Source organism: Gluconobacter thailandicus F149-1 = NBRC 100600, assembly GCF_000964465.1.
Lineage (GTDB): Bacteria > Pseudomonadota > Alphaproteobacteria > Acetobacterales > Acetobacteraceae > Gluconobacter > Gluconobacter thailandicus.
The window spans coordinates 1-55868 of sequence record NZ_BANH01000019.1 but is presented as its reverse complement, the minus strand read 5'-3'; the positions used below and the strand labels follow the sequence as shown (position 1 = coordinate 55868).

Annotated in this window: 57 protein-coding genes; 39 read left to right on the top strand and 18 right to left on the bottom strand. The window is 58.0% G+C overall.

The window, feature by feature from the left end:
* Positions 1-144: 144 nt before the first annotated feature.
* Both B7444_RS06575 and B7444_RS06570 read left to right on the top strand, forming a co-directional pair.
* Positions 145-915, top strand: coding sequence for a response regulator transcription factor (locus tag B7444_RS06575; protein ID WP_007281709.1), 771 nt, complete (start codon positions 145-147; stop codon positions 913-915).
* Positions 916-955: 40 nt separating this feature from the next.
* Positions 956-2770: a stimulus-sensing domain-containing protein gene (locus B7444_RS06570; protein ID WP_007281708.1), complete on the top strand. Its 1815-nt coding sequence runs from the start codon at positions 956-958 to the stop codon at positions 2768-2770.
* Between the two features lie 154 nt (positions 2771-2924).
* On the opposite strand, the gene B7444_RS06565 is transcribed toward B7444_RS06570, so the two are convergent.
* Complete coding sequence (locus B7444_RS06565) at positions 2925-3308, bottom strand: UrcA family protein (protein WP_007281707.1); 384 nt, start codon at positions 3306-3308, stop codon at positions 2925-2927.
* Positions 3309-3481: 173 nt separating this feature from the next.
* On the bottom strand, positions 3482-3832 hold the full coding sequence (locus B7444_RS06560; RefSeq protein WP_007281705.1) for a hypothetical protein: 351 nt from the start codon (positions 3830-3832) through the stop codon (positions 3482-3484).
* Between B7444_RS06560 and B7444_RS06555 the strand changes: the two genes are divergently transcribed.
* From B7444_RS06555 to B7444_RS06500, 12 genes are all read left to right on the top strand, one after another.
* A complete protein-coding gene (locus tag B7444_RS06555; RefSeq protein ID WP_007281704.1) occupies positions 3833-4420 on the top strand; it encodes an HPr kinase/phosphorylase in 588 nt (195 codons plus the stop codon). It abuts the gene before it with no gap.
* A gap of 49 nt (positions 4421-4469) precedes the next feature.
* A complete protein-coding gene (gene rapZ / locus B7444_RS06550) occupies positions 4470-5438 on the top strand; it encodes an RNase adapter RapZ (protein WP_035729409.1) in 969 nt (322 codons plus the stop codon).
* On the top strand, positions 5435-5875 hold the full coding sequence (locus B7444_RS06545) for a PTS sugar transporter subunit IIA (RefSeq protein ID WP_007281702.1): 441 nt from the start codon (positions 5435-5437) through the stop codon (positions 5873-5875). The genes rapZ and B7444_RS06545 overlap by 4 nt, the downstream gene beginning before the upstream one ends.
* The gene (locus B7444_RS06540; RefSeq protein WP_007281701.1) at positions 5875-6159 is read left to right on the top strand and encodes an HPr family phosphocarrier protein; all 285 of its coding nucleotides are present in this window, start codon (positions 5875-5877) and stop codon (positions 6157-6159) included. The genes B7444_RS06545 and B7444_RS06540 overlap by 1 nt, the downstream gene beginning before the upstream one ends.
* Positions 6152-8023: a phosphoenolpyruvate--protein phosphotransferase gene (gene ptsP, locus B7444_RS06535; protein WP_007281700.1), complete on the top strand. Its 1872-nt coding sequence runs from the start codon at positions 6152-6154 to the stop codon at positions 8021-8023. Before B7444_RS06540 ends, ptsP begins: the two co-directional genes overlap by 8 nt.
* A 61-nt stretch (positions 8024-8084) precedes the next feature.
* Positions 8085-8621: a Fur family transcriptional regulator gene (locus tag B7444_RS06530; RefSeq protein WP_007281699.1), complete on the top strand. Its 537-nt coding sequence runs from the start codon at positions 8085-8087 to the stop codon at positions 8619-8621.
* A 5-nt stretch (positions 8622-8626) separates the two neighbouring features.
* Positions 8627-9094, top strand: coding sequence for a hypothetical protein (locus tag B7444_RS06525; protein ID WP_007281698.1), 468 nt, complete (start codon positions 8627-8629; stop codon positions 9092-9094).
* Between the two features lie 19 nt (positions 9095-9113).
* Positions 9114-10139, top strand: a complete 1026-nt coding sequence (locus tag B7444_RS06520; RefSeq protein WP_007281697.1) for an asparaginase — start codon at positions 9114-9116, stop codon at positions 10137-10139.
* Positions 10140-10222: 83 nt separating this feature from the next.
* Positions 10223-11647, top strand: coding sequence for a sugar porter family MFS transporter (locus B7444_RS06515; RefSeq protein WP_231502820.1), 1425 nt, complete (start codon positions 10223-10225; stop codon positions 11645-11647).
* 87 nt (positions 11648-11734) lie between these two features.
* Positions 11735-12145 (top strand): hypothetical protein, encoded by a 411-nt coding sequence (locus B7444_RS06510; RefSeq protein WP_007281695.1) that lies wholly within the window; start codon positions 11735-11737, stop codon positions 12143-12145.
* A 128-nt stretch (positions 12146-12273) separates the two neighbouring features.
* Positions 12274-12684 (top strand): hypothetical protein, encoded by a 411-nt coding sequence (locus B7444_RS06505; protein WP_007281694.1) that lies wholly within the window; start codon positions 12274-12276, stop codon positions 12682-12684.
* A 20-nt stretch (positions 12685-12704) separates the two neighbouring features.
* Positions 12705-13445: a DUF4097 family beta strand repeat-containing protein gene (locus B7444_RS06500; RefSeq protein WP_035729434.1), complete on the top strand. Its 741-nt coding sequence runs from the start codon at positions 12705-12707 to the stop codon at positions 13443-13445.
* Here B7444_RS06500 and B7444_RS06495 read toward each other — a convergent pair.
* From B7444_RS06495 to B7444_RS06475, 5 genes are all read right to left on the bottom strand, one after another.
* Positions 13436-14167 (bottom strand): RluA family pseudouridine synthase, encoded by a 732-nt coding sequence (locus tag B7444_RS06495; protein WP_007281692.1) that lies wholly within the window; start codon positions 14165-14167, stop codon positions 13436-13438. The genes B7444_RS06500 and B7444_RS06495 overlap by 10 nt on opposite strands.
* Positions 14157-16856 (bottom strand): FtsK/SpoIIIE family DNA translocase, encoded by a 2700-nt coding sequence (locus B7444_RS06490; RefSeq protein ID WP_007281691.1) that lies wholly within the window; start codon positions 16854-16856, stop codon positions 14157-14159. Before B7444_RS06490 ends, B7444_RS06495 begins: the two co-directional genes overlap by 11 nt.
* A gap of 117 nt (positions 16857-16973) precedes the next feature.
* On the bottom strand, positions 16974-17573 hold the full coding sequence (gene rsmD, locus B7444_RS06485) for a 16S rRNA (guanine(966)-N(2))-methyltransferase RsmD (protein WP_007281689.1): 600 nt from the start codon (positions 17571-17573) through the stop codon (positions 16974-16976).
* A 3-nt stretch (positions 17574-17576) separates the two neighbouring features.
* Positions 17577-18374: a pseudouridine synthase gene (locus B7444_RS06480; RefSeq protein ID WP_007281688.1), complete on the bottom strand. Its 798-nt coding sequence runs from the start codon at positions 18372-18374 to the stop codon at positions 17577-17579.
* Positions 18371-19111: a gamma-glutamyl-gamma-aminobutyrate hydrolase family protein gene (locus B7444_RS06475; RefSeq protein WP_007281687.1), complete on the bottom strand. Its 741-nt coding sequence runs from the start codon at positions 19109-19111 to the stop codon at positions 18371-18373. Before B7444_RS06475 ends, B7444_RS06480 begins: the two co-directional genes overlap by 4 nt.
* 6 nt (positions 19112-19117) lie before the next feature.
* On the opposite strand from B7444_RS06475, the gene B7444_RS06470 reads away from it, so the two are divergent.
* The 3 genes from B7444_RS06470 (at position 19118) to pgm (ending at position 23052) form a co-directional block, all read left to right on the top strand.
* On the top strand, positions 19118-19582 hold the full coding sequence (locus tag B7444_RS06470; protein ID WP_007281686.1) for a nucleoside deaminase: 465 nt from the start codon (positions 19118-19120) through the stop codon (positions 19580-19582).
* Positions 19583-19695: 113 nt separating this feature from the next.
* Positions 19696-21213 (top strand): Do family serine endopeptidase, encoded by a 1518-nt coding sequence (locus B7444_RS06465; protein WP_007281685.1) that lies wholly within the window; start codon positions 19696-19698, stop codon positions 21211-21213.
* Positions 21214-21405: 192 nt separating this feature from the next.
* A complete protein-coding gene (gene pgm / locus B7444_RS06460) occupies positions 21406-23052 on the top strand; it encodes a phosphoglucomutase (alpha-D-glucose-1,6-bisphosphate-dependent) (protein ID WP_007281684.1) in 1647 nt (548 codons plus the stop codon).
* A gap of 76 nt (positions 23053-23128) precedes the next feature.
* Here pgm and hflX read toward each other — a convergent pair whose 3' ends face one another.
* On the bottom strand, positions 23129-24490 hold the full coding sequence (hflX, locus tag B7444_RS06455; protein ID WP_007281683.1) for a GTPase HflX: 1362 nt from the start codon (positions 24488-24490) through the stop codon (positions 23129-23131).
* 187 nt (positions 24491-24677) lie between these two features.
* Here hflX and B7444_RS06450 point away from each other — a divergent pair, with 187 nt between their 5' ends.
* Positions 24678-25706, top strand: coding sequence for an MYG1 family protein (locus tag B7444_RS06450; RefSeq protein WP_007281682.1), 1029 nt, complete (start codon positions 24678-24680; stop codon positions 25704-25706).
* Positions 25707-25745: 39 nt separating this feature from the next.
* Here the strand turns inward: B7444_RS06450 and B7444_RS06445 are convergent, their stop codons facing one another.
* Positions 25746-26894, bottom strand: a complete 1149-nt coding sequence (locus B7444_RS06445) for a threonine aldolase family protein (protein ID WP_007281681.1) — start codon at positions 26892-26894, stop codon at positions 25746-25748.
* On the opposite strand from B7444_RS06445, the gene folD reads away from it, so the two are divergent.
* From folD to B7444_RS06430, 3 genes are read left to right on the top strand one after another with little or no spacing between them, the layout of a single operon-like run.
* A complete protein-coding gene (gene folD, locus B7444_RS06440; protein WP_007281680.1) occupies positions 26893-27801 on the top strand; it encodes a bifunctional methylenetetrahydrofolate dehydrogenase/methenyltetrahydrofolate cyclohydrolase FolD in 909 nt (302 codons plus the stop codon). The genes B7444_RS06445 and folD overlap by 2 nt on opposite strands.
* Positions 27801-28550, top strand: coding sequence for a methylenetetrahydrofolate reductase (locus B7444_RS06435; protein WP_007281679.1), 750 nt, complete (start codon positions 27801-27803; stop codon positions 28548-28550). The genes folD and B7444_RS06435 overlap by 1 nt, the downstream gene beginning before the upstream one ends.
* Positions 28551-28580: 30 nt before the next feature.
* Positions 28581-30542 (top strand): M1 family metallopeptidase, encoded by a 1962-nt coding sequence (locus B7444_RS06430; RefSeq protein WP_007281678.1) that lies wholly within the window; start codon positions 28581-28583, stop codon positions 30540-30542.
* Between the two features lie 106 nt (positions 30543-30648).
* Here the strand turns inward: B7444_RS06430 and B7444_RS06425 are convergent, their stop codons facing one another.
* On the bottom strand, positions 30649-31065 hold the full coding sequence (locus tag B7444_RS06425; RefSeq protein ID WP_007281677.1) for a flagellar biosynthesis regulator FlaF: 417 nt from the start codon (positions 31063-31065) through the stop codon (positions 30649-30651).
* Between the two features lie 131 nt (positions 31066-31196).
* On the bottom strand, positions 31197-32675 hold the full coding sequence (locus tag B7444_RS06420; protein ID WP_007281676.1) for a flagellin N-terminal helical domain-containing protein: 1479 nt from the start codon (positions 32673-32675) through the stop codon (positions 31197-31199).
* A 177-nt stretch (positions 32676-32852) separates the two neighbouring features.
* Between B7444_RS06420 and B7444_RS06415 the strand changes: the two genes are divergently transcribed.
* The 4 genes from B7444_RS06415 (at position 32853) to B7444_RS06400 (ending at position 38445) form a co-directional block, all read left to right on the top strand.
* The gene (locus B7444_RS06415) at positions 32853-34085 is read left to right on the top strand and encodes a putative DNA modification/repair radical SAM protein (protein ID WP_007281675.1); all 1233 of its coding nucleotides are present in this window, start codon (positions 32853-32855) and stop codon (positions 34083-34085) included.
* Positions 34085-35527: a UdgX family uracil-DNA binding protein gene (locus tag B7444_RS06410; protein WP_007281674.1), complete on the top strand. Its 1443-nt coding sequence runs from the start codon at positions 34085-34087 to the stop codon at positions 35525-35527. The genes B7444_RS06415 and B7444_RS06410 overlap by 1 nt, the downstream gene beginning before the upstream one ends.
* Before the next feature lie 249 nt (positions 35528-35776).
* Positions 35777-36874, top strand: coding sequence for an HlyD family secretion protein (locus B7444_RS06405; RefSeq protein ID WP_007281672.1), 1098 nt, complete (start codon positions 35777-35779; stop codon positions 36872-36874).
* The gene (locus B7444_RS06400; protein ID WP_007281671.1) at positions 36871-38445 is read left to right on the top strand and encodes a DHA2 family efflux MFS transporter permease subunit; all 1575 of its coding nucleotides are present in this window, start codon (positions 36871-36873) and stop codon (positions 38443-38445) included. Before B7444_RS06405 ends, B7444_RS06400 begins: the two co-directional genes overlap by 4 nt.
* Here B7444_RS06400 and B7444_RS06395 read toward each other — a convergent pair.
* Positions 38439-39107, bottom strand: coding sequence for a TetR/AcrR family transcriptional regulator (locus tag B7444_RS06395; protein ID WP_007281670.1), 669 nt, complete (start codon positions 39105-39107; stop codon positions 38439-38441). The genes B7444_RS06400 and B7444_RS06395 overlap by 7 nt on opposite strands.
* A 98-nt stretch (positions 39108-39205) precedes the next feature.
* Between B7444_RS06395 and B7444_RS06390 the strand changes: the two genes are divergently transcribed.
* Positions 39206-40783, top strand: coding sequence for an efflux transporter outer membrane subunit (locus B7444_RS06390; protein ID WP_007281668.1), 1578 nt, complete (start codon positions 39206-39208; stop codon positions 40781-40783).
* 26 nt (positions 40784-40809) lie between these two features.
* On the opposite strand, the gene fbaA is transcribed toward B7444_RS06390, so the two are convergent.
* Positions 40810-41883, bottom strand: coding sequence for a class II fructose-bisphosphate aldolase (gene fbaA / locus B7444_RS06385; protein ID WP_007281667.1), 1074 nt, complete (start codon positions 41881-41883; stop codon positions 40810-40812).
* A gap of 162 nt (positions 41884-42045) precedes the next feature.
* Here fbaA and B7444_RS06380 point away from each other — a divergent pair, with 162 nt between their 5' ends.
* The 6 genes from B7444_RS06380 to rimI all read left to right on the top strand — a co-directional run bounded on the left by B7444_RS06380 (position 42046) and on the right by rimI (position 46541).
* Positions 42046-42813, top strand: coding sequence for a response regulator (locus tag B7444_RS06380; protein WP_007281666.1), 768 nt, complete (start codon positions 42046-42048; stop codon positions 42811-42813).
* A gap of 20 nt (positions 42814-42833) precedes the next feature.
* Positions 42834-44162 (top strand): ATP-binding protein, encoded by a 1329-nt coding sequence (locus B7444_RS06375; RefSeq protein ID WP_007281665.1) that lies wholly within the window; start codon positions 42834-42836, stop codon positions 44160-44162.
* Between the two features lie 119 nt (positions 44163-44281).
* On the top strand, positions 44282-44845 hold the full coding sequence (locus B7444_RS06370; protein WP_186810548.1) for a NifU family protein: 564 nt from the start codon (positions 44282-44284) through the stop codon (positions 44843-44845).
* 3 nt (positions 44846-44848) lie between these two features.
* Positions 44849-45487, top strand: coding sequence for a malonic semialdehyde reductase (locus B7444_RS06365; protein ID WP_007281663.1), 639 nt, complete (start codon positions 44849-44851; stop codon positions 45485-45487).
* Positions 45488-45492: 5 nt separating this feature from the next.
* Entirely contained in the window at positions 45493-46104 is a 612-nt protein-coding gene (gene tsaB, locus B7444_RS06360) for a tRNA (adenosine(37)-N6)-threonylcarbamoyltransferase complex dimerization subunit type 1 TsaB (RefSeq protein WP_007281662.1), read from the top strand.
* The gene (gene rimI / locus B7444_RS06355; RefSeq protein ID WP_007281661.1) at positions 46101-46541 is read left to right on the top strand and encodes a ribosomal protein S18-alanine N-acetyltransferase; all 441 of its coding nucleotides are present in this window, start codon (positions 46101-46103) and stop codon (positions 46539-46541) included. Before tsaB ends, rimI begins: the two co-directional genes overlap by 4 nt.
* Here rimI and B7444_RS06350 read toward each other — a convergent pair.
* Positions 46531-46773 carry a sulfurtransferase TusA family protein gene (locus B7444_RS06350; RefSeq protein WP_080578935.1) on the bottom strand — a complete coding sequence of 81 codons (243 nt, stop codon included), beginning with the start codon at positions 46771-46773 and terminating at the stop codon, positions 46531-46533. The genes rimI and B7444_RS06350 overlap by 11 nt on opposite strands.
* Positions 46774-46859: 86 nt before the next feature.
* On the opposite strand from B7444_RS06350, the gene B7444_RS06345 reads away from it, so the two are divergent.
* From B7444_RS06345 to B7444_RS06325, 5 genes are all read left to right on the top strand, one after another.
* Positions 46860-47270 (top strand): MucR family transcriptional regulator, encoded by a 411-nt coding sequence (locus tag B7444_RS06345; protein WP_007281660.1) that lies wholly within the window; start codon positions 46860-46862, stop codon positions 47268-47270.
* 100 nt (positions 47271-47370) lie between these two features.
* Positions 47371-47904 carry a Fur family transcriptional regulator gene (locus B7444_RS06340; RefSeq protein ID WP_007281658.1) on the top strand — a complete coding sequence of 178 codons (534 nt, stop codon included), beginning with the start codon at positions 47371-47373 and terminating at the stop codon, positions 47902-47904.
* Between the two features lie 74 nt (positions 47905-47978).
* The gene (locus B7444_RS06335) at positions 47979-48812 is read left to right on the top strand and encodes a GNAT family N-acetyltransferase (RefSeq protein WP_029495720.1); all 834 of its coding nucleotides are present in this window, start codon (positions 47979-47981) and stop codon (positions 48810-48812) included.
* 56 nt (positions 48813-48868) lie between these two features.
* The gene (gene lnt, locus B7444_RS06330) at positions 48869-50398 is read left to right on the top strand and encodes an apolipoprotein N-acyltransferase (protein ID WP_007281656.1); all 1530 of its coding nucleotides are present in this window, start codon (positions 48869-48871) and stop codon (positions 50396-50398) included.
* Between the two features lie 68 nt (positions 50399-50466).
* The gene (locus B7444_RS06325; protein ID WP_016737861.1) at positions 50467-51000 is read left to right on the top strand and encodes a helix-turn-helix domain-containing protein; all 534 of its coding nucleotides are present in this window, start codon (positions 50467-50469) and stop codon (positions 50998-51000) included.
* Positions 51001-51015: 15 nt separating this feature from the next.
* On the opposite strand, the gene B7444_RS06320 is transcribed toward B7444_RS06325, so the two are convergent.
* Positions 51016-51678: a protein-tyrosine phosphatase family protein gene (locus B7444_RS06320; RefSeq protein WP_007281654.1), complete on the bottom strand. Its 663-nt coding sequence runs from the start codon at positions 51676-51678 to the stop codon at positions 51016-51018.
* Positions 51679-51784: 106 nt separating this feature from the next.
* Between B7444_RS06320 and B7444_RS06315 the strand changes: the two genes are divergently transcribed.
* Together B7444_RS06315 and B7444_RS06310 are read left to right on the top strand one after the other, a co-directional pair.
* Positions 51785-52153, top strand: a complete 369-nt coding sequence (locus B7444_RS06315; RefSeq protein WP_007281653.1) for a hypothetical protein — start codon at positions 51785-51787, stop codon at positions 52151-52153.
* A gap of 118 nt (positions 52154-52271) precedes the next feature.
* Positions 52272-53783 (top strand): methyl-accepting chemotaxis protein, encoded by a 1512-nt coding sequence (locus B7444_RS06310; protein ID WP_007281652.1) that lies wholly within the window; start codon positions 52272-52274, stop codon positions 53781-53783.
* 14 nt (positions 53784-53797) lie between these two features.
* Here the strand turns inward: B7444_RS06310 and B7444_RS06305 are convergent, their stop codons facing one another.
* From B7444_RS06305 to B7444_RS06295, 3 genes are read right to left on the bottom strand one after another with little or no spacing between them, the layout of a single operon-like run.
* Positions 53798-53983: a Trm112 family protein gene (locus tag B7444_RS06305; RefSeq protein ID WP_007281651.1), complete on the bottom strand. Its 186-nt coding sequence runs from the start codon at positions 53981-53983 to the stop codon at positions 53798-53800.
* Complete coding sequence (locus B7444_RS06300; protein WP_007281650.1) at positions 53980-54660, bottom strand: LON peptidase substrate-binding domain-containing protein; 681 nt, start codon at positions 54658-54660, stop codon at positions 53980-53982. The genes B7444_RS06305 and B7444_RS06300 overlap by 4 nt, the downstream gene beginning before the upstream one ends.
* Before the next feature lie 4 nt (positions 54661-54664).
* Positions 54665-55609, bottom strand: a complete 945-nt coding sequence (locus tag B7444_RS06295) for a thioredoxin family protein (RefSeq protein WP_007281649.1) — start codon at positions 55607-55609, stop codon at positions 54665-54667.
* Positions 55610-55868: the final 259 nt, after the last annotated feature.

Genomic DNA, 55868 nt, shown 5'->3' with positions numbered 1-55868 from the left:
CGTTCTTCTTCAGGAGATAACGCGGATTGTCTCAAAGACAAGGGTTGCAACGTGGTAGGATGTCATTGAAATGCCTATTTTCCGCCATGGTGCGCCATGCGTTATAGATAATCTTGGCATCAGATTTCAGCAGACGGACCCCATATGGAGACGCCACACACTCCCTACGCGCCCCAGTCGGCCAGCAACCAGACCCCGTCTGGCGTAGCTACGGCACCGATTATTGCGCTGGTGGATGATGACCGGAACATTCTTGCTTCCGTCCAGATGACCCTCGAATCCGAAGGGTTCACCGTTCACACCTATACGGATGGTGAAAGTGCCCTTCAGGGAATCATCAGCCGCCCGGTCAGCCTGGCTGTACTGGATGTGAAGATGCCGCGCATGGATGGCATGGAACTTCTCCAGCGCCTTCGTGCCCGGTCAAACCTGCCCGTCATTTTCCTGACGTCGAAAGACGAAGAGCTGGATCAGCTCATGGGGCTGCGGTTGGGGGCGGATGACTACATCACCAAGCCGTTCTCCCAGCGGCTGCTCATTGAGCGGATTCGGGCACTCCTGCGTCGGCAGGATGCAAGTCGTGCTGAGGCCGCCGGTGCAACAGCCGTTGGTTCAGCCATCGTGCGCGGTCAGCTCTCCCTTGATGAAACGCGGCACCAGTGCCTGTGGGGTGGACAGGACATTGCCCTGACGGTCACGGAGTTCCTTCTGGTCAAGGCTCTGGCCATGCGTCCCGGCATGGTAAAGTCCCGCGATCAGCTCATTGACGCAGCGTATGGTGACAACATCTACGTTGATGACCGGACGATCGACAGTCACATCAAACGCGTCCGCAAGAAGTTCCGTCAGGTTGATGACAGCTTCAACCAGATCGAAACCCTCTATGGCATCGGGTATCGTTACCGGGATGAGTGACGCAGCGTGATCCTTTCCTTTTGCCAGTTGGAAAAGCCGCGTGGGTAACGCAGACCCTTCTTCCGCCCTCGCTTATGATCTTGATTCGGACCGTCTCGAGCAGGGGCGTGACCGTCGTCATGCCGCAGCAGCGCGGCGCGGACTTCTGCAATCCCTGCAAAGGATGTTCACCCGAAAAGGCCCTCCTGATCCACGGCGGAAACTTGCGTCTCCTCTCCTTGGACGCATCCTTCTCCTGAATATCCTTCCGCTGGCTCTGCTGGCAGTGACGCTTCTGTTTCTGGATCAGTTTCAGAACAGTCTTCTGGAAACAGACGTCAACGCCCTGAGAGAGCAGGCACATATTTACGCGGCTGCTGTGGGTCAGTCTGCTGTCATTGCCGCGCCTAAAGTCGGGGGAAAACCGGCGCCTGGCGGAGAGTTCGTGCTTGATCCCTCGCAGGCGCGGCCATTGCTGGCGCGTCTGACCGAGCCAAGCCCGAACGCTCATGCGCTGCTGTTCGATCCGGATGGAAAGCTCGTGGCGGATAGCCAGACAGAGCCAAAACACCCCCCGAAACCCATTATCCCGGATGCCGCATCGGATGGTCTGCCCTGGCATCCCCCTCGGAACAATGCGCTAGAGACATTTTACGATTGGCTGCTGTCTCTGCTGCCGCTGACGTCCAGCGAGGGAATCGTGACGCTGGATACGCCGGATTCAGCGACCGATGGCCCTCATGACGCGCAGCCCTTGCGGGCGCAGTCGGAGCTTCCCCCCTTCATCCGTCGCACAAAAGACCATCAGCTTGTGGTCACGGTTGTTGAACCGGTGGTGCATGAAGGTCTGACTGTGGGTGAGATCCAACTGACCCGGCATGCTCCGGAAGTGGATCGGTCGTTGTTTGCGGTCCGTTCATCCATTCTGTCTCTGGTGCTGGCAGCGCTCGTCGTCACTATTCTGCTGTCCTGGTACCTCTCCCTGACTATCGCTCGACCGTTGCTGACACTGGCTCGGGCTTCTCATGAAATGCGGGAATCTGACGGGCGTAAGGATCTGGTCCCCGAGCGTCTGCTGGCGCGACGGGACGAGATTGGCGTTCTGGCAAGGTCTCTGCGCGGCAGTGCGCTCGCGCTTTGGGCACGCATGGATGATATTGAGCGGTTCGCCGCCGATGTCAGTCATGAGATCAAGAACCCGCTGTCGTCGATCCGTTCGGCGATTGAGACGCTTCCAAGAATCGCGATTCCGGAACGGCGTGATCGTCTGCTGGGAATCATTAACAGCGACGTGAAACGCCTTGATCGACTGATTACGGACATTTCGGATGCCAGCCGCATTGACGCCGAACTGTCTCGCGTCCGACCGGAGCCTGTCTCTGTCGTCGCGCTTTTGTCTATTCTGGCGGAAATGCACCAGACCACACGCAAGGATGATGCTCCGGTCCTGCGTCTTGATGTTCGGGATCAGGAGCCGCCACTTCGGGCTTTTGCGGTGGAAGACCGGCTGGTTCAGGTTCTGCGCAATCTCATCGGTAATGCTGTTTCGTTTTCACCGCCTAATGGTGTGATTGCCCTCCATGCCAGCGCACGGGACATTGCGGGGAGTGGTCCAGGAACAGGCAGCGTGGTGGAAATCACCATCAGTGACCAAGGGCCCGGAATTCCGCCTGGAAAGCTCGACAGCATCTTTGACCGTTTCTATTCAGAGCGGCCGCAGACCGAGCATTTCGGTCAGCATTCCGGGTTGGGTCTGGCTATCAGTCGTCAGATCATTCACGCGCTGCGTGGAAGCCTGTTTGCTGAAAACATTCTCGACGCTTCGGGAGCAATTTCCGGCGCCTGCTTTGTCGTTCGGCTTCCCCGCGCAACCTGAAAGGGTCAGTGAGGTATTGGTCGGCATCCTGTGCCGTGTTTCAAATCCACTGACCGGAATGCTGGCCGTCCGTTTGCCTCCGGTTTCCTGAAACAGGAGTGTAGCGGCAAAAGGAATAGCCAGCGTCAGGATGCAAAGGGGTGAAATGCAGTCCTTAACCATGGGGAGATGCAACTGGTCGGGCTGCGAGCAGAACGTGGCCGACCCGCTGGTCTTTTAGCTGCTCTTCACGGACGTCGCGCAATGTATGAAGAGCATCCTGTCGTGCAATCTGGGCGCAGGATGAAACATCTTCCGGTGTTGCGGTATCCATGGGGTTGGTTACGGAACAGACGGACTGGGCTGCATCATCGACACGAGAGGCCGCGATCCGCCAGTCGTGCTCATTGGCAAGATTAAGCCCCGAGATATTCACGGTCTGGCTGGACGTTGTTGGGACAAGTACCGGTGAAAGCGGTGCGGCAATGCTGCGTGACGTTGGTACGAGCGTCAGGGCGGCGAGAAGAACACTGCAGACTGGAAGGGAGGCGCGAAACATGGCGGAAGCCTTTCTGCTTGAAAAGATGCGGCGATCATGTCGCCTGCAAATCGTTATGCAGAAGGCGTGCCAAACCTGTTTTTCTCAGTGGTTTTCCGAGCCTGGGAATGTATTTTCAAAGAATTTTCTGGAAAAATGATAAATATCGCCTCTTTGTGGTGATATTTATCATTTTATGGAGATGGGGTAGCAATGAGGCTCAGGGCAATACGTTGGTTGGGCTGAGGAAATCCCTGAACGATCCGTAGAGTCAGAGCTGGTCGCGCAGCAGCAAGTGCCTCTCCGAGGGTGCTCTGGCACTGGCTGAACCCGTCTCCCTCACGAAGCATCGCAGCAACATGTCTGGTCTGGTTCAGAGTCAGTCCGTGTTTTGCCAGTTCTTCTGAAATAGCCTCCAGTGCAGCCTCACATTCTTCCGAAAGGCGCTGTGGCCGTTCGCCCGATGGTCCAAGACCATTAAAGTCCGTGCATGTCACTTCGTCGCCATGGACAGTGACAGTCTCGTATCTGGAAGATTCGCCCATATGATCCGTATTCCCGATCTGTCATCAGAGGTCTCAAATCCCTCTCCGGACAAAGGCGCTGACGGCGATGCAGCGCAATCCGTTGCACAGGGTTCTAAACCGGAGTTGGAAGGGTCGCAATCCGTGTCATCTCGGCAACGGTTTCCCGATACCGAAAATTTTCATGCATCCTGTGTTGCTCTGGACGGAAAAGCCATCCTGCTTTGTGGTCCCTCCGGAGCGGGAAAGTCGATCCTTGCCCTGCAACTGATCGAGGCAGGTTTCTCGCTGGTGTCTGATGATCGTGTGGTGATGAGGGGGGAGTATGTCAGTCCTCCGGCTGCGTTGGCAGGGTTATTGGAAGTTCGGGGGGTTGGGATACTTCGAACATCTTTTGTCACGAATGCGCGAGTGATCCTGAAGGTCTTTCTGGGGGATGCTGGCGCCCGCCTGCCGGCTCCTGAGCGAGATAAGGAAACGGGTGCGGTTGTCCTGCACCTGAATGGCAGTTTTCCCGGAGATTTGTGCCGTATTGTGGCTGCCTTCAGAGCCTGTTGCGGCGCGTATGAATGGCACGCCGGAGCAGGCGGCGATGTGCCCGGATTCTGAAACGGCGAAATAGTTCCTTCTCTTCTGAAAAAGGGCTAGAGTAGGGCGCATGACACCGGTGAATATCCCCGAGTCCGAACCTTTGGCAGGATATGGGCCTGGTTCCAGACAGATCCTGATCGTTACAGGGCTTTCCGGTGCCGGAAAATCATCCATTCTACGTGTGCTTGAAGATCTCGGCTACGAAGTCGTGGATAATCCACCTTTGCACCTTCTTGAAGCCCTGGCCTCACGAAGCAGCTCCCGGCTGGCCATTGGAATCGATGTCCGAAGTCGTGGCTTTGAAGCGTCCCGTGTTCTTGAGGAAATGGACCGGCTGAAAGCTCTCCCTGGCAGTCAGGTTCAGCTTCTCTATGCAACGGCCGAGCCTGAAATCCTGTTGCGTCGCTTTACGGCCACCCGGCGTCGCCATCCTCTGGTTACGAGTGGCACGATCCTTCCGGGTATCGAGCAGGAAAGTCGTCTGCTGGCCCCTCTGCGTGCCCATGCGGATTTCGTCATCGATACATCCGACTTGCCCGCCCCTGAATTGAGGCAGTTGATCGAGACCCGTTTCGGCAGTGGCTCCGAAGATGGTCTGACTGTCGCGCTTATGTCTTTCGCTTATCCGTCCGGCCTGCCCAGGGAAGCGGATATGGTGTTCGATGCCCGGTTTCTGCGAAATCCGCATTACGATCCGACGCTACAGCCCATGACAGGTCTGGATCAGGCGGTCGTGCAGCACGTCAAGCAGGATCCGGCTTATCCAGCCTTCTTCAATCATGTGCATGGCCTGCTGGATCTCGTGCTGCCCCGTTTTGTTGAGGAAGGCAAAAAATACGCCACCATCGCTGTAGGGTGCAGCGGTGGCCGCCACCGTTCTGTCACCATCATTGAGGAACTGGCGCGCCTGCTGCCAGAAACGGCGCCTGTTGGGCCGATGATGGTGCTGCATCGTGAGCTGGCGCGGAAAGGCCTGTCCTCGTGGCGTTGGGCTGTTCCACCGCATAACCTGTCCCCGCAGGACAAATCTGCATGATTGGACTGATGCTGGTCACGCATGGCAGGCTCGGCGAAGTCCTGCTTGAAACCATGGTGCATGTGGTCGGACCTCAAGCCCAGATCGGAATTGTGGGCGTTGGCGACGATGACGACCCGGCTCTTCTGCACCCCGAAGCAGACAGGCTGCTACATCAACTGGACACGGGAGACGGTGTTCTTGTCCTGACGGATATTTTTGGAAGTTCCCCTTCCAACCTGGCGCTGTCTCTTCGGAAACCGGGACACGTTGAAATCGTTTCAGGCGTGAATGTGCCTATGCTGGTCAAGCTCGCAAAAACACGCGCGGGACTGGATCTTGCAGGCTGCATTGAAAAAGCAACGATGGCCGGGCGCAAATATATCGCGGTTGCGTCCCAGCTTCCTGATCCCTGTCTCCATGGGGGGCCGCGCCCCTGTGTCATGCCGGTCCCCTGATGAGCGAAACAGCCCTTGCCCCCCGCACCCTGACCATCGTCAATCGGTTAGGACTGCACGCCCGCGCTGCGGCCAAACTTGTCACGACCGCCGAGCGGTTTGATGCGGAAACGACCGTCGAGCGCGGCGGAAATGTGGTGTCTGCTCTTTCAATCATGGGCCTTATGATGCTGGGCGCCGGTGAGGGGGAAACGGTAACGCTTCGCTCCCATGGACCGCAGGCACTCCAAGCGCTGGACGCTGTAGGAGCCCTGATCTCAGACGGATTCGGTGAGCGTGACTGAACCGGCCTCCCGTTCCGGCCGACCCCGAGCGTCCCGTTCACGCAAAGCTGCCTTCAGCTCCATTACACTGCAGGGTAAAGCCATCACTCAGTCCATCGGGCTGGGCCCGGCTGGACGTGTCGAGGAACTTCCTCTTCCGAATATCGCAGAACGATACAGTCAGATCGGTCCTGAGGCTGAGCTTGTACGGCTGGACGCTGCCATTACCCGTGCACTCCGCCAGATCGAGAAAATGCGGGACCGGTTGGTTGGTCTCCCCGAAGAGGGGCGGGAGGAAATTGCCACCCTGCTGACAGTGTATGAGCGCATGCTCGGACCGTCCCGCCTGACGCGTCAGGTTCGGGCGCGGATCAGCGAAGATGGACTGTGTGCCGAAGCTGCTGTGTCTGAAGTCAGCGAGGCGCTGGCTTTGCAGGTTCTGCGGACTGCAGAGGCCATGGCAGGCGAGCATGGTGGACAGGAGCAGGATGCCAACCTCAGACTGGCCGGAGAGTTTGAGGAAATCGGTCGTCGGCTGATCCGCAATCTTACAGGTGTGTCCTACAGGGCGTTTTCCAGCCTGCCCCCTGGCTCTGTCCTTGTAGCCGAACAGCTGCGCCCGGCTGATGTGGCAATGATCGATCCGGCACGGATTGCGGCTGTTGTTACCGAAGGCGGCGGCGGCGCAGATCACACAGCCATTCTGCTGCGTGCCTTGGATATCCCCGCGATTCTGGCTGTGCCCAATCTGATGGCGCAGGTGAATGAGGGTGATATGCTCGTCGTGGACGGGCATCTTGGCACGATTACGCTCTCTCCAAATGAAACAGAACTGCGCCTGGCTCGGGAAGCCGCCCAGAAGGAAGCCAAGGAAAAGCGGGCATTCGGTCGCCTGAAAAAACTTCCGGCCCAGTTGCAGGGCGGTGAGCCCATTGAGCTTCTCGCCAATCTGGAACTCCCTGCCGAACTCCCGATGCTGCTGCGTAATGGTGCCAGGGGAATTGGCCTGCTGCGGAGCGAGTTCCTGTTCGGTGAGCGGGATGATCTGCCAGACGAGGATGGGCAGGCTGCGACGTATCGATCCATTATTGAAGGCATGGATGGACGGCAGGTCACGATCCGCGTTCTGGACTGGGGTGGCGAGAAAGGCCGTGCCTGTATGCGCCGTCTCGGTCTGGCGGAACAGGTGGCGGATGGGGATAACCCCGCGCTTGGCCTGAGGGGAATCCGTCTGCTCCTGCGCGTTCCGGATGTTCTGGAAACCCAGTTTGCTGCAATTCTGAGAGCGGCCGCGCCGGAAGAGGGCAATACGGCGATCGGCCCGGTCCGTGTTCTGCTGCCGATGGTCACATCCCCGGATGAAGTGATCGAGGCACGGGAAATCTACGAAAAGGTAGCGCGACGCCTCAAGCGTAAACAGGTGCCTTTGCCTGAGGTGCTTCCGCCCCTCGGGATCATGGTTGAGACACCGGCAGCCGCCCTGACGGCAAATACCATGGCGCAGCATGCGGACTTCATGGCCCTCGGAACCAATGACCTGACGATGTACACGCTGGCCGTGGACCGTGCGGATTCAATGGTGGCCGATCGATACAGCCCTCTTCATCCGGCGGTTCTGCAACTGATCGAGGCGACGGCGGAGTCAGCCCTGCGTGCTCATCGGCCCATTTCCGTTTGTGGAGAAATGGCATCCGATCCCAGAGTTGTTGCACTTCTGATCGGATTTGGCCTTCGGTCGTTTTCTATGAATTCAGCGTCATTGCCACGTGTGAAGCGGCTGATCCGAACCCTTAAGATGGAAGATTGTGATCATCTGCGACGCCAGGTGATGATGGAGACGGACCCTGCTGCCATTCAGGCTCTGATTCGGGATTTTGCGATCTGATAAGCCCATTGTCCGGGTCTCTATCGAAAAAATTACCGCTCGATGCCATATAAGGGAGATCATGCCGGATTCGTCTTATGAGACCTCCCCTGCGGAGGACCTGTCTTTTTCTCCAACTGTTACGGCCCGTCTTGAGCGGGCTGGTGACTGGTGCCGGCACCGTGGGCAACGCCTGACGGAGACGCGGCGTCAGGTTCTGGGGTTGATCCTCTCGTCCGAGAAACCCTCCGGTGCCTATGATCTACTGGCCCGTCTGCGGCCTGCGCATCCGAATGCAGCGCCACCCACGGTCTATCGGGCGATAGATTTTCTTCTGGAACAGGGTCTTATTCATCGTCTGGAGCGTCTGAGTGCTTTCGTTGCCTGTTCGCATGCAACGGACTGCCATCACGGCTGTGACCATGGGGAATGGGGTGTTCACCGTGCCCAGTTTCTGATTTGCAAGTCATGCGGTCGGGCCTGGGAACTGGAGCAGGAAACGATCGTTCCCGCCCTCATGATCGCTGCGAAAGAAGCTGGCTTTCGGGCTGAAGCTGCCACAGTCGAAATTGAAGGGATTTGCGCGGGGTGCCAGAAAGCCGCCCATAGCGCTCACTGATTGCAATGGGCGCGCGACGTTCTTCACCGCCCGCCCTTCCGTTCGAAGATCTTCCCCATCGGCGCGTCACCAGGACGAGCCCCTCCCGAGAAGCTCGAACGCCTTCTCCCACACACTCTCAGCCAGATCTGCTTGATTGGCAGCCGCCGCAAACGCATCTGTCTGCCGAAGATATTGATGCTCAGGTTCTGGAAGCTGTGGGGTTCCGCCCTGCGTCCGGAGGAGCATTTCTTTACGCCGTGCTGGATCTTGCTTATGCGCGGATCATCGTGGAGCACGGTCTGCCCTTTGAGGACCGACTGGTTTTTCTTGAGGCCAAGGCGGCCGTCAATGTGCTTGCGGAGCTACCACCGGAGCAGGAAACCGGGATTCTTCGGGTGCGTCGCAGGTTGATCCAGTCCTGGCTGGAGACACATCGCGACGGCGACAAGTCATGCTATGTGCTGGTCGCAAAACAGCCTTCAGAAGGCTGACAGTATAAGGTTGAAATGAATGACAGCACAGACAGGATCAGGTCTGCTCGCGGAAGTCACGCGCGGCAGGCTGGTTGAATCGCGACATCTGGGTCGCGCCATTGTGGTGGACGCGGATGGCGCTGTCGTCTGGTCCTGTGGTGACGTGGAGGCACCCGTTTTCCCACGGTCTACCGTCAAATCCCTTCTGGCCATTGAACTTGTGGAAAGTGGTGCCGCAGATCGACTTGGTCTGACGTCTGAAGCTTTGGCACTGGCCTGCGCCTCCCACGGGGGAGAAGAACCCCATGCAAAAGCTGCTGCCTCCATGCTGGCTGCTGTCGGGCGTGATGTGGAGGCTCTGGAATGCGGAACGCACTGGCCAACCTATGAGCCAGCGGCCAGAGCGCTTGCCGCTACTCATCAGGCTGCATGCCCGCTTCACAATAACTGCTCCGGCAAACATGCCGGGCTGATCTGCCTCGCCTGTGATCAGGGTGTGGACCCGACGGGCTATATTAATCCGTCTCATGAGATCCAGCGCCGCGTCACGGATGTTCTGGCAGCCATGACAGGCACGCTTCATACAGAGGCCAACCGCGGTACGGATGGTTGTTCCATGCCGACCTACGCTGTCCCCCTTAAATCTCTTGCTTATGGGTTCGCGCGTTTTGGAAGCGGGATCGGTCTCTCCGCAGGTCGGGCTGCTGCAACCAGGCGTCTTCGTGAAGCTGTTGCCGCCAACCCGTTCATGGTTGCCGGGACCGGGCGGTATGACACAACGGTCATGAACAATTTCGAAACTCGTGCGTTCATCAAAATGGGCGCTGAAGGTGTTATGATCGCAGCCCTCCCTGAACAGGGACTGGGTCTGGCTATCAAGACGGATGACGGCGCCAACCGGGCTGCTGAAGTCGCGATGTCTGCTCTGTTGCACCATTTTGGTGGCGAGGCACTGTGCCGAACGCCTGGGGATCATGCGGTTCTGACGGATACGGCAACTCAGGCGCTCCGGAACTGGCAGGGCGTGACAGTGGGCGAAATTCGGGCTGCCCTCACGATCTGACCATGATCGTATTATAAGGATTACAATTCTGACATCCATCGTACAGGTGGATGTCATTTTTTTGGAAAGGGCAGCACCACAACATGACAGATCAGGGCAGGACCGTAGAACCCCCTCAGACAGATGACAGTGCAGCATCCGTTTTCGATGCAACACGCTTCAAGATTATTGCCATCGGTGTGATCGCGGCCCTCGCGGGATTGATGTCCGGACTGGATATTGGTGTTGTGGCTGGCGCGCTGGATCTGATCGGCAAGGAATACCATGCCTCGACGTTGGCGCTGGAGTGGGTCGTCAGCTCCATGATGGCTGGCGCGGCTGCCGGTGCGCTCGGTGCAGGCTGGTTGTCCCATCATCTTGGACGCAAGCGTTCTCTTATTCTTGGCGCGGCTGTGTTTGTCGTCGGAACGATCGGCTGTGCGATGGGGTGGTCTATCCCGTCGATCATTGTGTTTCGCGTCATTATGGGGATCGCGGTTGGAATTTCGGCGTTTACTGCGCCGCTTTACCTGTCGGAAATTGCCAGTGAAGAGTCTCGTGGCGCGATGGTCTCGACCTACCAGCTCATGGTGACGGTCGGTATTTTCGTGGCCTTCCTGTCGGACACCTATTTTTCCTACAGTGGAAACTGGCGCTGGATGTTTGGTGTCGCGGGTATTCCTGCGGTTCTGTTCCTGATCGGTGTCCTGTTCCTGCCCTACAGCCCGCGTTGGCTGATCATGCAGGGACGTCACAGGGAAGCCCGTGAAATTCTTATGGATCTACGAAATGATCCGCTGGAAGCCGCCAGGGAAATCCGTGCGATCCGTGAGCAGCTTGAGACGAAGCAGGAAGGGTTCAAGCTGTTTCGCACGAACAGTAACTTCCGTCGCTCCGTTGCGCTGGGCATCATGTTGCAGGCCATGCAGCAGTTCGCCGGTATCAATATCGTCATGTACTACGCACCGAATATTCTGGCCGCCGCCCACTTCGATGCGCACGCCCAAATGTGGTGCACGGCGATTATTGGCCTTGTGAATATGCTCGCAACATTTGTGGCTGTGGGCTTTGTGGACCGCTGGGGTCGCAAACCGATCCTGTATGCGGGTTTTGCAGTCATGGCAGTTGGAATGGCTGTTCTCGCCCTTCTGCTTCAGGGGGGCATGACAACCCAGTCGTCGCAGATCGCGGCGGTTTTCCTGCTCATGATCTTCTGTGCGGGTTTTGCGATGTCCGCTGGGCCGCTGATGTGGGTTCTGTGTGCTGAAATCCAGCCGCTTGGTGGCCGTGATTTTGGTATTGCCATGTCCACCTTCACCAACTGGATGACCAATCTTCTGGTGGGTGTGAGCTTTCTTTCCCTCATGAAGGCGATCGGAACCGGCGGAACGTTCTGGCTCTTTGCCGGGCTGAATGCATTTTTCCTGCTTCTGACGATCCTGTTCGTGCCGGAAACAAAGGGCATGTCCCTGAATGTGATCGAAAAGCGCCTGATGCAGGGCGTCAAGCTGCGCAAGCTTGGCCGTTAAACCATCTGAATGAATTTTGTCTGACATGGCGCTTGGCCCATCTGGCCGGGCGTTTCTGTTATACAGTGTCGGCTGAAGGAGGCTGTCATGACCAATTTTTCTCTCTCTTCTGAAGGCCCGAGCCGTGGAGGCGTTTTTCTGGTTTACGGCCTTTATATCGCCCGGTTTTTCACAGGTATTTCCCTGCTTGCAGGTGTCATTCTGGCTTATGTCCTGAAGGGTCCGAGTGTCGGTCTCGTCCGCTCTCACCTAAGCTGGCTTATCCGGCTTTTCTGGTATGATGTAGCATTCATCATCGGGTGTGCCGCTCTGTTCGGGGCCTGCTTCATTACTGAACCCCCGGGAAGCTCCGGGCCGGGACAGCTTCTGTTCCTGATCCCGATTGGGATTTTTGCTTTCTGGAACATCGTGCTGCTGGTATCGCTGCTTTATGGCGTGCGGTCGCTGACACAAGGTAAGGGCCCGTTGCCCGACCGCTTTCGCTCATTTGGCGAATAAACTGGCGAAGTACGCCATTTGAGGCCGGTTAGGCGTTCCTTGAGCCAAAAGAACGCTGAATAACAGGAACTGGCACGCTTCCTGCATGAACTCCTTTGTCGAGGTTCCTCCTCCAGAGGAGTTCAGTCATGTACACCACAACAATGCCCGGTTATGGCCGCGTTCATCAGGATACTGGACGAGATTACGTCCTGCTGATTTACGCGCTGTATCTGGCTGGTTTTTTCACTGGCATCACTGCGTTTATCGGGGTGACTCTCGCTCATATGGGCAGAAGGTCCGCTACGGGGCTGAAGCGGGCTCAGCTCGACTGGCAGATCCGGCTGTTCTGGTTTGGCTTTCTTGCGCTTGCTGCGATCGGGATGATTCATCTCATGGTGGCAGGCTTGGGCGCGATAACGGGTGGTCTGGGCATGGTCTTCATGGTGATCCCATGGGGCCTGACCCTGGCGTGGGGGATACTGACAGCCTGGGCGATCGTTCGAGGCATACATGCTGCCCTCATGAACCGTTCCGTCACCTCTTCCACATCGTTCTGATGCCAGAGAAAGTTTTCCAGATGTCTTCTTTCCGCATGATGCTTCCCGCCCTTCTGGTCGCAACCTGCCTGTCTTCTTCAGGAGCCTTGGCGGCCCCGCTCAATCAGAGCGTCACGTCTGATGATCTGTCTTATGCCGAACTGCCAGAAGGGGGCGCCATCTCCAGCATGAGCGGCGATGTGCAGATCCAGACATCAAATGGCCCTCTCTCCATTCGTGGGGTAAGTGGCGATATCAAGATATCAAAAAACGAGGGACCGACCTCTCTGACGACAGTAAGTGGCGACGTTCAGATTGGTCAGGGCTTGGGGGCCGTACAGATCAAGACTGTCAGCGGAGACATTTCCGTCGCCCATGCAGCAGGTGGGGCCGCGCTTATGACGGTCAGTGGCGATGCGCATCTGGGCGGCGCTGCCGGAGATGTGACGGTTAAAAGCACCAGCGGTGATCAGGATGTCACGCTGGTTTCCACCGGAAACGCACGCAAGATTCTCCTTGAAACCGTATCAGGCGATGTGACGCTTCATCTTCCGCACGACTTTGGTGGCACATTCGATATTGAGCTTCGTCAGAGCCGCCAGCAAAGCGCTGTTCCCCTCGAGCAATCTCTTGGTCTGACAGTTCAGGTTGGTCCTTGGGAAAGAAAGGGTTTTTCCATGCATGAAACCCGGAAAATTACTGCCACGGGAACTGTCGGAAATGGACAGGATCACGTCACGATCCGGGGTATCTCCAGCAAGATGCGGATCCTTCAGGACTGATGTTTCCAACCCAGACGCTCCAGCGCCTCCGCCATTGCCGGGGGTGGTGGAGCAATGGCTTCCAGATCGCCTTCCGGTAAAGAAACATGCAGACTGCGCGCCAGAAGGTGCAGGCCGTTTGCATCGCTTTTACCATAAACCCGGTCACCGACGATCGGTGTGCCAAGAGACGCACAGTGAATACGGGCCTGATGCGTCCGGCCCGTCAGCAGTTCCAGTTCCAGCCAGCTTCTACCATTTGCGCGACCAAGAACCCGCCAGCGTGTTACGGCGGCGTCTCCTTTGGGGTCCACGATCATGCGCCATCCTGATGGATTGGACTGGCGCAGAAGAGGAGCGGAAATTTCGCCTTCGTCTTCCGCTGGTGTGCCTTCAACGACGGTCCAGTAAAGCTTCCTGACCTGTCGGTTCTGAAACGCTACCTGTGCTTCGAGTAGTGCGGTTTTGCGTCGGGCGATGAGCAGACAACCTGACGTATCCGCATCCAGTCGATGAGCGAGCCATGGGCCGCCACGTGGATGCGAGACCAGACGTGTCTCAACGGAATCCTGTGTTGACGGGCCGGGATGAACGGCCAGCCCCGCCGGCTTGTTCAGAACCAGAAAGCGCGGCGTTTCCAGCAGGACGGGAAGGTCCTGCCCCAGATAGAAAAGACCTCTTGGGGCAGGGGAGGGGGGGCGTTCCGGTCGGGCAGACCGCTGGCGCCGTCGATCATTCCTCATGGGAGGCCGGGCGACGGGCCAGGATTTCGCGTTTGCCCACGTGGTTGGCCGGCCCGATGATGCCTTCCTTTTCCATCTGGTCGATCAACTTCGCGGCGCGGTTATAACCGATCGAAAGATGGCGCTGGATGAAACTTGTTGAAGCGCGGCCTTCGGTCATGACGATATCCACGGCCTGTTCGAACAGGCTGCCTTCTCCATCGCCACCGCTTCCGCCGCCGCCCATGCTTCCGCCGGACGAGCCGCCTTCTTCATCTTCGCCGGACACCACATCGTCATTGTAGATCGGGTCGCCCTTGGAGCGCAGATCTGCCACCACTTCCTCGACTTCCTCATCCGCCACGAACGGACCGTGGACACGTGTGATGCGACCGCCACCCTGCATGAACAGCATGTCACCCTGGCCCAGAAGCTGTTCGGCGCCCTGTTCCTGAAGAATGGTGCGACTGTCGAATTTACTGATGACCTGGAAGGAAATACGGGTCGGGAAGTTCGCCTTGATGGTACCGGTGATGACGTCAACGGACGGGCGCTGCGTCGCCATGATGACGTGAATACCAGCGGCACGGGCTTTCTGAGCCAGTCGCTGCACGGCCGTCTCGATTTCCTTGCCCGCGACCATCATCAGGTCGGCCATTTCGTCGATAACCACGACGATATAGGGCAGGTTTTCCAGCGGAACCTGCTGCTCGTCGAAGACGGGTTTGCCAGTCTCCGGGTCAAAGCCGGTTTGCACGCGACGCGTGACCATCTCGCCGGAGGCGCGAAGCTGGCTGACGCGTTCATTGTAGCCGTTGATGTTACGGACCTGAAGCTGCGCCATCAGACGATAGCGGCGGTCCATTTCCTGCACCGTCCATTTGAGAGCGCTGACGGCCTTGGTCGGTTCCGTGACAACCGGCGTCAGAAGATGCGGAATGCCGTCATAGATCGACAGTTCCAAAATCTTCGGATCAATCATGATCAGACGGCACTCTTCCGGGCTGAGGCGGTAGAGCAGCGACAGGATCATTGCATTCACACCGACCGACTTACCGGAACCAGTCGTACCAGCCACCAGAAGATGCGGCATCTTGGCCAGATCCGTATAGACCGGAACGCCTGCAATATCCTTACCCAGCGCGATCTGAAGGCGGCCCGTTCCGTTCGTCCATTCCGGCGTTAGCAGGAGTTCGGAGAAGTAAACGGTTTCGCGTTTGGCATTCGGGACTTCGATACCAATGACATTTCGCCCCGGCACCGTCGCAATACGAACGCTCAGCACGGACAGGGAGCGCGCTACGTCATCCGCAAGACCGATGACGCGGGATGAGCGAATGCCGGGAGCGGGCTCCAGTTCGTACAGCGTGACGACCGGGCCTGCGTGGATGTCGCCGATCGTGCCCTGAACACCGTAGTCAGCCAGCACACTCTCCAGCAGGCGCGCATTGGATTGCAGCGTTTCCTGTGACGGGCCTGTCGTTGCATGCGCTGGTGGTGGGTTCAGCAGGGACAGGGGAGGCAATTCCCAACCTGTCGCAGCAGGGGTGCGGGCAGGCATTGGACGTGCCGCAGGCTGAGGCTGGGCAGGGCGCTCGGGGCGACGCATGCCAAACAGGCTCCGGCGCTGTTCCGGTTCCGGCTCAGGAGGCTCGATGCTGCTCTGTGGAACATCATCGTCCGCATCATCTTCAACATGCGAGCGCTGAATCGTCTGGACATTCCGCTGACGGGCAATCTGTGCCAGCCGCTCGGCATAAGGGTTGGATGGTGCCTCGTCTTCTTCCACCAACTGAGGGGCCGGTGCTGGTGGTTCCTTACGCAGCGCCGCAGGATGTTCGTATGGGTCTTCCGTCGTTTCCATGGGGGGCTGCATCCAGCCCGTATTCTGCGGCACGAACGGAGAGGGACGCGTCCGTGGATCACTCTTGCCAAAGCTTCGGCGCAGGAATGACAGGGGCGCGGCATCAGGGGCCGGTACACCGCCTGCATTACCCGCCTGGAATTCATACTGGCGCGGATCGGGAGCAGGACGGTTCGATGCCTGCGGGCCATTCATCCGGCGGGCCAGAACAACAGGCTGACGCGCCAGAAGAGCGGCACCCTGACCCATTGCCCGCCATTCACGCCACTGGAGCCCCATGGCCAGCGGCATGAGAATCCCCATGAGCAGCAGAACCAGAAATACTGCCAGTGCGCTGCCCGCGGAGCCTGCTTCGGCGTGTGCCGCATCCAGCAGACGATGGGCACAGGACACGCCCATTTCGCCCCCCAGCCCAGCGGCTGTCGGCCATGCGACTTCTAGCCCCGGAATAAGCAACTGAAGCGTGCCAATGAATGTGGCACCGGCTGGAAGGAGCAGAAGGGCGGCAATGATCCGCACAATCGGCGCACTCATGCCGTGGTGCCGAACCATTCTCCAGGCCCAGGCCAGCAGAACCACGATCGGCAGGCCACTCCCCAGCCCCAGCCACTGCACGAGACCATCAGAAATGGTCGCGCCTGTACGGCCAAGGAGGTTCGTCGGTTCCGTACCTGTCGATGTGTTGAAAGACGGATCGTGCGGCTTGAAGCTCCACAGCGCGATGCCGATGGCAACGGCTGCGATCAGGAACCCGAGACCCAACAACTCCAGCAGACGCGCATTCAGCGCGCTCCGGAGTTTGGGTGTCATGTGACGGTCGTGTGCCTCACGGACAATGTTGCGCACTGTGCTGGTCGATCGGCTGAACACGGCCAAGTCTCGTCACCCCGTCGGTTTTCTGGATTACGGTTTTCAGATGAAGTCTGAATTATACCTGACAGGCCACTGAATACAGTAGGAAAATTAAGGAACAGTGGATGAATGTCGCCAGATCGTCACCTTCGCCGCGCCGAATTTGCGGATTGAAAGCGGTTCGGCAGGAAGTGTGGGGGAAAAGTGTTCGGAAGGTGGCACAAACGGGGCAAAATCCTCGGTCGCGCCGGTCTCGGCAACGATCAGGGCACCTTCGGCAATCCAGCCGTTTCGGGCCAGCGCGCGCAGACCCGATTCGACCAGTGTTTTTCCGTAAGGCGGATCAAGAAAGATCAGCGTGTGAGGCTCGGCAGCTTTCGGCGGATGCGTAACGCTGCAACTCAGCACGCGTGAGCGGTCACGGGCCCGGCAGATATCCAGATTGGTACGCAGGGCATTCAGCGCGTTGCGGTCCCGCTCGATGAACGACGCACGCTGTGCCCCACGGGACAGGGCTTCCAGTCCGAGCGCGCCTGTTCCAGCATACCCATCGAGTACGATGGCCTGTTCCAGCTCTTCCTGACCATACCATGGGGCATGGGCCAACATGTCAAAAATGGCCTGACGCGTCCGGTCCGACGTGGGGCGCGTCCGCTCGCCGGTTGGGGCCACGAGCGCACGGCCTTTGTTCTCTCCGCCAACAATCCGCATGGATCAGCGGGTCCGCTTACGCGTAGGAGCGGGCAGGTCGGGGATCTGCTCACGCAGCGTCTTGCCGTTCACTTCCTCAAGCTCACGCGCTTTCAGGGAACCAAGCTGGAACGGCCCGTAAGAGAGGCGGATCAGGCGGCTGACATGCAGGTTCAGGCCCTGCATCACACGACGGATCTCACGGTTCTTGCCTTCACGCAGAGAGACAGTCAGCCAGGAATTATCACCCTTCTTGGAATCCAGTTCTGCTTCGATGGAGCCGTATTTCACGCCTTCATATTCGAAGCCGTTGACCAGTGAGGCCAGGCGCTTCTCATCCACCACGCCGAACACGCGAACACGGTAGCGCCGCACCCAGGCATTGCCCGGCAGTTCCAGACGACGTGCCAGTTCGCCGTCATTGGTCAGCAGCAGAAGCCCTTCGGAATTGATATCCAGCCGCCCCACACTGATGACGCGCGGCATCCCTTCGGGAAGGGAATCAAAGACCGTCTTGCGTTCCTGCGGATCACGATGCGTGGTCAGGAGGCCGTCCGGCTTGTGGTATCGCCACAGACGGGTACGCTCGGGGTTATCGACGGGCTTGCCGTCCACCAGCACGATGTCGCCCGGCTGAACGAAGGTCGCGGGGTGGGTGACGGGGTGGCCGCCCAGCTTGATGCGATTGTCTTCGATCATGCGTTCCACATCCCGGCGACTTGCCACACCAGCGCGTGCCAGGAACTTGGCAATGCGTTCGCCCTTTGGTGCGTCGGGTGTTTCGTTGGCTGTGTCAGGGGTCGGGTTGAGTTCTTCGGTCATCGTGCTGCTGCCTCCACCAGCGCCGCATACAGGCGACGGTCGCCGGGGTCGAGGGTGAATTCGGGATGCCACTGTACACCAATGGCGAATTTCGGGCCGTCCAGTTCGATCGCCTCGATCACACCATCCGGTGCGAGAGCCGAAATCCGTGCCTCACCGGCGCTGCGGACGGCCTGATGATGAGAGGAGTTTACCATCATTGTCGGGGTGCCGACAATTTCCGCCAGACGCGTGTCTGACACGATCGACACGGCATGTCCCGGTTCGTGCCGTGGATTGGGCTGTTCGTGTTCCAGTTCTGGTGGCAGATGCTGGACCAGCGTCCCGCCCGCGTTCACGGCCATGAGCTGCATGCCGCCACAGATCCCTAGGACGGGAATATCCCGTCTCAATGCGGCCCGTAGGAGCGCCAGTTCCGCAGATGTCCGGGCAGGTCGGGGGCTCGTCAGGGGATGAGGGTCTTCATCATAGAGCGCAGGATCGACGTCAAAAGCGCCGCCCGTGATGACGAGCGCATCCAGTCGCGACACCATCTCTTCAGCATCGGCCGTATAACCCAGACAGACCGGTAATCCGCCAGCCTCACCGAGTGCCGTCAGGTAATTTTCCCGAAGTGCGTGGAAGGGATAACGCGAGAACTTTCCATCGCCGCCGGATTCATGATCCAGCGTCAGGCCGATGAGAGGGGCGGAATTCCGGAAACGGGATGGACGGGACAGGGTCATGCACCGCATCATCGCATCATGATTCAGGCCGATACAAGCCGCGCCATGCAGACGGCGCTTGATGCAGCGGAAGAGGCAGCGCGTCACGGGGAGGTACCCGTGGGGGCCGTTGTTCTCGATGCGGACGGGCAGGTTCTGGCCGTGGCCCGCAACCGGGTGGAGGAACTGCATGACGGATCAGCCCATGCCGAACTGCTGGCCATGCGCGAAGCCGCACAGAAACTTGGCTCACCTCGCCTGACAGGCTGCACACTGGTTGTCACGCTGGAGCCATGCCCGATGTGTGCTGGCGCGATCGTACATTTCCGCTGCGAGCGTGTGGTGTTCGGGGCTTACGATCCGAAGGGCGGTGGGGTGGATCACGGCCCGCGTCTGTTTGAACGGCCCACCTGTTTGCACCGGCCGGAAATCATTGGTGGGGTGCGGGAACGGGAGGCGGCAGAGCAACTTCGATCTTTTTTCCGGCGCCTCAGAACAGCGTGACAAACAAAGACTTACGGATGTTTCACCTTCCGGTCAGCTTGGTGAACGGGAACGCAGTCCATAGTCTGGACTTATAACGACCGAACCGTTCCTCTGTAACAATCGGGACTGACATGACCACACGTTTCCGCGCCTCCCTTGCTGCTCTCGCTGCGACGACCTTCCTGGTCGCCGCTCCCGCTGCCATGGCGGACAATGGGGCCATCAAGCCGCAGACCAACGTTCAGGCGCTCCCAAATTTCGTCACGCTCGTAAAGCAGGTGAAGCCTGCCGTTGTTTCCATCACGGCCCATATCAAGGCTGACGTTGCCGAGCAGGAAGAAAACGGCCCGGGCGGCGATGGCGGCGGCATGCAGGGTTCGCCCTTTCCTTTCCCTTTCCCGTTCCAGATGATGCCGCAGCAGCCGCCAAACCGTACGGTTGAGGCACGCGGTTCCGGCTTCATCATTTCCGCTGATGGCTATGTTGTCACCAACAACCATGTCGTGAATGGTGCCACGAAGGTCACGGTGACGCTGGACGATGGCACAACACTGCCTGCCAAAATCATTGGCCGCGATCCGAAGACGGACGTTGCTCTGCTTCGTGTAAAGCCAACGGGTAAGCTGCCGTTCATTGACCTCGGGGACTCCGACGAAGTTCAGCCGGGCGAGTGGGTCATCGCGGTTGGTAACCCATATGGCCTCGGCGGAACCGTCACGGCCGGTATCGTGTCTGCTCTGGGGCGTGACCTGCACTCCGGTGCCTATAACGACTTCATTCAGGTCGATGCGCCGATCAATCACGGCAACTCCGGTGGCCCGCTCTTCACCCAGGACGGCAAGGTTGTTGGCATCAACTCCATGATCATCTCGCCGAATGGTGGCGGTTCGATCGGTATTGGCTTCGCCATTCCGTCCAACACCGTGCGTTCTGTTGTTGATCAGCTTGAGAAGACCGGCCATGTGACGCGTGGCTATTTCGGCATCGAAGGTCAGGATATTTCCCCGACGATGGCTCAGGCCCTCAACCTGAAGTCTCCGGAACCTGGCGCTCCCCCGCATGGGACGCTGGTGGCTTCCGTGTCCAAGGGAAGCCCGGCTGAAAAAGCTGGCATCAAGAGCGGTGACGTGATCCTGACGCTGAATGGCCATCCGGTGAAGAATGGTCATGATCTGGCTGTGAAGGTCGTCTCCATCGCCCCAGGTACGGACGCAACGGTCAATCTGCTGCGTGATGGCAAGCCGATAGACGTGAAATTCACGGTGGGTAATCTGGCCAATCAGGATCACGGCGGTGATGGCGCGGATAGCAGCCAGTCCGCTGGTGCTGGCAAGCTGGGTGTGTCTCTTGCTTCCCTGACGCCTCGTGCCCGTCAGGAACTGGGTCTTGATGACAGTGTTCAGGGTGCGGTTGTTGCAGATGTTGTGCAGGGTTCGCCCGCAGACCAGTCTGGCATCCGTCCTGGTGACATCATCGTAGGCGTTGGTAATCACATTACACCGTCGCCCAAGGCCGTTGTCGCACAGGTGAAGGAGGCTCTGGGCCGCAAGCAGCCGCCGCTCCTGCGTATCCTGCGTGATGGCCAGCAGCTCTTCGTCGCGGTCTCGCCAGACGGCTCCGATGACAGCGGTTCGGATGACGCACCGTAAGGTCAGCAATCCCATCTGACACTGCGAAGGCGGGGAGATGATGTCTCTCCGCCTTTTTCATGCCCGTTTTAAGGAGTGAAGTAAGAGTTCTGTAACTGGACAGACCTGTCCGGATGAGTTTTTGTGATCCGATGAAGCGTTCGTGCGTTACGGTCGCTTAAAACGCGGATCTGTCTAAGGATTTTTGGATCAATGGCCAATATCAGTCCACTTGCCGGGAAAACGCTCGATCAGTCACAACTGACGGACATACCGGCCCTGGTAGCCGCCTATTACGATCGCAAGCCGGACGTCTCCATCCCGACGCAGCGTGTTTCGTTCGGGACTTCAGGCCATCGTGGTTCCTCGTTTCATACGAGCTTCAATGAAGGGCATATCCTCGCCATCTGTGAAGCCATCTGCCGCCACCGCAAGGCGGATGGTATTGATGGTCCGCTCTTCATTGGCATTGATTCGCACGCTCTGTCTGTACCGGCGCAGCGTTCCGCAATTGAAGTCTTTGCTGCGCATGGCATTGATGTCCGCATCGACCAGAACGACGGCTACACGCCAACGCCGGTCATTTCCCACGCTATTCTGACTTACAACAAGGGTCGCACGACGGGTCTGGCCGATGGTGTGGTTGTCACGCCGTCTCATAACCCGCCGACGGACGGTGGCTTCAAGTATAACCCGCCTAATGGTGGCCCGGCTGATACGGCCGTGACGAAAGCCATTCAGGACATGGCGAATGAGTTGCTGGCGGAGGGCCTGAAGGACGTAAAACGCCTGCCTTACGACGAAGCCAAGAACGCTCCGTCCATCAAGCGCTATGATTACGTCACGCCTTACGTGGCCGATCTGGAAAACGTCATCGACATGGCAGCTATCCGTGATGCGGGTGTGAAGATCGGTATTGATCCGCTGGGTGGCGCTGCTGTTGGTTACTGGAAGCCCATCGTTGAAAAGTACGGTCTGAACGCCACGATCGTCAGCGATGTCGTAGACCCGCAGTTCGCTTTCATGACGGCAGACTGGGATGGGCAGATCCGTATGGACTGCTCCTCACCCTACGCCATGGCGCGCCTTATCAAGATGGGCGAGGACTTTGACGTCGCGTTCGCCAATGACACGGACGCAGACCGTCACGGCATCGTTGCCATGCCGGATGGTCTGATGAACCCGAATCATTATCTGGCCGTGGCCGTCTCATACCTGTTCCAGAACCGCCCAGAGTGGAAGCCTGATCTTGGCGTCGGCAAGACGCTGGTGAGCAGTGGTCTGATTGATCGTGTTGTCGCAGATATGGGCCGCAAGCTGGTCGAAGTGCCGGTCGGCCTGAAATGGTTCGTACCGGGTCTGATGGATGGCTCGCTGGGCTTTGGCGGCGAGGAAAGCGCAGGCGCGACGTTCCTGCGTCGTGATGGCTCTGTCTGGACGACCGACAAGGACGGTCTCATTCTCGGTCTTCTTGCCGCGGAAATCACCGCCAAGACGGGCAAGAACCCGAGCCAGCATTACCATGAGATCATCGCCCGTCTGGGTACGCCGTATTATGCGCGGATCGACGCGGCGGCGAACCCGGAGCAGAAGGCCAAGCTTAGCAAGCTGGCGCCTGAGCAGTTCCCGCTAGAAGAGCTTGCTGGCGATAAGATCATTGCCAAGCTGACGAAGGCACCGGGCAATGGCGCGGCGATTGGCGGCCTGAAGGTTGTGACGGAAAACGGCTGGTTCGCAGCCCGTCCGTCCGGAACGGAAGATGTTTACAAGATCTATGCCGAGAGCTTCAAAAGCCCAGCGCACCTGAAGGCCATTCAGGACGAGGCGCAGGCCGCGATTTCCAAGGTCTTCGCATCGTAACGCGAAAGCATTTCTGCTGAAAAGCAGTCTGGCCCGTCATTCACTGAATGTGGATGACGGGCTTTTTTATGGCGTTTTAACCGGCCAGACTGCGCTTCAGGCGTGCAATAGCGCCGGGAAGACCGCGAACCGTCAGAACCCGACCGGTCTCGTCATGATCTTCTGACAGAACACGCGCGCTCTCATAGATCTCGCCGATCATGCCCTGTTTTGCGTAGGGCAGCACCAGAACGTCTTCCACCATGTCGGCTTCGAAGAACGCTATCAGCGTTTTCCGCAGGGCACTGACATCTTCCGGGCGATGCGCGGACAGCGGAATGGCATCCGGGTGTTTTTCCAGAAGCTCGGCACGTCTGGCATCATCAACGCGATCCATCTTGTTCAGAACCAGCCGGGACGGAACAACATCCGCGCCGATTTCGTGCAGAACGCTGCGGCTGACCTCAAGCTGTGCTTCGTATGTCGGGTCCGACGCATCCACGACGAAAAGCAGCAGGGATGCTTCCAGCGCTTCGGACAGCGTGGAGCGGAAGGACGCAACCAGATCATGCGGGAGTTGCTTGATGAAACCCACCGTGTCCGACACCAGAATACGGGGCCGTGTTTCCGGCTGGAGTGTGCGAACAGTCGTATCGAGGGTCGCAAACAGCTTGTCCTGCACGAGAACCTGGCTGCCTGTCAGAGCCCGCATCAGTGAGGACTTGCCAGCATTGGTATAGCCAACCAGCGCCACGCGAAGCTGGTCTTTTCTGGCAGAGCGCCGATGATCGCTGTCCCGTTGCACGGCTTCAAGCTGGGTCTTGAGTTCAGCCAGCCGGTCCCGGATCTTGCGACGGTCCAGGGAGAGGTTGCTCTCACCTGCGCCCGGCCCCTGCTGTCTGCCTCCGCCATTCGACGACTCCCGCAGGCGGGGCGCGACATAACGCAGGCGCGCCATCTCGACCTGAAGTTTTGCCTCCCGTGTGTTAGCATGACGATGAAAAATCTCAACGATAACGCCCGTTCGATCCAGCACCTGCGCGCCGGTCGCCCGCTCCAGATTGCGGATCTGGCTGGGGGTTAGTTCATGATCGACGATGACGAATTCAGGACGGCGGAGATCGTCTGTTTCGTCCTCAACCGGCTCATGAGCCTCGGCTGCACTTTCGAACCGCTTCCGCGCTTTCGTCATCGGTGTTTTGACGATGGGCGTTATGATCCCTCGGCCCCCGGTGATGTCGGCCAGTTCTTCCAGCTTTCCAGCACCGAGAAGGGACGCTGCGCCCGTTCCTTCGCGCTTCTGCGACACCGAGCCAATAACTTCATAGCCAAGCGTTTTGACCAGCCGCCCCAGCTCTTCAAGGCTTGCCTCATGGGCAATGTCATCGACGTCCGGCGTCTGGATGCCGACAAGGACGGCGAGCGGGGTAGGGGATGCGGTTTCCATCCGGCAGTTCATAGCATGAATTCCGGCAGTTACGTCTTAATCCTGCATGTCTGCGAAAGCGGCCTCTGGTACTTCGAGTGGGCGTCATGAAGAGAAAGTGGCTGCATTTTCCTGAGGAAGCGTGTTGTCTGGCTGTAGTCCCTGCGGCATGAGGGGGGCACAATCAGAAACTCCCCTTCGCTGTCAGCAGGTCTTCCAGATGTCAGAACACACTCCTATCGGGCTTGAAAACGATACCCGAGCCGTCAGGGCGCTCACTCATTCCGGCAATTTCCATGCCGATGAAACGCTGGGCTACGCCATCCTGCATTATGCGCTGGCCCCAGAAGGCGACCTGCGTGGACGTGTTCTCGGAGAGCCGGGCACGGACCGCCTGACATTTGTACGGACCCGCTCGCCAGACCGTATCGCAGAAGCGGACATCGTCTTCGATGTGGGCGGCGTCTTTGATCCGACCAAGGGCCGCTACGATCACCACATGAAGGACAAGCCGCTGCGTGAAGACGGAACACCGTATAGCGCTGCTGGTCTATTGTGGAAGGACTACGGCCTTGCTGCCGTCCGCAATATCGTCAAAACCCCGGTGGATGAGACAACGCTGACCGCTATCTGGCAGTCCCTCGACAAGTCCCTGATCATCCCGGTGGATCAGGACGACAATGGCGTTGCCAAGATGGGCAAGCTGTCTCTGGCCGATATCGTGTCAGCCTGTAGCCCGCCTTGGGATACGGCCGAGCTGTATGGTGCGGAAGAAGCGAAAAAGCGGGAATCGTTGGGCTTTGCGAACGCGGCCACGGCTGTTGCGGCGCATCTGGTCAACATGGTGGATCGCGTTCGCGCCAGCCTGAAAGCTGCCAATCGTGTCGTGGAAGCTTACGAAGCTGCGGAAGACAAGCGCATCCTGCTTATGGAAACGGGAATGCCGACCGAGAAGGTTATTTTCGAGCGTGATCTTCCAGTCGTGTATGTCGTGTCACCAGCCGGTCCGGAACAGTGGAATGTGAAGGCCATTCCGCCTGTACGCGGCGATTTCGGTCAGCGCGTGTCCCTGCCGGAAGCCTGGGGTGGTCTGGAGAAGAAGGCGCTGGCCGAGATTTCCGGCGTGCCGGACGCAGTTTTCGCTCACCCGGCCCGTTTCATTTGTGGGGCAGGCAGCCGAGAAGGGGCCTTGAAGATGGCGCGTCTGGCGCTGGAGATTGATGCATCTCTCAAGGCTGGAACTGATTAAAAGGGTTGATCCGGGGTTTGACCGGATCAACCATCCTGCTCAGGCAGCGATTTCCGCCAGAAGCGCGTCCACATCTTCCGGGCGTGTGTAATAGCTGGTCACCAGACGGATCAGTGTGCCGGAAACACCTTCCGGCGTCGGCCAGCGGTAAAAACCGTATCCTGCCTCTTCCAGATCCTTCAGAAGAAGATCTGGAAGAATGACGAACACCTCGTTGCTCTGCCGCTCATAAGGCATCTGGGCCGCTGCATGACGGCGAAGCCCGTCCACGAGCCGTTGCGCCATATCGTTGGCATGGGCGGCATTCTTCAGCCAGACATCGTTTTGCAGAAGTGCCAGAAGCTGGGCGCTCAGGAAGCGATGTTTGGACCACAGGTTTCCGCTGCGTTTGATGCGTCGGAGAAAGTCTTTCACCAATGGCCGGGTGCGGTCATTCAGGAAGAATACCACGGCTTCGGCGGCCATGGCGCCTGCTTTGGTGCCCCCAAAGCTGAGAACGTCCACACCCGCTTTCCACGTTCCTTCCGCCGGGGTGCAGCCCAGATGGGCGAGGGCATTGCCCAGACGGGCCCCATCCAGATGTACCGCGAGATCATGGTCATGCGCGATGCGGGATAGCTCGGTCAGAGTGCCTGTGCTGTAAACGGTGCCCCATTCATTGGCCTGCGTCAGGGACAAGGCCTGAATGACGGGGCTCAGAATGCCGCTTTCTGCATTGCTTCTCAGAACGGAAGGGACCGTCACAGGGTCAACCTTTCCGTCCGCAGACGGAATGCAGATCAGTTTGGCCCCGTGCATGTAAAACTCAGGAGCACCGCCTTCATCCATGTTGATATGTGCGCTCTCATCACACAGGACGGCGCCATAAGGCGAAACGAGTGCTGACAGGGCCACACTGTTAGCGGCTGTTCCTGTGGCGATCGGGAAAACAGCGACCTCAGTTTCGAAAACCTCCCCGAACCGTTCGTTCAGGGAGCGGGTCAGATCGTCTTCTCCATAGGACCCGACACTGCCTTCATTGGCGGCCAGCAGGGCGGCCATGACTTCAGGGCAAATCGGTGTGACATTGTCACTGGCGAAGTTCTTGCGTATTTCCTCGGACACGAAACCATCCTTTTTCCTGCGCACAACGCGGGCTGGCGTGAAGCGTAACTGAAACCGCAGCCTGTTGTCATCCGGAGAGCCCATGAGCACGTTTCCCACTGAACTGGCCGGCAAACTCATTGATGGCAAAGGCATTGCCCGGTCCCTGACAGATCGCGTCGGCCGTGAAGTGTCCAGCTTCATCGAACAGGGCAACACCCTGCCGGGCCTCGCCGTTGTACTGGTCGGAAACGATCCGGCTTCGGAAGTCTATGTGAAGAACAAGGCTATCCAGACGCATCGCGCCGGAATGCGATCCTTCATGCATATGCTTCCGCAGAGCACATCGCAGGGTGAGTTGCTGGAACTGGTTGCGCAATTAAATGCCAACCCGCAGATCCATGGCATTCTCGTGCAGCTTCCGTTGCCACCGCAGATCGATCCGGTCGTGGTGACGAATGCCATCGCCCCTCACAAGGATGTGGACGGTCTGGGGGAAGTGAATGCGGGCCGTCTGTCGCTGGGCATTGAGGGCATCGTGCCCTGTACGCCACTTGGCTGCCTGATGCTGCTTCAGTCCGTGCACAAGGACATGACGGGCAAGAATGCAGTCGTCATCGGGGCCTCCAGCCTGGTGGGCAAGCCCATGGCACAGCTTCTTCTGAAAGAGAATTGCACGGTCTCCATCGCCCACATTCATACGCGCAATACGCGTGAACTGGCCCGTGAAGCGGATATTCTCGTCGTTGCAACAGGCAAGCATGGCCTTGTCCGCGGAGACTGGATCAAGCCAGGTGCGACCGTGATTGACGTTGGCATCACACGTATTCCAACACCTGAAGGCAAGACGCGCCTTGTGGGGGACGTTGCGTTTGAAGAAGCGCTTCCCGTCGCTGGCCATATTACGCCTGTTCCGGGCGGCGTGGGCCCGATGACCATTGCCTGCCTGCTGCACAACACGCTTCAGGCGGCCCGCGCCACTCAGGGACTGGGGAAGGACGAGCTTCTCTGATGCGCGTTTCCGTTGAACTTGTTCCACGCTCGGAAGATGCGCTGTTTGAAGACGTGTCGGTGGTCCGCAAGGTGCTGCCATCAGTTGATCTGCTGAATATCCCGGACCTGATCCGGTTTGATCTGCGCAGCGATGATGCGGCAGCGCGCGTCAACCGCGCGTCTGGCCTGAATGTCATCCCGCATATCCGGGCCATCGACATTGCGCCTGGCGCGCCACTACCGGGCGCTGACCGACCAGAACTGAAAGCGGTTCTTGTCGTCGCAGGTGATCCGCTCCCTGCCGGAAGCGATCGGGTAGCTTACCCGAACACGTCTGCACAGATCATCGAACGATATCGCCGGGAAGCGCCGCATCTGGATGTTTATGCGGTCTTCGATCCTTATCGCCGTGCGCCCCGGCAGGAGCTGGAAGACGTTGCGCGCAAGAAAGACGCCGGCGCCTGCGGGTTCTTCACACAGCCCCTTTTCGATCTGCACATGCTTCAGCTGTCCATGGACTGGCTGCGGGATGACACGGTGTTCTGGGGTATTTCACCCGTTCTGGGCGAACGGTCCCGCCGATACTGGGAACGCGTTAACCATGTGGTGTTCCCGAAAGACTATGATGACACGCTGGACGGCAATATTCGTCTCGCCTGCCAGATGCTGACGCTGGTGCGCGAAAAGAATGACAATACCTACCTGATGCCCCTGAAAGTTGATCTTGCGTCCTATCTGGGTGGACTGAGTGATATTATAACGGGGTAAGAACTAACGAGAGCGGAGATCATAGCCCGGATGCACGCACGCCTTTTTCTGTTGCCACTTCTGGGAGGCGTGCTGGTGCCAGCCGCTCTTTCCGCTAAAACCCTCTCCGATCCCGCCCCCGTCTTTGCCCCATTGACCCTGCCTGACGCTCCGAATGTCTATCGGTCAGGATCCGGCCTGCCGGGTCCGCAATACTGGCAGAACCGAACGGACTATACGATCCGATCCCGGATCGATACGCTGGCCCATGTCCTGCATGGTTCGGAAACCATCACCTATACAAACAACAGTCCCGAAGCTCTGGACGTTCTGTGGGTTCAGCTTGACCAGAACATTTACCGCCAAGACTCTCGCGGTTCGTTCTTGGGAAGGTTTTCGTCTGGTGGCCATACGTCCGGGATGGAAATCGAGCATGTTTCCATCGTGCAGGGTGGACGTGAAGTCGATGTTACGCCGCTGGTTTCCGACACCCGGATGCAGTTGCGCCTACCCCGGACACTGGACTCTCACGGTGTCGCGTTCGTCAAGGTGGACTGGCACTACACCATCCCCGGTGAGTGGGGTGGTCGTACGGCTGTCACGCCTTCCCGCGAGGGCGAGATCTATGAAATCGCCCAGTGGTATCCGCGCCTGAGCGTCTATGATGATCGCGCGGGATGGAACACGCTGCCGTATCTCGGGCAGGAATTCTATCTGGAATATGGCAGCTTCGACTATTCGGTCACGGTGCCTTGGAACTTTACGCTCGTTGGATCAGGATCGCTGCTAAATCCTGAGCAGACCCTGACCAACACGGAACGTTCTCGTCTCGCTCAGGCTGCCCAAAGCGACAGTCGTGTCATGATCCGCACGATTGATGACGTGACAGACCCGAAAAGTCATCTGAAGCAGTCTGGCGAGGTGACCTGGCATTACGTCATGCGCAACAGCCGTGACGTGGCATTCACGGCTTCTCCAGCGTTTCTGTGGGATGCTGCCCGCATCAACCTTCCGCCGGTCGTCCCATGGACGAACTATCATGCAGTCCCGCGTCTGGCAATGTCCGTCTATCCGCGTGAAGGCATTGGTCCGCATGGCTGGGATCGTTCGACGGAGTATGTGAAACACGCCATCGAGTACTTCTCGTCCCAGTGGTATGAATATCCTTGGCCGAACGCCATCAATCTTGGTGGTCATGGTGCAGGCATGGAATATCCGGGCATCGTGTTCGATGGCATGAGCGACCGTGACCCGCAGCTCTTCTGGATCACGACGCACGAACTGGGTCATGACTGGTTTCCAATGATTGTCGGGTCTGACGAACGCCGGAATCCGTTCATGGATGAAGGCTTCAACACCTTCATTGATGCCTATGCCTCAGACCATTTCCATAATGGCGAGTTTGCGCCGAAACGTGATCCGGAGTTTGCTCCGAAAACCGGCAATCCGGCTCAGGATATTGTTCCTGTCCTGACGGATCCGGGCGCGCCCAACCTGATGACGGGTGCTGACGAAATTTCCGAGAAATACCGCCACAGCGTGACGTATTTCAAAGGTGCATATGGTCTGAAACTGCTGCGGGAGCAGATTTTGGGACCGGTACGTTTCGATGCGGCCTTCCGCCGGTATATTGCCTTCTGGTCTTACCATCATCCGTCACCGTCGGACTTCTTCCGCCTGATGAGTAGCGAAGCAGGCGAGGATCTCTCCTGGTTCTGGCGTGGATGGTATTTCACCAACGCTGCCCCGGATTATGCTGTGGGATCGGTTGAGCAGACTGGAAATGATCCTGTGTCTGTTCAGGTTTTGAACTATGGAACCTTGCCTCTTCCCGTAGTTCTGCGCGTTGAATATCAGGACGGAACAGTGCTGGACCGTCGTATTCCGACAGAAGCATGGCGCCAGACCAGCGATCTAAAGGTCACGTTCGAGCCACATGGCGCGGTGAAGGCTGTAACGCTCGACCCGGATCATGTCATTCCAGATATCGACCGGACTGATAACCGGAAGTGAAGTCTGACAGACCTTGATGTGGAAATCGCATCAGGGCCATGACAAAGAAAAACCCCCTTCGCCATCTGACGAAGGGGGTTTTTCTTTGCAAAAGCGGTTAGCCCGTTCAGCCAACCATCTGAATGGCCATGCGTGCGTCGCTGGATGCGGTTGATGTGGCATAGGGTGTGGCTGTTGCCGGCGGGGAGGCCGACAGGCCCTCAATCATGTCCTCGTTAATATCGATCAGCGCCTTGAGAGACGTGTCCGAGTTCAGGGCCACATTGGCGTAGCGCATGGACCAGGTGCCAACGGTCGTCAGATCCTTGCGTAGGATCTCATCCAGCGGGCAGTCAGTCCTTTGGATACCCTGCATCAGAATACCCCAGAGTTTGAGGTTTGCAGACAAAGCTGATTGACGATCCGAGTGGGTTTTTGCCTTGGAAAGCAGATCGTTGACGTGTCTGAATGCCATAGCTTCCACTTCCCGCGGAGGAAGATAGGTGCCGGACTGGTTTTGATACTGCGACATGCCGTAGGTCACGAAAAGAGGCTCCTTTTCAAAAGGACGGTTTCAGAAGGTTTCCGATAAGGGGAATTGAAATTGAGCGTACCCGGAAAACGTCTGAAGCAGTCCAGAGAGGGGCACCGGACTGAACCGGTGCCCCACCATCATTAGCCGCGGAAGAGCGACATGATGTTGGAAGACTGCGAGTTCGCAATGGACAGGGACTGGATAGCCAGCTGCTGCTTCGTCTGCAGGGAGGTCAGCTTTGCGCTTTCCGCTGCAAGGTCAGCATCCGTCAGAGCGCCAACGCCGGTCGTCAGGGCGTCAGACAGGGTGCTGTTGGACGTCTGAAGCTGCGTAACGGTGTTGGAAGCCACACCGATGCTGGAAGAAATACGGCTCATCTTGTTGATGGCGCCGGTCACAGCCAGCTGAACAACGTCTGTGCCAGAGGTTGTGGCAACAGTGGATGTACCTGTGGCGTTGGTCAGGCTGACAGATGGCGTCGTGGCATCTGTTGCATCTGCGGCATCAAGATTGCCGCCTGCAATTGTCAGGGTGCCGTCATTGGCCATCTGGGCGCCGTAACCAGCGTTGCCAAGAGCGGTTACCAGCGTGGAGAGCTGATCGTTCTTCGTGGTGGTGGAAGATGCACCGGAGGCATCAACATCTACAACCTGCGTCAGCGTCTTGGCATTGCCGTTGGCATCCAGATCACCAACCTTGGCGATGTTATAGGTCATGTTGCCGCTGGCATCTGCCTTGGCAGTGATGGTGTCACCGTTGGTCAGCGAATAGGTCGTGGTGCCATCAGAGGTCTTCTTGGACGTCGCACCCTCAATCGTCAGCGCACCGCCAGCGCCAACGGTGACTGAGGTAGCATTGTCCGTGAGGCCTGCGGCGATGGCACTGCCAACAGATGTCGCGGCACCATTCGTGGCGTCACCTGGCTTGGAGTCCAGCACGAAAGACGTCGTGATGGCAGGGTTTGAAGCCGTTGCATTCGCGCTGTCAGCGGAAGACAGGTTCTTCAGGGTCAGCGTTGTTGCCTTATCCCCGGTTCCTGTGAGAGCCGTAATCCCACTCGTGGAAATCGTGACGCCCTTCATGTCCGTGCTCAGGCCCTGCAGACCCAGACCTGTGGACGTGGCATCGGCACCATTCATGGTGAACAGGTTACCGTTGATGTCCTGCGCAGCAGAAATCTGCGTGTACTTCACGCTGTTGCTGGTAGAACCGGACAGCAGGTTCACGCCCTGGAAAGTCGAGTTGGACGTAGCAACGTCGATCTGGGACAGGTAGCTGCTCAGCTGCGAGTTCAGCGTATCCTGGTCTTCGCCATTATTCGCAGCATTTGTGACCGTTTCGGACATGCTGCTCAGAACGGTGGAGATGGAGCTTGCCTGAGAAGAGGCTGTGCTGAGAACCTGACCAGCGAACTGAAGACCCGTGGAGACGCCGGACAGGGCCGAGATCTGGGAGTTCATCGTCTGGGAAATGGCGTAGATGGCCGGGCTGTCAGAGGCGGAACTGACGCTCTTGCCTGTGGACACGGCGTTCTGCGTCTTGCTCAGTTGGTCCGTCGTCTGGTTCAGGACCTGAAGAGCCGACATGGCGGCTGTATTTGTATTGATTGACATGGACATCGAGACATTCTCCGTCGGTGCAGTTTTGCCCCTTCACGATAGGCCTTGAATGGTTAAGGGAACCTGAATCGGCATCGTTAAAAAACGGTGACGGGGTTTAACGGAAAAATGGCAAACAACCGGTAAATTTCATGCAGTTCTTGCATTTCATCCATAAGAACGAAATAAGAACAAGGCATGAAGAAATCTCTGTCCGAACGTCTTGCGATTCTGTCCGATGCGGCGAAGTACGATGCGTCCTGCGCATCAAGCGGCTCAACGCGCCGGGACTCTGCCAAAACGGGTGGTCTTGGTTCCACAACGGGAAACGGGATCTGTCACGCTTACACACCGGACGGCCGCTGCATTTCGCTTCTCAAGATCCTGCTGACCAATTTCTGCGTTTATGACTGCGCCTATTGCATCAACCGTTCATCTTCAAACGTAGAGCGTGCCCGCTTTACGCCAGATGAGGTGATCTGGCTGACGCTGGAATTCTATCGGCGCAATTGTATCGAGGGCCTGTTCCTGTCTTCCGGGATTATCCAGTCTTCGGATCATACGATGGAACAGCTTGTTCAGGTCGCGCGTGATCTGCGGCTGAAGCATGGATTCCGGGGATATATCCACCTCAAGACCATTCCCGATGCATCCCCCAAACTTCTGGAAGAAGCGGGTCTGTATGCGGATCGCCTGTCCATCAATGTGGAGATGCCCACAGAGACGGGTCTCAAGGATTATGCGCCTGAAAAAGATGCAGGCGGTATCCGTCGTGCCATGGGGGACATGCGGCTCAAGATCGATGCTGCAAAAGAGAAAACGCATACTGGCCGACGTGCGGCACGGTTTTCGCCGGGTGGGCAGAGCACCCAGATGATTATCGGGGCTGACGCCGCTACGGATCGGGACGTTCTTGCCAGCAGTTCCGGGCTTTACGGGTCCTACGGATTGCGCCGGGTGTATTACTCGGCGTTCAGTCCGATCCCGGACGCCTCTGCCATCCTGCCGGTGCGCAGTCCTCCGCTTCAGCGCGAACATCGGCTGTATCAGGCTGACTGGTTGTTCCGGTTCTATGGCTTTGAATTCGGAGAACTGACGGCGACACGACCTGGAGGAATGCTGGATCTGGAAATCGACCCGAAGCTGGCATGGGCTCTGGATAATCGTGCGCAGTTTCCGGTGGATCTGAACCGGTCGTCCAAAGAAATGCTGCTCCGGGTGCCTGGTCTGGGGGTGAAAACCGTTCAGGCCCTTCTGATGGCACGGAGGCATCGGGCGATCCGACTGGAAGATCTGGCGCGTCTGAATGTGTCCATCAAAAAGGTGCGCCCGTTTGTGAAAGCAGTCGGGTGGAGCCCGGCGCGTCTGACAGACCGGCAGGATTTGCGAACCCTCTTTCTGCCTGCGCCACAACAGATGAGCCTTCTCTGATGGCAGTTGTCATCACTCTGGCCGATACGAGCGAGTTCGATCCCTGGCGCCAGAACGCGCGGGCCGCCCTTCAGCGCAATATCCCCCCTGAGCATATTGTCTGGCGCTTGCAGGGGAAGGACGCGGACCTATTCTCTCGCGCAGAGACCACATCTTTCGAAGGGGAAATCAGGCGGGAGATCAGGTTGAAAGCCTCAAGTTTGCCTGTTCTGAAGGATGTCCTGTGTCATTCCAGCCCGGAGCGATTTGCGCTGGCTTATCGTCTGCTCTGGCGTTTGCAGGACGATCCGGCCCTTCTGTCCATCCCCACCGATCCGGATGTTGGTCAGGCACGGCGCATGGTGCAGCAGGTTCGCCGGGCAGCACATAAAATGACAGCATTCGTCCGCTTTAGGGAGCAGGACCCAACAGAAGGGGGCAGACGACGCTTCCTGTCATGGTTCGAGCCGGATCATCATGTGCTGGAGAAAGTCTCGTCCTTTTTTGCCAAGCGTTTCGCAGACATGGACTGGCTCATTCTGACCCCCCGTGGCTCCATAAGCTGGGATGGAAGCACGTTGAACTGCTCGTTCACACCCTGTGAAAAGCAGGCGCTTGAGGACGATGTCGAACGTTTGTGGCAGACCTATTATGCCTCGACCTTCAATCCGGCCCGCGTGCGCACAAAAGCCATGCGGAATGAGATGCCACGTCGGTACTGGAAGAACCTGCCGGAAGCCGCCCTGATTCCACAACTCGTTGCAGAAGCCGAAAAGCGTGTCGCGGAAATGGCCGCGAGGGAAGCATTGCCGCCGCCAAAATTCCATCAGGCCGTTCAAGACAGACAGCGAGCCAGGGTTCTCAGGGAACAGACGCCGGGTGGGCTGGCCGAACTCGCGGATGATATTCGGGCCTGTCGGGCTTGTCCTCTACACTGTCACGCCACGCAGGCTGTTGTGGGAGAGGGGGCAGAAACGGCGAAGGTCATGATCGTGGGGGAACAGCCGGGAGATCAGGAAGATCTGGCAGGACGCCCCTTCGTTGGGCCGGCCGGGCAATTGCTGATGGGGTGCTTCCAGGAAGCCGGAATAGCGCGAGAATCTCTTTATCTGACAAATGCCGTAAAGCATTTCCGTTTTACGACGAGTGGCCGACGACGCATTCATCAAACGCCGGGCATCGAGCATATTGCGGCCTGTCAGCCCTGGCTGAAGCAGGAAATTGCCCTTGTGAAGCCGAGATTGATCGTTTCATTGGGGGCAACGGCTCTGCGGGCGGTGAGTGGCCCCTCAGACCGACTGCGGGACATTCGCGGTACCTTGCGGCACCGGAAGGACAAGGGATGGTCGCATCTTTGTCTTGCCCACCCCTCGTGGATTCTCCGTCTTGGGTCGACAGAGCAGGCGGAGCAGGAGCGTCAAGCCATGATCGCCGGGTTGAGGCAGATCCAAAGCGTTCTTTGAAAGAGAGGCGTTGTCAGAGAATTGCGCAGCCCATGCGCGTGAAGAGTGAAAAATTTCATTTTGTGAGGCTGGGGCGAAAAAGAAAAAAGCCTCCGATCCTGAAAGGAAACGCACCAGTTTTTTCCGTCTTGAAGGCGAAGAGACGATATGTCATGGATGACCGAACCGATCGGTCAATGAGCCTTCTCAAAGGTTCATTCTTTTAGCCGGTCACTTCGGACAGACCCGTTTTAAAGCGAGAGAGACGATATGGCGCAGGGCGACCAAGCGCAGACCGAGCAGCAGTCCGGAGCGTCCGGTAAACCTCAGAAAAAGCGCAACCCCCTTGTCAGGATCATCCTGATTCTGGTGGTTGTGCTGGTACTGGTCGGGATTGGCCTCTACCTTTTCCTGACCCGCAATAATATCGAAACAGATGACGCCTATACGGCTGGGCGCAAGGTTGCGATTGCGCCGCATGTGAACGGCTACGTGACCCAGCTTCTGGTGAATGATAACCAGTATGTTCACCGTGGCGATCTGCTTCTGACCATTGATGACCGTGACTACGCGGCATCCCTGCACAAGGCGCAGGCGGCAATCCAGCAGGCCGAAGCCAACATGCAGGCCTACCAGTTAATGGTGGAAGTGGCTCACAAGAACTTCCCGGGTCAGCTTTTGATGGCACAGGGTAATCTTTCCGCGGCGCAGGCCCAGCTGACGAAAGCTGAAGCAGATTACAAGCGTCAGCGCAGCGTTGCACGTGCTGCCACGTCCCAGCAGGACATTGATTACGCCCGTGCCGCTCTGGAAGAAGCCAGAGCCCGCGTGGTTCAGGCTCAGGGCCAGTTGACCCAGGCCGAGCCGGTCAAGGCCAATGTTGCCAATGCTGACGCCCGCGTTTCACAGGAGCAGGCTAATCTTAAATCTGCCCAGGCCTCTCTGGAGCAGGCAGAACTCAACATGGAATGGACGCAGGTTCGCGCCCCGAATGATGGCTGGATTTCCCAGCGTAGCGTCGAGCGTGGCAACTTTGTCCAGACCGGCCAGCAGATGTTCTCCATTGTGCAGCCGGAAGTCTGGGTTGTGGCCAACTACAAGGAAACGCAGCTCACGCATATGCGTCCGGGCCAGAAGGTGGATATCGAAGTCGATGCCTACCCACAGCTCAAGCTGCAAGGCCATGTGGATTCCATCCAGTTTGGTTCGGGTGAGTCCTTCAGCACGTTCCCGCCGGAAAATGCGACGGGTAACTTCGTGAAGACGGTTCAGCGTATTCCGGTGAAGATCCTGATCGACAGTGGCCTTGATCCGCATCTTCCGCTGGCTCTTGGTCTGTCTGTTGTTCCAACGGTTTACGTGAAATGAGCGATACTGCCGGGCATCAGGACTGGAAACCCAGTCATAATCCGTGGCTTGTGGCTATTACGGTCACGCTGGCGGCTTTCATGGAGGTGCTGGACACCACCATCGTCAACGTGGCGCTGCCACATATCGCGGGGTCGCTTGGCAGTTCCTATGACGATGCCACCTGGGCGCTGACGTCCTATCTGGTGGCCAATGGTATCGTTCTGACGATTTCCGGCTGGCTCTCGCGCCTGTTCGGACGGAAACGATACTTCCTCATCTGCATCACCATGTTCACAGTGTCGTCCTTCCTGTGTGGTCTGGCGACATCCCTACCCATGTTGGTCGTCTTCCGATTGATGCAGGGCTTCTTTGGTGGCGGTCTGCAACCAAGCCAGCAGTCCATCATTCTGGATACCTTCCCGCCCGAAAAACGCGGGGCGGCGTTCGGCATGACGGCCATTGCGACCATTGTTGGCCCGGTTCTCGGTCCAATGTTGGGCGGCTATCTGACGGACAATTTCTCCTGGCGCTGGATTTTCTTCGTCAATGTTCCGTTCGGTATCCTGACGGTCATGGCGGTTACGGCGTTCGTGGAAGATCCGCCATGGGAAAAGCAGAAACGCGAGAAAATCGACGTTATTGGCATCAGCCTCATCACGCTGGGGCTGGGCTGCCTGGAAGTTATGGTCGATCGTGGCGAGGATGATGACTGGTTCGGCTCGAACTTCATCATCACCATGGCTGTTCTCGGCGTTATTGGTGTTATCGGTGCGATCATCTGGCTCTGTTATGCCAAGGACCCGTTGGTGAAGCTGACGGTCCTGAAAGACCGGAACTTCGCCACGGGCATGTTCCTGATCTCGATGGTCGGTGCAACACTGTATGCTTCTGCTATTATTGTTCCGCAATTTGCGCAGCAGGTGCTAGGTTATACGGCAACCACGTCTGGTCTGCTGCTTGCTCCAGGTGGGGTCGCGGTGATTTGCCTGATACCCATTGTTGGTCGCCTTATGAAGGTTATTCAACTGAGGTATCTGATTGCTTTCGGGTTTTTCTGTATGGGCATGGCTATGTTCCAGGCTGCCCATCTGTACGCGGCAATCGATTTCAAACACCTGATGTTTTATCGAATCAGCCAGACTGCTTCGCTGGCTTTCCTCTTCGTGCCGATTTCAACGATTGCTTACTCGACCCTCCCGCGCGAGCTGAACTCGGACGCCTCCGCCCTGTTCAGCATGGCGCGAAACTACGTAGGGTCCATGGCCATCTCGCTGGCAACAGCGGCGATTATCGAGACCCGGCAACGACACCAGAACTACGTGACCGACAACATGACGCCAGGGCGGCAGGAGTTCACGAACTACATCAACCATGCGCAGACCGTAGGTGAAGCGCATGGTCTGACACCTGCTGCGGCGCACACCTTTGCCATCCATCGTCTGTTCATGGATTTCACGTCCCAGGTCTCGATGCTGGCTTACAATGAGGTGTTCCGCTGGATTGGTATCCTGGCAATGTTCGTCGTCCCGCTCTGCTTCCTGCTGTCACCCAACAGCACGAAGAAGACGAAACCTGCGGGAGGTCACTGATGACGCGAACCGTATATCTTCATGAACGAGTCAGCCGTCACGCTGGCCAGTCGGCTGATGGCCTCGGGGCTGTCATCAACGGGCAGCATGAGCCGGCGACGATGAACAATGCGGGTCTGACACAGGATCATGAGCTGCTCGGCAGCAAAATCCGGATCTTCGATCTGGAGTTCGCCCGCATCACTGCGGCGGCGAAGCCAGTCCGAGAGGTTGTGCAGTGTTCGTTCAAAACCATAACGCCAGAATACATCGGCAAGATTGGGAAATTTCCCTGCTTCGCCCACAATGATGCGGTACAGATCCATGGACGTCGGGTTGAGCATCATTTTGATGGCAGTTTCCGCAAGGCGCCGCAGAACCGTGTGAACGTCCTGTCCCTCTTCGCGGGAAATGGCCTCAATGGGCGCCAGCTTGGTCTTGCTGCGCTCCTCGAAAAAAGCAGAGAACAGGGACGCCTTGCCGTCGAAGTGATTGTAAAGCGTGCCCTTCGAAACGCCTGCTTCCCGCGCAATCTGGGACATGGACGCCCCTTCGTATCCGCTCGCCAGAAACACCTTTTCCGCACCTTGCAGGATCTGCTCGCGCTTGGCGCGCAGCTGACACAGAGAGGCACTGCTCTCGTCAGGCGTGCTCTGGGGGTGGGCGTCAGGCGTGCTGGTCATGAGGGGACAGGGTCCTTTTATGGTTCTTCTACCGTCTCCATTATGCTGACCGAACTGGTCGGTCACCGCAAGATCATTTCCGTTTCAGGAGTTTCTTTGTGAGCGCAGCCTTTCTGTCCCGCGCGCTGCTATCAGGCTGCGCTCTTGTTGCTCTCTCCGGTTGCCTGCGGGTTGGGCCGGAATATCATGAGCCGCACCCCTGGTCGCCCGCGCATTATGCTGACCATATGGCGGGCGCGCCTGACAGTGTAACGAGCGAAGTTGAAGCCGCCAGCAAGTGGTGGATGGTCTTCAACGATGCGGAACTGGCTTCTCTGGAAGACCGCTTGGTTCAGCAGAACCTGTCTTTCCGCCTTGCGACGGCCAATCTGGCTCAGAGCCGCGCCCAGCTCATGATGGCGGGCGCCGAGCGCTTTCCGGGTCTAAGTGCTTCTGGTTCCTATACCCGTAGCCAGTTCAGCACAAAGCAGATGCAGGAGATCATCAGCCGGGTAGGGGGCAGTATTGCCAAGTCCGATAGTGGCCTTCTCGGCGATCAGGGCAGCAGCATTTTGAGTGGGGCGGCAAGTGGCGCCACAATTCCACTGCTCAATCAGTGGAAAACGTCCATTGATGCCAGCTACGAAATCGATCTCTGGGGCCGTGTCGCGCATCAGTATGAGGCTGCAAAAGCGGATCTTCAGGCGACGGATGAAGAACGCCGGTCGGTCCTGATCGCCCAGCAGGCCGACATGGCACGTGGCTACATGGCCCTGCGTGGAGACCAGAAGCGCCTTCAGGTTCTTCAGGATAACCTCGCAACGTTGAAGCAGATCGTGGATATTTCTCAGAGCCGCTATCACAGTGGCCTGGTGACGGAAGTGGATGTGGATTCCGCACAGGCCCGTCAGCACGATACTGAAGCACAGGCCGCTCAGCTTCAGCAGGGTATTGCACAGGAAGAAAACGCACTGGCGCTGCTGCTGGGCGCGCCGCCGGGTAGCCTGAATGCGGAACTGGAAAAGAACGCTGGTATTCCGGTTGTGCCGCCGGTTGTGCCAGTCGGCCTTCCGTCCGAACTTGCGCATCGTCGTCCGGACATCCGGGAGGCCGAAGCCAAGCTGCGGGCGTCTGTAGCGGAAGTCGGTGAGGCGACGGCGGACTTCTACCCGAAGATTACCATCAACGCCGATTTCGGGTTCCAGACTCTGTCATTCCGGGATCTCGGGTTCTGGAATGCCCGCGCCTGGAATGTCGGCCCGTCCATTTCCCTGCCAATTTTTCAGGGTGGGCGTCTGCGCGGTCAGCTTGAGCTGAAGAAATATGCGCAGAAAGCTGCGGCGATTTCCTATCAGCAGACGGTCATTCAGGCCTGGCATGACGTCGATAACGCTCTGATTGCCTATCGTGACGAGCAGCTTCGTCATCAGGGGCTGGAGCGTGCGGTGAATGATAACCGCAAGGCGCTCCAGTTGGCCCAAAGCCAGTATCGTAGCGGCCTGACCAACTATCTGAATGTGCTGAACGCACAGGGCCAGCTACAGTCTGCCCAGATGAGCCTTGCCGAGAGCGATGCAACGGTCGCGACCAATCTGGCCCGACTTTACAACGCGCTTGGCGGGGGCTGGGAAGATGTTGTTCCGGCATCGCAGGACGTCACCAGAACGAAGCTTGCTTCCGCAACACCGGGTCCCTGAGACCCGGCGCTTCAAACCGGGGTATCTCAGCCCCGGGCGATGGACTTGCCTTTGGAGCCGAGGATTTCGAATGCCTCACCCATACGCTCCCCGATGGATTTTTCGCCGGCCCGAAGCCATTTGCGAGGATCGTAGAGAGACTTCATCGGCTTGTCTGTAGCGGGGTCAATCTGGTGCTGGAATGCGACCGGATGCTCGCTCACATAAGACCCGACGCCGTGGGCGAAGGCGAACTGGATGTCCGTATCCAGGTTCATCTTGAATGTCCCGTAGGACACGGCATCCCGGATTTCTTCCAGACTTGAACCGGACCCGCCATGGAAGACCAGCGGCAGGGGCTTTGGCCCGCTTCCCGTGGCTTTCTGCACGGTATCCTGTGAATTTTTCAGGATTTCCGGGCGGAGTTTGACGTTACCTGGCTTGTAGACGCCATGAACGTTGCCGAAAGACGCGGCGATGGAAACCATGCCAATAGGCGAGAGCAGTTTCCAGGCTCTCAGCACGTCTTCCGGCTGGGTATAGAGATGCGCATTGTCCGCACCTTCTTCCAGATCATGGCCAACGCCATCTTCCTCGCCACCCGTGACGCCCAGCTCGATTTCCAGGCCCATGCCAAGCGGGGCCAGACGCGTCAGAAGTTTTTCGGAAAGAGCGAGATTGTCATCGAGTGTCTCGGCCGAAAGGTCGAGCATATGGGATGAGAACAGCGGGCGTCCGGTCGTCTTGAATTCTGCTTCGCTAAGGGAAATCAGATCTTCGAGCCAGGGAATCAGCTTACGATCGGCATGATCGGTATGAAGGATGACGGCGACGCCGTATTCCTTGGCCAGCAGATGAACGTGATGGGCCATTGAAGCCGCGCCGAGAACACGGGCGCGGTGTGCGTCCGGCAGGCCTTCACCCGCAAAGAAACGGGCGCCACCGTTTGAAACCTGGATGATGACGTCTGAGCCATTGGCTGCCGCGGCTTCCAGAACGGCATTGACGCTGTTGGTACCAACGACATTAATGGCGGGAAGGGCATATCCGCCGTCCCTGCACGCCTGAAGAAGAGTTTGGTAGTCGGCGCCCGTTACGACGCCGGGAGAAACGCTTGTCATGAGAGACTCCGGTCGAGTGGCAGGAACCCTGGTAGGCTGTTCCTGCGTTTCATGTATTGTAAGGCAGAAAAGTCTTTCCGTCATGAGCGCTCAAGATAAGGGAACAGTTCCAGCCCAGATTTGTTGCTTGTAGTGATTGCCCCGCTGAGATTATGGAAAAGTATGGTGCCAAATCTTTCAGATCCCGATCTTCCCGCCCGTATCCTTGTTGTCGAAGACGACGCAGGCATGCGTACCCTCATTCTGCGTGCATTGCAGGGCGGCGGCTTCCGCGCCCGTGGTGTGGCCAGTGGAGATGAGATGTGGGCCGCCCTTGAGGTAGCCCCGGTCGATCTCATCATCCTTGACATCATGCTGCCTGGTACAAACGGCATCGAGCTGTGTCGTGCGCTTCGCAGTGGTCAGGGGGCAAGCCATCCTGACGAAACGCCACCTTCGCAGGTGCCCATCATTATGGTCTCTGCCCGTGGTGAAGAGCGTGACCGTGTCATGGGTCTCGAAACCGGTGCGGACGATTATGTGCCCAAGCCTTTCGGACAGCGCGAACTGCTGGCACGCGTCCGCGCAGTCCTGCGTCGTGGCAGCCCGGGCACGGCAGCGCCAGAGAAAGTTCGCCGCGAAAAATTACAGTTTGCCGGCTGGACGCTGGACCTTCGCAGGCGTGAACTGACCGATCCAAGCGGGGCAACAGTCGATATTTCCGGAGCTGAACACGACCTTTTGACCAGCTTCCTCGACAACCCGCAGCGTGTCATTGCGCGTGACCGCCTGCTTGAACTGTCCCGCACCCGTCTGGGGGACGTTTCTGACCGGAGTATCGACGTGCTCGTCAGCCGCCTGAGGCGCAAGCTTGGTTCTGATGCTGATCAGCTCATCCGCACGGTGCGCGGGCTGGGATACATCTTTGTGGCCGAGGTTGAACGGGTCTGAATATCCAGAATCGGATCCTGTTGTGGCCGCTCGGGCTGGTCGGTCGCGTCTGCGTCGTCCTGACCGTAGCGGTCACACTGGTCTTCCTCGCTAACGCTGTCTTTTATGGCGAGGCTGAAACCTACATTGTCGATGACGTGCGGATCGCACAGCTTGGAGAGGCTCTCAGCACAGATCTTCGTGTGCTTTCCGCTGCGCCTGTCACGCAACGCTCCTTTCTGGCGGTCATGCTTTCAGGCAGCGAACTGAGCGTTGCGTGGCAGCCTGCGACTTCCATGCCCCGGCTCCCCGGTCATCGCCCGAAGGTTCTGCTGGATCTGACACAGCGGCTGATCAGGGATGATCCCATCCTCGCACAGGCGCAACTCGACCTTTACACAGTGGGAAGCGGATCCCCCGATGTTCTGGGATCCGAGCGAATTCCGGACGGCAGCTATATCCATTTCCGTGTTCCGGGGCTGTTGGGGCGGCACCACTTCACGCGGGGACTGGCTTCGGCCGCAATAGCAGCCTGTGCCGTGGCGATCGCGGCCACCATGCTTATTCGTGGCCTGAGTATGCCATTGCGGGCTCTGGCGTCCGTGGCAGACAAGATTGGTTCCAACGAAACCTGGGTACCGCTTGCTGAACGCGGACCCCGGGAAGTTCGCGGTGTTGCCCGGGCCATCAATGCCATGCAACGGCGTATCCAAAGCCTCATCAATGATCGAACGCAGGCTCTGGCGGCAGTATCTCATGATCTGCGAACACCGCTGACGCGGTTGCGCCTTCGGTGTGGCTTTTTAAGTGACGGTGAGGCACAGGCGGCCATCGAATCGGATCTCGATGAGATGGAAGGGATGGTCAACGGTATTCTCGCCTATCTGGCCGGCGCGGATGATCCGGAAAAACCAAAGACCATCAACATAGTCGCCACACTGACGACCCTCGTGGATGACCATGCCGACCACGGCAAGGATGCCCGCTATGAAGGTCCGGACCGTGCGCTGGTTCGTGTCCGCCCACTGGCGATCAAGCGTGTCCTGTCCAACCTGATCGAGAATGCCCTGAATTACGGGGGCAATGTGCTGGCTACTCTCAAGGTGAGGGGTGATGACTCGATAGAGATTGCCATTCAGGACAGTGGCCCCGGCATTCCCGAAAGCGAATATGAGCGTGTTTTGACACCCTTTTACCGTCTGGAAGGCTCACGCTCCCGTCAAACGGGGGGAATGGGCCTGGGACTGGCTATCGTGACCCGCGAGATTGCCCGGGAAGGTGGTTATCTGCGCCTCGGGCAAGGGGACGCCGAGAAGGGGTACGGAGGGCTGTGTGCGACGATTGTCCTGCCGCCTCCACGTAAGTCATGATTGGAGCAGGTCCGCAGGTTTGATGGGCGGGAAGTGGGACTACATTAGTCCAGACCCTTGCGCACATGGCTGAAGTGGCACATGTCAGGGGCGGACTGGACACTGAGGACATGACGACGATGTTCATTGAAACCGAAAATACCCCGAATCCCGCAACGCTGAAGTTCCTTCCGGGACGGCCTGTGACAGGTGATACGCGTACGGTCGATTTTGGAGAGGCCTCAGCTGCTGAAGGTCGTTCCGAACTGGCTGAAACGCTTTTTGCCCTGCCGGATGTCAAGCGCGTCTTTCTGGGCAGCGATTTTGTATCCATCACCAAGGCGCCCGACGTCAGCTGGGGAGACATGAAGCCTGTCGTTCTCAGCACGCTCACGACATTCTTCGAGAGCGGCAGGGACGTGCTGGCTGGTGACGATGAAGCTCTGAAATATGACATCGCGCCGGAAGACGCCGATGTTGTGGTTCGGATCCGGGACCTTCTGGATACGCGGGTGCGCCCGGCTGTGGCGGGTGATGGTGGTGACATCGCTTTTCGCGGCTACAAGGATGGCGTCGTTTACCTCACGATGCAGGGGGCCTGTTCCGGCTGCCCGTCTTCCCGCGCGACGCTGAAGCATGGCGTTGAAAACATGCTCCGTCATTACGTGCCGGAAGTGCAGTCCGTTGAGCAGGTCGAGGACTGATCCATGGATGACCAGACGTCTCTCTCCGTGACAGATCCCTTGGTTTCCGGCCCTGTGCCGGGAGCCGAGGTCCTGTTTACGCAGGCCCGCACACCACGGGCATTTTCCCCGCGGCCTGTTGGGGAAGACGTTTTGCGGCATCTGTATGACCTGGTGAAGCTGGGTCCGACATCCGGAAATTGCTCGCCGGGACGGTTTGTGTTCCTCACGACGCAGGACGCCAAGGAGCGCCTGCGTCCTGCGCTGTCGCCGGGAAATGTCGCGCGTGCAATGGATGCACCCGTTCTGGCGGTTGTCTGCCACGATCCGCTGTTCTTCGAGGCGCTCCCACGGCTTGGGGCCGTTGAAGGGCTGCGCGACTGGTTTGCTGCGGATGTTGGGCTTTCCGAGGAAACAGCGTTCCGGAATGGTACGCTGGAAGGTGGCTATCTCATTATCGCAGCCCGGATGCTGGGCCTTGCGGCAATGCCAATGTCGGGATTTGATTCCTTCATGGTGGAAGATGCCCTCCTGACAGCCTCGGGTTGGCGAGCCAATTTTCTGGTTGGTCTGGGTTATCCGGCAGAAAACGAGCCGCATCCGGATCATGCAGAACCCCGTGCCCCGCGTCTGGACTTTGGCGAGGCGTGTCTGTGCCTGTGAGGACTGTGGTTTTCAACGGTGCGGGTGCAGGGACCGGGACGACCAATCTTATTGCTCTTGTTGAAGACGGGCATGTCGTTGCGGAAAAGCTTCTGACCGGGCGGGGAGCATCCGAACATTTTGCACCTGCCCTGAAATCCCTGTTCGAAGAAGGGAAATGGGCAGAAGCTCCGGACGCTATTGTTGCTGTTATCGGGCCGGGGTCTTTTACTGGCTTGCGTGCGTCCCTGTCCCTTGCGGCTGGATTGGCCGCTGGCTGGAACTGCCCAACGGTCGGTGTGACTCTGGGGGCTGCTATCAGGGCTACGCTCGGACGGCCGGATGTCACCTGCGTCAGTCTGGCACGTCGAGGACGTTTCTTTGTTGATCCTTCGGATGGCCCTGTCTTCGCTATTTCGGCGGACGATCTTGATGCGGCAACCTTTTCAGCAATCGCAGGGGACGGTGTTCAGGATCGGTCTTCCTGGCCGTGTCCCACGATAGACTGCGTCGCCCCGGATGCGCTGGGAATTGTTCTTGCCGCAGAGGGGCAGCCGGCTGGTCCGCTAAGCCCGCTTTACGTTGACCCCCCTGAAGCGAAGCCCCCTGCGGCCGGACTGCGTCCCCTCCCGCAATGACAGGCTCAAAAAACGGGCAGACCTTCCAACGCTTTGGCGTGGAGGGTGCGCCTTTGCTGGCTGCGTTGCATGCAGACGCTTTTCAGGGCGGAGAGATCTGGGACGAGGCGTCTTTCGTGTCCCTGCTGGGGGGGGCGGGAACTGAAGCGCTTGTCATTTCCCTTGATGGCCACCCCGCAGGCTTCATTCTGACCAGAACCGTTCTGGATGAAACGGAAATTCTCACACTTGCCGTTCATCCCCGTTTCCAGCGCATGGGGCTTGGGCGTCGGCTGGTGGAGAGCATCCTTCCAAAAGGCAAAATATTTCTGGAAGTATCTGTAAGTAACAGAGTAGCAAAAAAACTTTATGACGCTTCCGGTTTTGTGCAGGCCGGAGTGCGGCGTGGTTACTATCAGGACGGAAGTGATGCGATCGTCATGATCTCTAGGATTTGATAATGAGCATGCAGTAACGATCACTATCCAAATTCGCATTATTTTCTTCGATTATCTCGTGCCCAAGTGCTCGAACAGCAGACGAGACATTCCGTTTTGGCTCTTCACCTTTGACTAAAACCCTTAGTTTTTGGCCGGAAGTCATGGCGTCAAGGCGAGTGCGGACGTATACAGTCGTCATTGGGCAACGCTTGGTGCTTACATCAAGAAGAAATATTTCATAGTCTGTCATTTCTGGTTTGCACCTTGTTTTTGCTTGATACTAGTCAAAAGTCACTGATAGAGAACTGTCCGTTTCCGGATGAAGGACTTTATACTATGTCGCAAGAGACTGTAGACCTTGATCTGCGCCACCTGACTGCGCAGATCGTTACCGCTTATGTATCCAGCCATGACGTGGGCGCTGACACACTTCCAGCGCTTATTCGCTCGGTACATGAATCCCTTGCGAATGTTGATGTGCAGGAAGAAGTTCCGGCTGAAAAGCCGGTACCAGCTGTTCCGCCTCGCAAGTCGGTATTCCCCGACTACATCATCTGCCTTGAAGACGGAAAGAAGCTGAAGCTGCTTCGTCGTCACCTCAAGACAGCTTACAACATGACGCCACAGGAATACCGCGAGCGTTGGGGCCTGCCGCCGGAATATCCGATGGTTGCTCCGAACTACGCAAGCCACCGTTCTTCCCTGGCCCGCAAGATTGGTCTTGGCCGCCGTCGCGACGACGACTGACCATGTTTCCCGGCTTCCTGGTCCTCATCCGCAGGAAGCCGGTATTTTTATTTGCATCTCTGATTGGACAAATGGTCCGTTTTTCGGCTAGGCCGCTGTTATGGTCGTAGATACGAAAGTCGCGGACAGACGCACCCGCACGCAAGGTCGGAAGCCAGCCGGTTCCGCCGTTGTGGATGATTCGCCCATTGCCCGCCTCTGTGTGGAGAATGGCCTGAAGATGACAGGACAGCGCAGGGTGATCGCCCATGTTCTGTCTGAAGCCGATGATCATCCAGATGTCGAAGAGCTATATCGCCGCGCATCGGCCATAGACAGCCGTATTTCCGTGGCCACGGTGTATCGCACCGTTCGCCTTCTGGAAGAGAAGGGGATTCTTGAACGCCGTGATTTCGGCGGTGGACGTGCCCGTTATGAAGCCAGCGACAGTGGCAATCATTATCATCTGATTGATGTGGACAGTGGCCGGGTCATCGAATTTGAAGATGACGAGCCGGTCCGTCTTCTGACGCAGATCGCGCAGCGGCTTGGATTCGATCTCGTGTCTCACCGTATCGAACTGTTCGGGCATCGACTGGAAAAAGAGACTCCGAAGCGGCCGCTTCCCAAGAACAGGAACAAGAGCGAAACATGAGCATCAACCCGGCCGAGGATAAAAACTCAGCGCCAGCCCATTCGCTCGTCAGCAGTGAAGAAACGCTGAAGCAGATGGAGACCCTCTCCACGCTGGCCCTGAACCGCGATGGCGGCTTTCAGGAGCTTCGGGGAGGTTCCCTGGGTGTAAGGATCGCGGAGACCGAGGCTGAGCGTGATGCTGCGCAGGCTCTGCGGTACAAGGTGTTCTTTGAAGAGCTTGGTGCCCATCCTGACGAACGCGCGTTCCGCACGAAGCGCGATGTGGACGAGTTCGACGAAGTTGCGGATCATCTTCTGGTCATCGATCACAGTATCGGCTCGGGCGCGGAAGGGGTTGTAGGCACCTATCGTCTGCTTCGTTCGGATGCTGCCGAGAAGATTGGCCGTTTCTATACCTCGTCCGAATACGACATCTCGACCCTGACAGAATTTCCGGGGCGACTGCTGGAAGTGGGGCGCTCCTGCGTTGCGCGCGAACATCGCGGTCGTTCGGCCATGCAGCTTCTGTGGCGCGGCATTGCTTCCTATATCTTCCTGCACCGTATTGACGTTCTGTTTGGCTGTGGAAGCCTGCCAGGCACCGACCCGGATGCACTGGCTGATCAGCTGACCTATCTGCATCACAATCATCTGGCGCCGCCGGCCCTGCGTATCCGCGCCCTGCCGGACCGCTATGTGGAGATGCTGCGCGCTGATCCCCACACGCTTGATCATCGCGCATGCCTGAACAAGCTGCCGCCACTCATCAAGGGGTATCTCCGTCTGGGCGGATATGTGGGTGATGGTGCCGTTGTGGACGAGCAGTTCAACACGACGGATGTTGCGGTTCTGGTGAAAAGCGAGCTTCTGGCGGACAAATATTACCGTCATTATGAGCGCCGCCTCCGGGACGCTCTGGACTCCTGACATCCCTGCTGACGGTTCGGGCCATCATAGCCCGGCCGTTTTTTCCATTTTGATGGATGGTCATCTTCATGACTTCGACGCTCCCTGTTCATGGCTGGCGACTTGCTGGCCTGATGGTGCTGGCAGGGGCGTTCGCGGCCCTGTCCCTGCCGCCTGTCTGCGCGCTGTTCACGCTGCCTCTCGGGCTTCTGGTTCTATACAGGGCTGCTGAAGACGCAGCCTCATGGAAAGGCGCAGCCCTGTATGGCTTCCTGTTCGGAATGGGCTTTCACACGGCGGGTCTTTACTGGCTGACCAATGCCATTCTGACGCGCGTGCATGAATTTTGGTGGGTCGTCCCGTTCGCATCCCCCGGTGTGTCTCTGATTATTGCGCCGTTGATCGCTGTTCCGGCAGTTTTGTGCCGTCTAGTTCCGGCGGGCTGGAGGCGGGTTCTGATGTTCGGTGGAAGCTGGACGGCCGTGGATATGGGGCGCGTTCTGATCTTCTCTGGTTTTCCCTGGAACCCGCTGGGAAGTGATCTGGAGATTCCGGGGCGTCTCGGTGATGTGCTGATCCAGCCTGCTTCGGTTCTGGGTGTGGACGGTCTGACGCTGGCTCTGGTTCTGGCCTCTCTTGCAATCTTCCGTGGGCGCAAAGCGGCATTACTGGTTCTGGCGGGGGCTCTTCTTTGGATTGGTGTGGGCTTCTGGCGGCTGTCTGCGCTTCAGCCGCTCCCAGTAACTAACCCGCGCGCCGTGCTGGTACAGGGGAATGTCCCTGAAACGGAAATCATTGACCACAAGCAAAGCGTTGAGAACTTCCGTCGTTATGTCCGCATGACGGCGCAGGGTGTTCAGCAGGCCCGGCTCATGGAAGATGACAGGCCGAGTGTCGTGATCTGGCCGGAATCCGGCTTTCCGGGTTTGCTGGATGAAGATGATCTTGCCCGGCAGATCATCGCGCATGCGGCAGGCGGTGCACCGGCCATGATCGGCTCTGACCGCGAAGAGAACAATCACTGGTACAACAGCCTTGAAGTCGTGGATCAGGACGGGAAGATCGCTGCGATCTATGACAAGAGCCGTCTTGTGCCGTTTGGCGAATACCAGCCCTGGATTTTGCCATTCAACGTTTTGCCGGGTGTGCTGACTCCTGGGCCGGGCCTGAAAACCTGGACCATGCCGGACATTGGCAAGGTGGGCCCGATGGTCTGTTACGAGATCATCTTTTCAGGCTCTGTCGTGGCACCTCATGATCGGCCGGACTGGCTTGTCACCATCTCCAACGATGCCTGGTACGGAAACAGCGCGGGTCCTCGCCAGCATCTGGCGACGGGGCGTATGCGAGCCGTTGAAGAGGGGCTTCCAGTTGTTTTTGCAAACAATACAGGCATTTCGGCGTTCTATGACGGAGCAGGACGCGAAACGGCCAGGCTGGGATGGGGAAAGACGGATGTGCTGGTGAGCGACATTCCGTCTCCACTGCCTCCTACTGTCTTTGCCCGGTACGGTCGGGCCATCCCGCTGGGTCTGTCGATCTTCTGCATTCTGCTTGCGTTCTGGCCCAGTCGAGGGCAGCCGAGAGCATCGGTTGTAATGCGTTAAAAAGGTTAATATTGACAATCCAGGGTTGTTATATTTACTTTCTCTTTCTTGATTGGAAAGGGAACCACATGACAATCGGTCACGGTAAGGGCGAGCCCAAGAGTGCGGCCGCTGCTGGGCCAGTAGACGTGCATGTGGGAAACCGTATCCGTTTGCGGCGGACCCTTCTTGGACTGTCGCAGGAAAAGCTTGGTGAGGCGCTTGGCCTCACCTTCCAGCAGGTTCAGAAATACGAGCGTGGGGCCAATCGTGTAGGGGCCAGCCGTCTGTATGATCTGGCGCGCGTTCTGGACGTGCCAATTGGCTTTTTCTTTGATGACATGCAGGCCGGAATACAAAAGCCTGCGGCTGCGCCAACTCCGGCACTTGCAACCGGATTTGCGGAAACGCAGGCGACTTTCGGTGGGCCGCCACCAAAGGCCGCGGCTCCCGTACCGCCCCGTCTTTTCGATCTTCCTGTGGATGAGGCGGCACTCTTCAGTCGACGGGAAACGATCGATCTTGTGCGGGCTTACTATCGCATTCCGGATCAGGCCGTTCGTAAACGGATGCTGGACCTTATCCGGACGCTTGGCCCCTCCTCCGACGACAAGGCCGCCTGAACTAAAGCCGCCGAATTACTCCCGGCGGAGAATACTGTCGTTCAGGAAAGACGAGATCTTCCCAGCTTTGAAATCCGCGCGCAGGCGGTCTTCGTCATATTCCGTGCGGACCCAGTCCATGAAGGGCAGGCGCCCTTCGGCCTCAGCCCGATAACGCAGGAAGAACGCGTCCAGAATGCCGGTTCTGGAGCGGTTGAAGTGGCCAAAGCGCCAGTGAAGCTGCTTCAGGGCATCGGTTGCCGTTCCGCCTTCAAACATGGTCACCAGCCCTGACGCCAGTCCCGCCCGGTCTGCGCCGGACTTGCAGTGCATCAGCATGGGGAACTGAAGCGTCTGGTACATGTCGTAGAAGCGCAGGATACGGTCCTTGTGCGGGGCGCCACGGCTTTCAAAGGCCATGTCCAGATGCGTGAGGCCAACCTGCTGGCTGGCTCTGCGTGACAGGGCATCAGATCCGCATTTGCGATGGCCGCGCAGATTGACCAGCGTCTTCAGGTGCAGACGACGGGTCAGACTGCGCAGACGCGAGGGCGTCGGATGATTGCAGCGCCACACCTTCCCGGGGACGACCTCTGAGAGGTTTGTCCAGCCGAGGCGGAAAATGGAATGGTCTACGAACAGACTGTCCCACCAGGCGCGTCTCAGATCGGCGGCAGACGTAATGCGGCCTTCAAACATCAAAGGGGATCCTCGACTGTGGGTGCCTGATGAAAGGCGTATGGCTGCGGTGTGTCCCATTCCGGATGGGGATGCGTCAACCGCGGAAAAGTGCTAATATCGTGGCATGCGCTGGCTTTCTCTTTCCCTTACGTTGTCCTGCCTTTCATTAGGGGGATGTGGTGTCGGTTCCATGTTCGATGGCCCGGCAGCAGACATGACGGCTTTGCCGCCCCCGGGCGCCGCTCCGGATCGGGGAGATCATCACAGGCATCGTCCGCACCCGAGTGGCATGTCTTATGCTGATGATGCGCCTGTCATGCCCATGCCACCGGGGGGCATGAGTGAGGATAGCCGCCCGCGTGATACAAGCGGTCCATCTTCTGAAGGTGTAAGCTTCGGGGCTGGTGGGCCTGGCGGCAATACGGCGGACATCACGCCGCGACCTGCTGTTCCGGATACGGAAGTGTCCTATGGGCAAAACAGCGGAAACTAGCCTGCCGCGGTGTTCTGCTGCCGCCTGACGGTGCTGTCTTCATGATTGCGTAACTTTTGATGTGCTAGGGCGTCCTTCAGTCCTTCCTCCGGACCGAGTGACGCCTTGGAGATCAAAGATGACCGATCAGGTCGCGACAGATATTAAAGAACGTCTCGCTTTTCTGGGCATTGGCGCTTCGGAAAAAGCCCTGATCAGCCGTATTGGGCAGCAGGTGAGGCGAACGCTCGGGCCCGCACTGGATCGGTTTTATCGTCGGGTTGATGAGACACCAGCCCTGTCGCGGTTCTTTTCCAATCCGCTTCACCAGAAATCGGCCCGCACCCAGCAGGAGAAGCACTGGAGCCGGATTCTGGATGGCGACTTCGGGCCTGATTATGTTCAGAGCACGAAGGCCATCGGTAACACCCATGCCCGGATTGGTCTGGAGCCTCAGTGGTATATTGGAAGTTATGGGCTGCTGCTGGAAGGAATTGTCTCGGAGTTTCTTCGCGAGGCCTGGCCGAAACCGCCGCAGGGATTTTTCAGGCGTCTTTTTCAAAAATCCGAGCAGGCTCTGTCTGTTGAAGACGTAACACGCAGGGCCGGCCTTCTGATCAAGACGGCGCTCCTGGATATGGAGCTTGGTCTTCAGACTTATACGTTGAATCTGGACGGACAGGAGCGCTCAAGGGCTGAGAAAGAGCGGACAGAGAGCCTGACAGCGCTTTCTGAAGCTCTTGCTGATGCGCTTGAACGAATGGCAGGTGGCGATCTGGTGCAGGAAATTGATCCGGCTCTGGAAACCGAAACAACCCGGATGAGTGGCGCGTTTCAAAATGCCTGTAGCGGTCTGGGTCATATTGTCCATTCGGTGCGGTCAACGTCGGGGATGGTGGAGCACCGGGCAAAAACCCTGAGCGGCTCGTCCGAAGACGTTGCTTGCCGTATCGCTGAACAGGTGCAGGCTCTCGGGGTCGTTTCCCGCAATATCACGGAGTTGACGACGTCCGTGAAGGAAGTGGCTGAGGAGGCGCGACAGGCGGACGAAACGGTGGAAGTCTGCTGTCAGGAAACCGGGCAGGGCACGGATATCGTCAATCGTACGGTTGAAGCCATGGCCAAAATTTCCGAATCCTCAGCGCAGATTGTGCAGATCATCAGTGTTATTGATGAAATTGCGTTCCAGACAAACCTGCTTGCTCTGAATGCTGGCGTGGAAGCTGCGAGAGCAGGGGAGGCTGGTCGGGGTTTTGCGGTTGTCGCTCAGGAGATTCGTGCATTGGCACAGAGATCGACCACGGCTGCCCGGGAAATCAAGGAACTGATCAGCAGCAGTATGGAAGATGTCGAGCGCGGCGTGAAAATGGTCGATGAGACAGGTGCGGCACTTGGGAATATCAGTACATCCGTGAACCGGCTGGGAGAGGCGGTCGGAGAAATCGCTTCTGGCGCAGAAGAGCAGGCTCAGAGGATCATGGATATCAATGCGAGTACGACCCAGCTTGAAGCCGTCACGAAGACCAATGCAGCTATCGTGCAGGAAATGAGTTGTTCCAGTCAGGAACTGGTCGGAGATGCGGCAGAACTGATGAAGATTGTCACGAACTTCAAGGTTCGCGACGACCAGTCTGCGCTGTCACATTTCTGAGTAGCTCTGGCGCGTCAGTCCGAGAGGTGACGCGCTTCTTCTGGCAGCATGATGGGGATGCCGTCACGGATCGGAAATGCCAGCTTCGCACGCGGGCTGATAAGCTCCTGCGTGTCCCGGTCATAGGTCAGAGGTCCTTTGGTCACCGGACAGACCAGAAGGGACAGGAGGCGGGGGTCAAGTTCAGCGTTCATGGTCATTCCATGCCCTTTGCCAGAAGATCCAGCAAGACCCCGGCGCGATCATCCAGCGTGCCGGCTTCGAGAAGGGCCTGTTTCTGTGTGGGGCTGAAAGGCACCAGCATGGGCAGGACAACAAGAAGCATCTCGTCATCCATCTCGTCGATCAGGGACCAGTCTGTCTGGAGTTCATGAGCGGTCAGGTAATCTTTTAGCCGGCTCAGCAGTCTGGACCGGTTGATGGGCGAAGGATCACTTTCCACAAGATCAGAGAAAAAGGGTGACGCATCGATGGCGCCTTCGCGCCAACCCCGACGCGTCAGGCCCTCCATGAGAAGCCGGAAACGGGTCACGCCCAGCAAAGTGACGGAGAATGTTCCGTCCGGATGTTCCGTGAAGCTGGTGATGCGTCCCAGTGTGCCGATGTCGTGCAGGACGGGAAGAGGATCGTCTTCGTCTTCCTCCTGCGGCTGGATCATTCCGATCAGCCGACGCTCGGCAAGTGCGTCTTCCAGAAGGGCGACGTAGCGTGGTTCAAAAACATTGAGAGGCAGCTGTCCTCCAGGAAGCAGCATCGCTCCTGACACGGGAAAAAGCCCGACACGAGGGGGGAGATCTGCGAGCGTCAGATCCGTCAGGGCCGGAACCCTGCGGGGAATATCGCTGAGATCCACGAATGTATCAGGCGTCCGGGTCATAGGCTCACGAGAACAGGAGGGAGGACAGTTTGCGGCGGGCTGCCAGAGTTACGGGGTCAGTATGGCCCCAGGCCTCAAAGAAACGCAGGAGTTCAGTTTTTGCGGCGCCTTCGTTCCAGTCCCGGTCCTTACGAATGATCGCGAGCAGAACGTCGGCGGCTTCGGTACGTTGACCGGAAGCGTTCATGGCGGCCGCCAGTTTCAGGGCGACGTCAAAGTTTGACGGGTGAGCTTCGGCCTGCTGGCGCAGGGTATCCAGCTCGGACGCAGCTTTGGCCCCTTCTTTTTTCAGCGCCAGAGCGGCACGGGCACCGGTGATTTCCGGATGGGAGTCCAGCTTGGTCGGGATCTGACTGGATGCTTCTTCTGCGCCTTCGATTTCACCCAGCGCCAGAAGCGTGCGAAGCATTCCACCCCAGCCTTCCGGATTTTCGGGTTCAACATCCAGCAGCTGTGCGTAAAGTTCCAAGGCTTCTGCAGGCTGGTTATCAGCCAGGGCTTTTTTGGCTTCTGCAAGAATATCAGCCGAGGGCATCGCGCCACCCGCAGCTTTCAGAAGGGCTTCGACAAAGCGGCGGATCTCACTTTCAGACTGCACGCCCTGAAAGAGGTCCAGCACCTGCCCTTTCCAGAATGCGACAACAAGGGGGATCGACTGAAGCGGCAGCCCCATCTGGGCAAGCTGGGCTGCCAGGGACTTGTTGGCCTCAACATCCACTTTGACCAGACGAACGCGACCACCCGTGGCACGGATAACCTTCTCAAGAACGGGGGTCAGCTGTTTGCAGGGACCGCACCATGGAGCCCAGAAGTCCACCAGGACTGGGGCCTGCTGGCTGGCTTCGACAACTTCAGCCATGAAAGTCGTCTGGTCGGCATCAATGATATGGGCTGTGGCTCCCTGTGACGGAGACTGGCCGATCAGATGTTCGTCAAAAGTGCTGCTCATGAAAAGGAGGCCATCCTGCTGGAGAAATCTGTTTTCCAGAAAGATCGGGGTTGATGAGGATCAGTGCAAGAGGACTCTGGCTTGAGAGGGCGCCGAATGGCTCTGGAAAAGCCTGGAGGACATCAGGAAATCGGGAGAAATGGGAAATTCGTCTGTCAGGCTTATTTTCCCTCTTGCGCGGGTTCCGAAGTTCGGTAATAACACCGCCCACGGAATGCGGGTGTAGCTCAGGGGTAGAGCACAACCTTGCCAAGGTTGG

Coding starts and splice junctions, on each gene's coding strand:
- B7444_RS06560 (WP_007281705.1), bottom strand. CDS start 3,832: ATGGGCGAATCTTCCAGATACGAGACTGTCACTGTCCATGGCGACGAA.
- B7444_RS06525 (WP_007281698.1), top strand. CDS start 8,627: ATGGGCGCGCGACGTTCTTCACCGCCCGCCCTTCCGTTCGAAGATCTT.
- B7444_RS06320 (WP_007281654.1), bottom strand. CDS start 51,678: ATGTTTGAAGGCCGCATTACGTCTGCCGCCGATCTGAGACGCGCCTGG.
- B7444_RS06365 (WP_007281663.1), top strand. CDS start 44,849: ATGGATGACCAGACGTCTCTCTCCGTGACAGATCCCTTGGTTTCCGGC.
- fbaA (WP_007281667.1), bottom strand. CDS start 41,883: ATGACAAGCGTTTCTCCCGGCGTCGTAACGGGCGCCGACTACCAAACT.
- B7444_RS06400 (WP_007281671.1), top strand. CDS start 36,871: ATGAGCGATACTGCCGGGCATCAGGACTGGAAACCCAGTCATAATCCG.
- B7444_RS06500 (WP_035729434.1), top strand. CDS start 12,705: ATGTCTTCTTTCCGCATGATGCTTCCCGCCCTTCTGGTCGCAACCTGC.
- B7444_RS06380 (WP_007281666.1), top strand. CDS start 42,046: ATGGTGCCAAATCTTTCAGATCCCGATCTTCCCGCCCGTATCCTTGTT.
- B7444_RS06575 (WP_007281709.1), top strand. CDS start 145: ATGGAGACGCCACACACTCCCTACGCGCCCCAGTCGGCCAGCAACCAG.
- B7444_RS06465 (WP_007281685.1), top strand. CDS start 19,696: ATGACCACACGTTTCCGCGCCTCCCTTGCTGCTCTCGCTGCGACGACC.
- B7444_RS06335 (WP_029495720.1), top strand. CDS start 47,979: ATGGAGACCCTCTCCACGCTGGCCCTGAACCGCGATGGCGGCTTTCAG.
- folD (WP_007281680.1), top strand. CDS start 26,893: ATGAGCACGTTTCCCACTGAACTGGCCGGCAAACTCATTGATGGCAAA.
- hflX (WP_007281683.1), bottom strand. CDS start 24,490: ATGAACTGCCGGATGGAAACCGCATCCCCTACCCCGCTCGCCGTCCTT.
- B7444_RS06310 (WP_007281652.1), top strand. CDS start 52,272: ATGACCGATCAGGTCGCGACAGATATTAAAGAACGTCTCGCTTTTCTG.
- B7444_RS06315 (WP_007281653.1), top strand. CDS start 51,785: ATGCGCTGGCTTTCTCTTTCCCTTACGTTGTCCTGCCTTTCATTAGGG.
- B7444_RS06420 (WP_007281676.1), bottom strand. CDS start 32,675: ATGTCCATGTCAATCAATACAAATACAGCCGCCATGTCGGCTCTTCAG.
- B7444_RS06300 (WP_007281650.1), bottom strand. CDS start 54,660: ATGACCCGGACGCCTGATACATTCGTGGATCTCAGCGATATTCCCCGC.
- pgm (WP_007281684.1), top strand. CDS start 21,406: ATGGCCAATATCAGTCCACTTGCCGGGAAAACGCTCGATCAGTCACAA.
- B7444_RS06415 (WP_007281675.1), top strand. CDS start 32,853: ATGAAGAAATCTCTGTCCGAACGTCTTGCGATTCTGTCCGATGCGGCG.
- B7444_RS06395 (WP_007281670.1), bottom strand. CDS start 39,107: ATGACCAGCACGCCTGACGCCCACCCCCAGAGCACGCCTGACGAGAGC.
- B7444_RS06510 (WP_007281695.1), top strand. CDS start 11,735: ATGACCAATTTTTCTCTCTCTTCTGAAGGCCCGAGCCGTGGAGGCGTT.
- B7444_RS06540 (WP_007281701.1), top strand. CDS start 5,875: ATGAGCGAAACAGCCCTTGCCCCCCGCACCCTGACCATCGTCAATCGG.
- rsmD (WP_007281689.1), bottom strand. CDS start 17,573: ATGCGGATTGTTGGCGGAGAGAACAAAGGCCGTGCGCTCGTGGCCCCA.
- B7444_RS06480 (WP_007281688.1), bottom strand. CDS start 18,374: ATGACCGAAGAACTCAACCCGACCCCTGACACAGCCAACGAAACACCC.
- B7444_RS06345 (WP_007281660.1), top strand. CDS start 46,860: ATGTCGCAAGAGACTGTAGACCTTGATCTGCGCCACCTGACTGCGCAG.
- B7444_RS06545 (WP_007281702.1), top strand. CDS start 5,435: ATGATTGGACTGATGCTGGTCACGCATGGCAGGCTCGGCGAAGTCCTG.
- B7444_RS06430 (WP_007281678.1), top strand. CDS start 28,581: ATGCACGCACGCCTTTTTCTGTTGCCACTTCTGGGAGGCGTGCTGGTG.
- B7444_RS06450 (WP_007281682.1), top strand. CDS start 24,678: ATGTCAGAACACACTCCTATCGGGCTTGAAAACGATACCCGAGCCGTC.
- B7444_RS06350 (WP_080578935.1), bottom strand. CDS start 46,773: ATGACAGACTATGAAATATTTCTTCTTGATGTAAGCACCAAGCGTTGC.
- B7444_RS06555 (WP_007281704.1), top strand. CDS start 3,833: ATGATCCGTATTCCCGATCTGTCATCAGAGGTCTCAAATCCCTCTCCG.
- B7444_RS06520 (WP_007281697.1), top strand. CDS start 9,114: ATGACAGCACAGACAGGATCAGGTCTGCTCGCGGAAGTCACGCGCGGC.
- B7444_RS06325 (WP_016737861.1), top strand. CDS start 50,467: ATGACAATCGGTCACGGTAAGGGCGAGCCCAAGAGTGCGGCCGCTGCT.
- B7444_RS06340 (WP_007281658.1), top strand. CDS start 47,371: ATGGTCGTAGATACGAAAGTCGCGGACAGACGCACCCGCACGCAAGGT.
- B7444_RS06530 (WP_007281699.1), top strand. CDS start 8,085: ATGCCGGATTCGTCTTATGAGACCTCCCCTGCGGAGGACCTGTCTTTT.
- B7444_RS06470 (WP_007281686.1), top strand. CDS start 19,118: ATGATTCAGGCCGATACAAGCCGCGCCATGCAGACGGCGCTTGATGCA.
- B7444_RS06305 (WP_007281651.1), bottom strand. CDS start 53,983: ATGACCATGAACGCTGAACTTGACCCCCGCCTCCTGTCCCTTCTGGTC.
- lnt (WP_007281656.1), top strand. CDS start 48,869: ATGGTCATCTTCATGACTTCGACGCTCCCTGTTCATGGCTGGCGACTT.
- B7444_RS06410 (WP_007281674.1), top strand. CDS start 34,085: ATGGCAGTTGTCATCACTCTGGCCGATACGAGCGAGTTCGATCCCTGG.
- rapZ (WP_035729409.1), top strand. CDS start 4,470: ATGACACCGGTGAATATCCCCGAGTCCGAACCTTTGGCAGGATATGGG.
- B7444_RS06405 (WP_007281672.1), top strand. CDS start 35,777: ATGGCGCAGGGCGACCAAGCGCAGACCGAGCAGCAGTCCGGAGCGTCC.
- B7444_RS06495 (WP_007281692.1), bottom strand. CDS start 14,167: ATGAGGAATGATCGACGGCGCCAGCGGTCTGCCCGACCGGAACGCCCC.
- B7444_RS06565 (WP_007281707.1), bottom strand. CDS start 3,308: ATGTTTCGCGCCTCCCTTCCAGTCTGCAGTGTTCTTCTCGCCGCCCTG.
- B7444_RS06370 (WP_186810548.1), top strand. CDS start 44,282: ATGTTCATTGAAACCGAAAATACCCCGAATCCCGCAACGCTGAAGTTC.
- B7444_RS06475 (WP_007281687.1), bottom strand. CDS start 19,111: ATGATGCGGTGCATGACCCTGTCCCGTCCATCCCGTTTCCGGAATTCC.
- B7444_RS06505 (WP_007281694.1), top strand. CDS start 12,274: ATGTACACCACAACAATGCCCGGTTATGGCCGCGTTCATCAGGATACT.
- rimI (WP_007281661.1), top strand. CDS start 46,101: ATGACAGGCTCAAAAAACGGGCAGACCTTCCAACGCTTTGGCGTGGAG.
- B7444_RS06435 (WP_007281679.1), top strand. CDS start 27,801: ATGCGCGTTTCCGTTGAACTTGTTCCACGCTCGGAAGATGCGCTGTTT.
- B7444_RS06445 (WP_007281681.1), bottom strand. CDS start 26,894: ATGGGCTCTCCGGATGACAACAGGCTGCGGTTTCAGTTACGCTTCACG.
- B7444_RS06515 (WP_231502820.1), top strand. CDS start 10,223: ATGACAGATCAGGGCAGGACCGTAGAACCCCCTCAGACAGATGACAGT.
- B7444_RS06295 (WP_007281649.1), bottom strand. CDS start 55,609: ATGAGCAGCACTTTTGACGAACATCTGATCGGCCAGTCTCCGTCACAG.